The following is a 46,367-nucleotide window of genomic DNA, read 5'->3' on the forward strand; positions in this document are numbered from 1 at the left end:
GGTCCTGCAGGGCCAGCGAACCCGAATCCGGCCCGCGCCGCCGAAACTCGGCCCGCGGCCCCGAAGTCGGCCCGCAAACCTGAGCCCAGCCCGCCCCTGGCGCGGGGGTTACCGGCGCTCCGCGGGGCTCTATTGAGTACGCGGGTCCTGCAGGCCCAGCGAACCCGACCCCAGCCCCAGGTACCGAAGCTCGGCCCGCGCCCCCGAAGTCGACCCGCGAACCGGCCTGCTACAGCGACCCCGACGGCCGGCGCTCCGTGGTCCCGAGCACCCGGAGGACACGGGTACGCAGTCAATCCGGATCCCGCAGATCGGCACTGACGAAGCGGATCATCCGCCAACCCAGCTCCCGGATCCGGTCCTCGCGCGCCTTCTCCCGAGTCAGCACCGCGCCGGGGTCGCTGCCGTACTTCTGCCGACCGTCGTACTCTCCGACGACCCGATGCTCCTCCCACCCGAAGTCGGTCCGGGCCACGAACTCGCCGTTGACCTGCAGCGTCAGCTGGAGTCGCGGAATCGGGATTCCGGCCAGTTCGAAGGTGGCCCGACACCGGGATTCACCAGGCGACTCGGCCCGCGGATCGGCGAAGAGCACCGCCCGCCGAGCGGCCGGGTTGCCGTGGTGGCGCCGCTGCCGGAGCCGGCCCAGCAGGTCCGCCCGGACCGACTCGGCCGCGTCCGGGTCGCGCCGCAGCGCGGCATCGGTGACCGCCACCGCATCGGGGAACGGGAGGGTGCGGGCCAGGTCGAGCACGGTCCGGGAGAAGGAAGTGGCGGCAATCCCGGACAGGTCGACCACCTCGGTATCGGGCAGGTGGGCCTGCCGCAGCCGTCGGGTTCGGCTGCAGTATCCCTGGCCCGCTCCCGGGCGCAGCATCGCGAGCACGCCCAACTCCCGCGCGGGCACCGGAAGCCCGTGCAGAATCGCCGCCGTCTGGTGGCTGGCCACGGTACCCAGTGCCAGCGGAAGCGCGGAGTACAGCAGCAACCGGTGCAGGTGCTCGGCCTCGTCGGTCGGCCAGGCATCGAGGGGTTGGCCATCGCTGACCCGAGGACGGCGAAATCGGCCCCGGCGGAGCCGGACCAGGGAGCCGTCGGCACAGGCCCGGCGGATCATGTCGTGGGTGTACCCGCGGGTGCGCAGATTCTGGGTGGTGAAGATCTGTTGGTCCACGGCTCCAGCAGACCTCATCCGTACGCCGCGGCGCTGCCCTCGAACGGGGTTGTCCACAGGGCAATCCGACCAATTTCGCTGGCCGCCCACCTTCGCCGGCCGGGCCGGTGTGCGGGCCATCGGAGCGGTCCGCTGGCCTTGTTTCAGTACGCGGTCCCTGCAGCGCCAGCGATCACGAACCACGCCCGCGAAACCGAACCTCACCCCGCGGAACCGACCCTCGCCCCACGAAACCGACCCCCACGCCTCGCGAACCGCCCGACACCCCCGCCGGAACCGACCTACCGATCAGCTGCCGTGATGCAGCGCCGTCAACTCCGCGCGCGAGCGTACGCCCAGCCGGGCGTACACCCGGGTGAGGTGATACTGCACCGTCTTCACCGAGATGAACAGACTGGCCGCCACCTCACGGTTCGACATCCCCTGGACCACCAGCTCGACCACCGCCTGCTCCTGCGGGGTCAGTTCGGTCAGGGACTCCGAATCCCGGCTCCGGCTGCCCGCCTTGAGCTCCCGGTCACACTTGTCCACATACCCCTGCGCCCCCATCGCCAGGAACCCCCGCCGGGCATGCGACAACTCCGCCTCCGCCTCCCGGCGTTTGCCCGCCCGGCGCAGCGCCTGGCCGAAGGCGTACTGGATCCGGGCCCGGAGCAGGGACAGCGGCAGGTCCGAGATGACCGCCAGGGCCGACTCGAAGGATTCCCGCCCCCCGGCCACATCGCCCCGGCTGAACCGGATCCGCCCCCGCGCCGAAGCCATCCGGGCGATGCTCGAGCGATGCCCGCGCTCGGCCGCCAGGGCCTCGTGCGGCCGCAGAAATTCATCGGCCTGATCGGTCTGCCCGACCGCGATCAGCGCCACGGCGTACAGATCCTGCCAGGGCCAGAACCCCGGCTCGTCGATCCCGTGATACCGCTTCAGTTGCGCCAACGGCTCCATCGCCCGCAGCGCTCCGGCGTAGTCCCCCTGAGCGGTGAACACCTGGGCGCGCGCCATCGTCATCGCCACGTGCATCCCCTGGTAGTCCGTCCGCACCGAGGCCGCCCGCGCGGCATGCCGCTCGGCGGTCGGGATGTCCCCGCGCAGGGCGGCGATCTGCGCTCCGGCCCAGTGCACCAGGGGCAGCGCGACATTCTGTCCGGTTTCCTCCAGGATCGGCAGCGCCCGGTCCACCGCCGCCTGGGCCGCGCTCAGGTCACCCAGCGCGAGTCGGGCGTGGGCGAGCCAGCCGTAGGACCACAGCGACACGCGGGTCGAGCCCCGCCAGGCCGCGATCGGCGCGGACATGTCCAGTTCATGGGCGGCCAGGGCGACCCGGTCCAGGGCCAGATGCAGCCAGCCCTGCCCCATCATCGCGCGCTGGCCCTGCGCCCCACCCAGCGAGGACCGGGTGACCCGGCCGTACGCCGCCAGCGCCTCCTCGGTCCGCCCCTCCCCGCCCAGGCCCAGGCCCAACATGGTGTGCGCCTCCAGGCCCGACGGCACCGAGGGCAGGGCACCGTCGGCCAGTTCGATCGCCCGCCGGCCCCAGGTGATCAGTTCGGCACAGTTCCAGTCGACCAGGTTGTGCAGCGTGAGCCGGTGCGCGATCGCCGAACGGGCCGCGCGGTCCTCCTCGGGAGCCATTTCCCAGGCGCGCCGCAGCAGGACCCCGGCCTCGTCGCGGTGTCCCAGCAGAAGTTGCTGGTAGCCCAGCACCGCCTCCCGCATCGGTGAGGCGGGGGCCGGCTCCAGTTCGGGGGTCAGCGCCAGCACTTCGAACAGGTTGCCGTAGCTGACCTTGGCATCCAGACAGGACACCAGCCGCCGGGCGGCCTCCGCCTCGGTCACCGACATCCGCGAGGCGGCCAGCCACGCTTCGCCGGCCCGCTCCCACGCCCCCTCGCTGGCACATTTGGCGGCCCATTGGTCCATCGCCTCGGCCACCTCGGCGTCGGGACCCCCGATCGCCAGCGCCCGTTGCTGCAGCCGGGCCCCGGTGTCGGTGAGAATCTCGGCGGCCCGGGAGTGCAGTTCGCTCTGCCGGGCCACCCCCATCAGTTCGTACGCCGCGGCCCGGGCCAGTCGCGAGCTGAAGCCGAGCAGGCGGCGCAGCGCGGCCCGGCGTACCTGGAGCAGGCCGAGTGCCACGGCGCGATCGACCACCGGCAGCGGCTCCTCCAGCTCGGCCAGTTCGGCGACCTCTTCGACGCGGGACCAGCGGCCGATGGTCGCGCACGCGTCGACCAGTCGGCGCACCTGTTCATCGGCCTCGTCCAACAGGGTGCGCATCTGCTGCAGCGCACTGTCGGTGGGCGGCAGCGGGGCGTCCAGCGCCTGCCAGGTCTCGGGGTCGTGGGTGTTCAGCAGTTCCAGCAACTGCTCGGCCGAGCCGTCCACGTGCCGGGCCAACCGGCGGGCATTCGCTTCCGGGATGCTGATGCCGGCCGCGGCGGCGAGGGCCTGGACCCCGGCGGCATCCAGATGTTCGGGATAGGCGGGAGTCTTCGGTTCGACCACGGGTGCGGGGACCGGCACCGCTGCCTGGGCGTCCGCGACGTCGAGGGACTCGTCGTTGTCGTCGGGAGCGGCCACGGGGGCAGTGGCCGGGGCAACCGCGCCGGACAGGGGAAACACCTCGTCGCCCTCCCCTTCCCCCGACGCCGGGCGAGCCGGAACGGGGCGGACCATTCGGCCCGCCCCGTTCCTGGGATCAATCGGTTCAGCCAAGGTCTCCGCCGGCCACCGGGAGGGTCGTCCCGGTGATGTAGGAGGCCTCATCGGAGGCCAGGAAGCAGATCGCTGCCGCCTGTTCCTCCAGGGTGCCGTACCGCTTCAACAGCGAGGATTCGATGGTCTGATCCACCGTGACCTGGTGCCAGGCCTCCTGCTGCGGATTGGTCGGCTCCCCACCGCGCGGAACCCGCCGCGGCGGCGCCTCGGTCCCACCCGGAGCGGTGGCCACGACCCGGACACCGTGCTTGGCGGCCTCCCAGGCCAGCGACCTGGTCAGCGCCGCGACCCCGCCCTTGGCGGCCGCGTACGGCAGCCGGTTCAGGCCGGTGGTGGCGACCGAGCCGACGTTCACGATCGTGCCCTGCCCCGCGGCGTACATCTCCGGGAGGACCGCACGGCAGGAGTACAGCGTCGGGAACAGCGAGCGCCGGATCTCCTTCTCGATCTCGTCGGGGGCGTACTCCTCGAACGGCTTGCGCCAGATCGTGCCGCCGACCACATGGATCGCGATGTCGACCCGCCCGAAGCGCCGGATGCAGGCATCCACCGCCGCTTGCGCGCCTTCAAAGGTCTCCATATCGGCCAACTGGGACTGGGCGTGCGCCCCTTCCCGGTCCAGGCCCGCGGCCACGTTCTCGACCAGCTCGGAGCGGTCCACCAGCAGCAGTTCGCCACCCTCGGCATGGATCCGGCGGGCCACGGCCTCACCGATTCCCTGGGCGGCACCGGTGATCAGGACCGCCTTGCCGGTGAACCGGCCGGTGGTGCTGACCGTCCGGGCCTGCTGATCGGCCATCGCCCGCCGCATGGTCATCTGCGACCGCTCGGCGTGCGCGATGAACAACTGACGGGTCCGTTCCCGGTCGCCGGCCTCGATCGCGTTGACCATGTCGACGTGATCCTTGGCCACCAGCGGGTGACACCAGTGGGCGTTCTTGAGCGTCGACTCCATCTCACCCTTGACCCCCAGGCGGGTGTACGCCTGCCGCAGGTGATCGTTACCGGTCAGGGTGAACAGGTAGTCGTGGAAGGCCGCGTTGGTCTCGGTGTAGGCCATCGCGTCGACGAACTGATCTCCCTTGACGTAGGGCAACGTGGCCTCGGCCAGCATCCGGTAGCCCGCGACCTGCTGGGAGTTGATCCGTCCCATGACCAGTTCCAGGGCACCCAGTTCGAGGGCCCGGCGGGCCTCGAAGATGGCGTCGGACTTGGTCACCGGCGGATGCTCCTCGCCGATCTCGTAGCCGTCGGTGGTGAGGTCGGCCGCACCGGGCACGAAGTGCGCGGCGATTCCGGCCGGCTGGTCGCCCCCGACCGAGGTGATCTCGGCCGCGGGGAACATTTCCTCGCCCATGATGGTTCGCGAGCCCTGGACCGGAGCCACGTCGGCGTTCGGTGCCAGCGCGGTGGTTTCCCCGCTGAGCTGCGAGCCGTACATCTCCTGGCCCATCAGGTCGCGCATCCCGAAGCCGTCCGGGATACCGCCACCGCCGCTCGCCGGGGCCAGTTCGGCCTCGGGGAACATGCTCTGCCCCATCACGCCACGGGCCTCGGCACCGGCGTACTGGATCTCCCGGGTCGCGGGAACCCAGAGCGGCGCACCGACGGTCTGCTGGGCCTCCACCAGTTCGTCAGCGGTCGGCTCGGCGACCGCGGCCACCTTCGGCGCGGACGCGGAGGTGAACTTCTCGTAGTAGAAGCCGTTCGGCTCGACCCCGAGATCCTTCACGTGGGTACGCACCGCCTCGACCATCGGCGGCGGACCGCACAGGTAGATCGCCGCGTCACCGGAGTGCAGGTGCGTGTCGGAGATGATCGACATCACGAAGCCGACGTTCTTGGCCGTGGTGTTCGGATCGGTGACCACGTAGTCCCAGGTGAAGTTGGACAGCTTCGAGGTCAACCGCTCGAGTTCGTCGATCTCGACCACGTCGCCGTCGGTGTTCACGCCGTAGACCATGTGGACCGTACGCGGGGACCCGTGGGCCTCCATCGACCGGAGCATGGCCAGGATCGGCGCCAGGCCGGTGCCGCCGGCCACCATCAGCAGCGGGGTGTTCGTCTCGCGGAGGAAGAAGGAGCCGTGGGGACCGTTGAAGGTCACCTCGTCCCCCACCTTCGCGACCTTCGAGGCCCACTCCGAGCACAGACCGCCGGGGACGATCTTGATCAGGAACTCCAGCTCCTCCGAATCCGGTGCGCTGGAGAAGGAGTACGAGCGGGTCTCGTCGCTGCCGGGGATGGTGATGTTCACGTACTGCCCGGGCAGGTAGGCCAGCTTGTCCCGGTTCGGGATCTTCATCCGCAGCCGGGTCACCGTCGGCGAGAAGTGATGCACTTCGGTGAGGGTGCCGGTGAAGGTCGCCGACTGGGTCTTGGCAACCGCCGAGGTGCACGCGATCTGCAGCACCATGTCCGACTTGGGCCGGGCCTGGCACGCCAGGACATAGCCCTCCGCGGCCTCCTCCGCGCTGAGGGCATCCTCCACGTAGGAGCCCGGATCGAACTCACCGGACTCGCAGAACGCCTTGCAGGTGCCACAGGCACCGTCGTTGCAGTCCACCGGAATGTTGATCCGCTGCCGATACGCCGCGTCGGCGACGGTCTGGTCGTCGGCAACATTGATGAATCGGGTCACACCGTCCTCAAAAGACAGCGCTACCTTGTAGTCCGTCATTGGACCACCTTTCTGGGGTCACGCGCGATCAGATGTGGTAGATGTCCACGACGTGGTGGATGTAGTCGTTCTTCAGAGCGACGGTCTTGCGGCGGATCAGCGGGGACTCACCACCGAAGTCGATGGTGTAGAAGCTGGTGCCGTAGTACGGGTCCACCGTGTTGTAGCGGAAGTACATGGTGTGCCAGTTGAACCGGACGTCCACCAGGTTCCCGCGACGCTCGATCACCTCGACGTTGGTGATGTTGTGGCTGGTCCGCGGCTCCGGGATGGAGGTGGCGCTGGAGCGCTCGGTGCGGATCCGGAAGACGCGGTCGGACAGACCGCCCTTGTTCCCGTAGTACATCAGCGACATTTCCCGCTGCGGGTCCTGGGTCAGCTTGCCGTTGTCGTCCCAGGCCGGCATCCAGAAGACGACGTCGTCGGCGTAGCAGTCCAGCCAGGTCTCGAACTCACGGTCGTCGAGGTAGCGGGCCTCGCGGTAGAGGAACTGCTCGATGGTGGTCTGGTCGATCTGAACCTGGTTCTGCGACAGGGTCTCGGTCATGATGTGTGCTCCTTTGATTCCGTCGCGATTCAGCGGGTGCCGTTGGATCCGTGGGATCCGTTGTTCTCGTCAGCGGTGGCCTTGCGCATGACCTCGAGCCAGTAGCCGTGCTGGACCGGGTAGAGGCCCTCGTCCTCGTTCTTGACGCCGGAGGAGATGACGTGGTCCATGCCCAGGGACTTGGCGACCTCGTCGGGACCGTCGACCCAGTGCTTGGCGCCGCGGCTCATGTCGTTCCACGGAGCAGCGGTGGCCTGGAACGTGAACTGGCAGGAGCGGAACTCCTCCAGGTCGTCGGGGGTGGCCATGCCCGAGGCGTTGAAGAAGTCCTCGTACTGGCGGATCCGCTGGGCGCGGGCCTTGTCGCTCTCCCCCTTGGGTGCGATGCAGTAGATGGTCACCTCGGTCTTGTTCACCGCGAGCGGGCGGAAGTGCCGGATCTGGGTGGAGAACTGGTCCATCAGGTACACGTTGGGGTACAGGTTCAGGTTGCGCGAACCCTTGACCATGAAATCGCCCTTGGCCTCGCCGAACTCCTTCTTGAGCTCATCCAGCTTCTCGGCCAGCGGACGGGACTCCCAGTTGGCCGCCCAGGTCCACAGGCACAGATGTCCGTGCGGGAAGGACCAGGTGCCACCGCCGGACTTGCCCCACTTGCCGGCGTCGACGGTCTGGGTGGTGTTGGTGGACTCACCGCTGGAACGGCGCGAGGTGGTCGCGGCGTAGTTCCAGTGGGTGGCGGTCACGTGGTAGCCGTCGGCACCGTTCTCGGCCTGGACCTTCCAGTTGCCGTCGTAGGTGTAGGTCGAGGCGCCGCGCAGCACCTCCAGGCCCTCCGGCGACTGGTCGACCAGCATGTCGATCACCTTGGTGGCGTCACCCAGGTGCTCCTCCAGCGGGAGCACGTCGGCGTTGAGGCTGCCGAAGAGGAAGCCGCGGTAGGAGTCGAACTTGGCGATGTGGGTGAGGTCGTGCGACCCGTCGACGTTGAAGGTGTCCGGGTAGCCGGCGTCGTCGGGGTCCTTCACCTTGAGGAGCTTGCCGTCGTTGCGGAAGGTCCAGCCGTGGAACGGGCAGGTGATGGTGAGTCGGTTGTCGGTCTTCTTGCGGCACAGCATCGCGCCGCGGTGCGCACAGGCGTTGATCAGCGCGTTGAGCTTGCCGTCCTTGCCACGGGTGATGACGACCGGCTGCCGACCGATGTAGGTGGTGAAGTAGTCCCCCGGGTTGGGAACCTGCGACTCGTGGGCAAGGTACAGCCAGTTGCCCTCGAAGATGTGCTTCATCTCCAGTTCGAACAGTTCCTCATCGGTGAAGATGGACCGGTTGGCGCGGTAGATGCCTTTTTCCCGGTCGTCGATGATGGCGTTGTCGAGATCCAGATGAGTGGTCATGCGAACCCTTTCAGTGGCAACGATGGCACTGTGACCGCCAGACCGGCGGCCCCACTTGTTGGCCTTATTCTGCGCACGCTCCACAGCGGAATGCACCGGGGGATGCCCTAGCGGGCACCTAGGCTACCCTTGGATTACCTACAAGGGGCCCAGGAGGGGTATCAGACCCCGTACTAACCTTGCCGGGGATTTCAATGGCAGCGCGCGGCGCGTTAGAGTTCCTTCATGGCCGTGGATGAATATGATGCGTTGATCCTTGCCAGCACCCGTTCCTACGGGGTGCTCGGCCGGCCGAGTGCCCGGGCCTCCCGACTCGAAGCGGTGATCGAGGCCTGCAGCGGGGCCCGGCAGAGTGTGGTGGTGGCCAATCAGGGCAGTTCCGCCCGGCGTACGCGCGGACCGGTCATGGGCATCGCCGAGGGCGTGGAGACGCTGGGCCACTGTTCCCCCGCCGCGTGGCTGCTGGTCGTGACCAGCCAGTGCTCGGACGCCGCCGCCGGACTCGCCCGGGTGATCGCCACGTTGGCCGGCGTCGACGACAGCATCGACGGGGTCGTGGCGCTCAATGAGGCGGACAAGCCGCTCTACCTGGTGGCGGCCTATCGGCGCGAGGCCCTGGTGGCGGCGCTGCACCGGGAGATGGACACCAAGCATCCGCGCCTGGGCAGTCTGGTCGCCGACCTGCGCCTGGTCGAGGCCCCGTGCGCCGATCGCGCTCCGCTGACCGTGCCGACGGTCTCGCCCGCGCCCCCCGCCCAGCCGGTGGCGGCGCTCGGGGCGGCACTGGCCGCTCGCGCCTGATTCCCCGCGGGTCGCGCCGCACGCGCCCCGTTGCCGCCCGATCCGCCACCATCGGCTACCGAGGCCGCCCTCGGTGGTGAACCGCACCCGGGATCGACCCGGAAAACATTCGTGGCCGGGTCCCTGGTGGGGACCCGGCCACGAATCAGACGGTGTCAGCGGGGTGTGCCGACACCGAGCTTGATCACTTGACGCTGACCGACGCGCCGGCAGCCTCGAGCTTCTCCTTGGCGGCCTCGGCCTCTTCCTTCTTGACCTTCTCCAGGACGGCCTTGGGAGCGGACTCGACCAGCTCCTTGGCCTCCTTCAGACCCAGCGAGGTCAGGGCACGGACCTCCTTGATGACCTGGATCTTCTTGTCGCCGGCGCCCTCGAGGACGACGTCGAACTCGGTCTGCTCCTCAGCGGCCTCGGCGGCCTCGCCACCGGCGCCACCGGCGGCCGGGGCAGCGGCAACGGCGACCGGGGCGGCCGCGGTCACGTCGAAGGTCTCCTCGAACTTCTTCACGAAGTCGGAGAGCTCGATCAGGGTCATTTCCTTGAAGGCGTCAAGGAGCTCGTCGGTGCTGAGCTTCGCCATGATGGCGTCCTTTCGTTATCGGCACACGGTGCCGGGTTGGGCAGCGGATGCTGCGGTGGTGATGCGCAGCTCAGGCGTCGGCCTGAGCGGTTTCCTCCGCAGCGGGCGCTGCCTCGGTGTCTGCAACTTGCTTCTGGTCGGCGGCACCGGGGCCACCGATCTTCGAGGGATCCTCCTGAGCAGCGGTCTCGAGCGCACCGAAGGCGCGGGCGAGCTTGCTGGCCGGCGCGGCGAACGCGAACGCGGCCTTGCTCAGGTTTGCCTTCAGGGCACCGGCCATCTTGGCCAGCAGGACCTCACGGGACTCGAGGTCGGCCAGGGCCTTGACCTCGTCGGCGTCGAGGACCTTGCCCTCCATGACGCCGCCCTTGAGCACCAGAAGCGGGTGATTCTTGCTGAACGACTTCAGACCCTTCGCCACCGACGCGACATCGCCGGTGATGAATGCAACCGCGGTCGGGCCCGTCAGCTGGTCATCGAGTCCGTCGATGCCGGCTTCGCGCGCCGCGATCAGGGTCAGAGTGTTCTTGGTCACGGCGTACGTGGCGTCCGACCCGAGTTCGCGCCGCAGCGCCTTCAGGTCAGCCACGCTCAGCCCGCGATACTCGGTCAGCACAGCGGCCTGGGAGTTGGCGAAATGCTCCGTCAACTCCGCAACCGTGGCTGCCTTGTCCGGCCTGGCCATGGTTCTCCTTCCCACTTCACTTCGTGGTCGCCGGTTGACGACCCCACCGAAGGAACTGGGCGGTTCCGCAGGTGCCGGGGGAAACAAAAAAGCCCCGGCGCACAGGCGGCTCCGGGGCGCTCCCCGGGCAGGCTCGCGTACGAGCAAGCGGGGGCACTTCGTCACACCTGCGCGGGCATCCTGGAAGGAACTTCGGATCGGTTTCCCGACCAACCAGCGGTCTTCGGCTCCCGACACTCTACAACACCGCAACGCCCCACCCAAATCTGCGTGACCTGAGGTGCGACCTACGACCGTAGTCCGATGGTTCCCCAGACCCCGGTCGGAGTCCGGCCGCCGAAATCGGCGACCGCAGATCGATGCGCATCCGATTCGGTTCGCTCCGCGGCCACCCGACGTTCGCCCGGCCGTCGCCGAGAGTTCACAACTCACTCATAGGTTCGGCCCGGTCCGACCCGAACTTTACCTTTCGCGTACTAGGAGTCCACGTGCACGATCACGACGAGATGAGCAATCCGAGTTCCAATCCCCTCTTCGCCGACATTGTCGCCGCCCGCGCGACCCGTCGTGGCGTGCTGGCCGGCTCGCTGGGTGTGGCCGCGCTGAGCTTCGTTGCCGGCGCCGAGGCGTACGCCGCCCCGAAGAAGCCGAACCCCGGCGCGACCAAGACCGCCGATGATCTGATCACCTTCACCAACCTGGCCAAGGACAACGGCCCGCTGCCGAAGGTGGCCGCGGAGTACGAGTACCAGGTGCTGATCCCGTGGCGGGAGAAGCTGGACGGCTCCGGCACCTCCTTCGACTACAACGGCTTCACCGCCGCTCAGCAGGAGCAGGCGATCGGGATCGGCCACGACGGCATGTGGCTGTTCACCGAGGGCAACGACGCCGGCGTGCTGGTCGTCAACCACGAGTACGGCGAGAACGAGCACATCTACGGCGCCGCGCAGCCGGTCAGCCTGGAGCAGGTCCGGCTGAGCCAGGCCGCCCACGGTGTCGCCGTGGTGAAGATCGCCAAGCAGGGTGGCACCTGGAAGGTCCAGGCCGACCGGCGCAACCGGCGGATCACCGCCAACACCTCGGTGGAGTTCTCCGGCCCGGCCGCGAAGTCCGCCAAGCTGGTCACCAAGATCGGTGCGAACGATCCCAAGGGCACGCTGAACAACTGCGCCATGGGCCACACCCCGTGGGGCACCTACCTCACCTGCGAGGAGAACTTCCACAACTACGTGGGTGCCACCGGCGCCTGGACCCAGACCGCGGAGCACAAGCGCTACGGCATCAGCGCGGCCGGCGGCGGCTACGACTGGTTCAAGTTCGACGATCGCTTCGACATCGCGAAGAACCCGAACGAGGAGAACCGTTTCGGCTGGGTCGTCGAGATCGACCCGAACGATCCGAGCAAGAAGCCGGTCAAGCGCACCGCGCTGGGTCGCTTCAAGCACGAGGGCGCCTGCGTCACCGTCGGCCGGGGCCAGCGTGTGGTCGTCTACTCCGGCGATGACGAGCGCAACGAGTACATCTACAAGTTCGTCTCGGCCAAGAACTACAAGTCGATGCAGGCCCAGGGCCAGAGCCCGCTGGATGAGGGCGTGCTCTACGTGGCGGCGTTCAAGGCCGACGGCACCGGTGAGTGGCTCGAGCTCTCCCCGAAGAACCCGAAGCTGGCCGGGTGGACCCAGGAGGACATCCTGATCAACACCCGGATCGCCGCCGACCAGGCCGGCGCCACCATGATGGACCGGCCGGAGTGGATCACCGTCGGCCAGGGCGGAGAGATGTTCGCCACCCTGACCAACAACACCTCGCCCAAGGCGCAGGATCGCCCGGGCAACCCGTCCGGGAGCAACCCGAACGGTCACATCGTCAAGTGGCACGACGCCGACGACCACACCGGCACCACCTTCGAGTGGGACTTCTTCGCCATCGCCAACGATGTCAAGGATGAGGCCGGCCAGATGTTCGGCTCCCCCGACGGCATCTGGGCCGACGGCCAGGGCCGCGTCTTCGTCGAGACCGACGGCAGCCAGCCCGGTAAGAACAACGATCACCTCTTCGTGGCCCACCAGCACACCGGTGAGTTCCGTCGCCTGATGACCGGCGTACGCGGCGGCGAGGTCACCGGCATCACCGTCAGCGCCGATCAGCGCACCGGCTTCGCCAACATCCAGCACCCGGGCAACGGTGACCCCAAGGTCTCCAACTTCCCGCAGGTCAACCAGGACGGTGTCACGGTCCCCCGCGATGCCACGCTGGTGATCTTCCGCACCGATGGTGGCGTCTTCGGGTCCTGATCGAGGAGTACGCCCCGGCGTACCTGATGCACCGGTCGCCCCGCCGCACTCCGCGGCGGGGCGACTGCCGTTCCGGGCGTTCGTCCGAGGGAAGGTTCCGCCGGCCGCAGCGGTGACGCGGGGCCCCGGGCCCGGCAGGATTCCGGACGTAGCCCACGGACTGCCCACCCCCAGGAGTACGCCATGGCCCCCACGCTGCCCCAGCTCCCCCGCACCCAGAAGTCCCGGACCCGGCTGATCGCCCTGGTCGCCGCCGCCGTCATCTCGGTCGGCGGGTCGGCCGCCGTGGTCGGGATCACCACCGCCGACGCCGCCCCGGCCGGCTGTTCCACCGGCTGGTCCCGGACCGTCATCAAGCAGGGCAGCCGCGGCGATGTGGTGAAGTCCGCCCAGTGCCTGCTGAACCGGCACGGCGCGAACCTCGCCGTCGACGGCGTCTTCGGTCCCCGGACCGAGGCCGCGGTGATCGCCTTCCAGCAGGCCCGGCCGGGGCTGGCCGTGGACGGCGTGGTCGGCCAGTACACCTGGGCCGCGCTGAAGCAGTCCCCGTCGGGCTCGAGCACCCCGGCCCCGAAACCGCCGGCCGGTGAACAGGCCAAGCGCGACCAGATCCTCGCGTACGCCAGGTCCAAGATCGGCAGCCGCTACGTGTGGGGCGCCTCCGGGCCGAGCACCTTCGACTGCTCCGGGTTGGTCCAGGCCGCGTACAGGTCCGCCGGGATCAACCTGCAGCGCACCTCCGACCAGCAGGCCGCCGGTGGCAAGCGGATCAGCAAGTCGCAGGCCCGGCCGGGTGACCTGGTGTACTGGCCCGGTCATATTGCGATCTACGCCGGCAACGGCCAGATCATCGACGCCGGCAACTCCCGCACCGGGGTCAGCCAGCGGGCACCGTGGGGCTCCCCGACCTATTACGCCTACTTCTGAGCGCCCCTCCCCCGGACCGACCCGGGGCGGCTGCACTGGGCAGTCGCCCCGGGTGGGTGCTGTCCGGCGTACGGTGGTCGGGTATTCGGCAGAAGGGGCAGTCCATGATCGAGATCCTTACAGCGGCGCAACTCACCCGGGCCCGGCGTACCGGTGCGCTGGTCGGCAGTATCCTGCAGAACCTGCGGGACCGTACGCGGGTGGGCACGAACCTGCTGGAGATCGATGAGTGGACCCGCGAACTGATCGAGGATGCCGGCGCGGAGTCCTGTTACGTCGACTATGCCCCCTCCTTCGGGGACGGCCCGTTCGGGCACTACATCTGCACCTCGGTCAACGATGCGGTGCTGCACGGCATGCCGCGGGACTACGCCCTGGCCGACGGTGATCTGCTCAGCCTGGACTTCGCGATCAAGCTCGACGGCATTGCCTCGGACTCGGCGATCAGCTTCCTGGTGGGCGATTCCCGGCCCGAGGAGAGCGTCGCCCTGATCGATGCCACGCAGCGGGCCCTGACGGCCGGAATCGCTGCCGCCGGACCGGGCAAGAAGCTCGGGGACATCTCCCATGCGATCGGGACCGTGCTCGCCGGCGCCGGCTACCCGATCAACACCGACTTCGGTGGGCACGGCATCGGGTCGAGCATGCACCAGGATCCGCACGTGCCCAATACCGGGCGCGCCGGGCGGGGGTACAAGCTGCGCCCGGGCCTGCTGCTGGCCCTGGAGCCCTGGGTGATGGTCGATACCGCGCGGCTGGTCACCGATCCGACCGATGGGTGGACGCTGCGCAGCGCCACCGGTTGTCGTACCGCGCACAGTGAGCACACCGTGGCGATCACCGAGGGCGGGGTGGAGGTCCTCACGCTCCCCGCCTGATCCGGCGTACGCGGGGTCACCCAGCGTCACCGATGGCTATCGGGCTTCCCGGCGCACCGAAGTTGGGTTGCCCGGACTGAAGCTCGATGGCGGTGGCGCAGTTCGATCAGGACTGCGGGGTCAGCGACTGCGGTCCAACGCGTCGAGCACCCGGATCCGCAACGCCGCCAGGTCCTGCAGGTCGGTGTGGGTGAACCGGATGGTGTTCCAGCCGAGTTGGAAGATCCGGCCCTCCCGCGCCTTCTCCTGCCGGATGGCTCGGGCGGTGTCCCCACCGACCAGGGCGTCGTACTTGCCGATCCCGTCATACTCCCCGAGCAGCCGCTGCTCCGGCCAGGCGAAATCCGCCCGCCCGAGCAGTCGCCCGTCGGCGTACACCTCGTACTGCAACTGCGGAATCGGTACGCCGGCCAGCGCGAAGCTCGCGCGACAGCGTGACTCCCCCGGCGACTCGGCACGGAAATCGGCGAACACCAGGGCCCGACGGGCCAGCGCGTTCCCGCTCTGCCGATGGCGGAGCTGCTCCAGGAACCGCAGCCGGGCATCCTCGGCCGTCTCGGATCCCCGGCGCAGTGCGGCATCGGCCACCGCCACCGCGTCCGGGAAGGGGAGCGTACGCGCGAGGTCGGCGACGGTCCGGGCCAGGGTGGTGACCGGAATCCCCTGCACCGTGGTGACATCACTGGTGGGGAGCCGTGCCCGGCGAGTCCAACGGGTGTCGCGGCGGGTGCCGTGCCCGGACCCGCCGCGCAACGTGGTAATCCGCTGGAGTTCCTCGTGCGGGACCGGGAGCCCGTGCAGCACCCCGGCGCTGAGGTGGCTGGCCACGGTGCCCGCTGCCAGCGGGAGGGCCGCCGACAGCAACTGCAGATGGCGCCGTTCCGCCTCGCCCTCGGGCCAGGCTGCCGGGACCAGCCGATCGGTGGGAATCGCGGGACGGTAGCGACCGGGACGCAGCCGCACGAGTTCTCCGTGCGCGCAGGCCCGGCGGATCGACTGTTTGGTGTGGCCGCGCAGCGCAAGCTGCTCAGTACTCAGGATCTCGGAATGCACCTGCCCAAGTTCACCGGGCCGTGCCCACCGCCGAAAGAGCTGCAGCGCAACCTGTGGACAAGTTCGGAACCGTTTCTGCCAACCCCCATCGACCCAGCGGCGGCCGCGTCATCCAGCTTCAGCCACGTCATCCAGCTTCACTCGGGGCGACCGGACGTCTGTGCGCACAGAAGTTGCCTTGCCTGAACTGACGCTCGATGACCGTACGGCCGCTGGGCGAAGCACGCCCTGATTTCGGTGGGCCCGGTGTCCCTCAAAGGCAGGATGGCGCCCTCGCATCCGCAAATCTAATCTTGATATAAGCGATGTTCCGCCTGAACCCCACTGGCGACCAACCGAGATCGGCCCGAGGAGTTTGCTATGTCCCTGTTTGCGGTACGCCCAGCGCTGACCCACCCGCTGGCCCCACCGACCCCGTCCGGTACGCCGGCCACCGACCCGGCCGAGGAGCCCCGGCGATGACCACCGATGCAGAGTTCGGCCGACGCTTCGCCGTCGGCGCCGACTACGCCGTCCGGAACGGGTACGCCGGGGCCTTCCCCAACTTCCACCGGGTTCGCAAGTCGACCGGGATCTTCTACGGATACTTTCTGTTCCGGCCTGCCGTCATTCATTGGCGCGACGTCCCGGCCACCGAGTTCCCGCGGCACGACGCCCCGAGCCGGCTGTCCGGCGCCCACGACTATGCCCGTCGGCACGGCTACCAGCACGGCTTCCACACCTTCCACCATGCCGACTACGGCCAGGGAAAGGTGTTCGGCACCCATCTCGTCGTGCCGGGCACCTGCACTTTCCGGGACGTGCCCACCGCCGAACTCGGCTTCGGGAATACCAATCCGTCCGGCATCACCCGGGACCGCTGGTTCACCCACATCCACGACTACTCCACGCGCTCCGGGTTCGCCGCCGGAATGCCGAGCGGGCACTACGCCCGCAAGGGGGACACGTGGGTGATCGGCGTGTTCCTCTTCCCGCACGGGAAGCTGGAATGGCGGGACATCCGCGGCCACGATCTGGGCCTCGAGGACATCTATACCGGGCCCCCGCCCAAGGAGCCGTCGCGCGATCCGGTCCGCAAGCCGACGCGCCCGCCCAGACCGGAGCGCTGAACCGCCCCAAAGCGCCGGGCCCCGCTTCCGACTGTTCGGAAGCGGGGCCCGGCGTACGCGGAACGTGCGGCTCAGGCCTCGACGGACGCCTTCACCTGGGTGGGATCGGCCTGGACGCCGGGACCCATCGTGGAGGAGAAGGTGATCTTCTTGATGTAGCGGCCCTTCGAGCTGCTCGGCTTGAGTCGCAGCACCTCATCGAGGGCGGCGAAGTAGTTCTGCTCGAGCTGCTCGGCGGTGAAGGACGCCTTGCCGATCAGGAAGTGCAGGTTCGAGTGCCGGTCGACGCGGAACTCGATCTTGCCCCCCTTGATGTCGGAGACGGCCTTGGCCACATCGGGGGTCACGGTGCCGGTCTTGGGGTTCGGCATCAGGCCACGCGGGCCGAGGACGCGGCCCAGTCGGCCGACCTTGCCCATCATGTCCGGAGTCGCGACCACGGAGTCGAAGTCGAGGTAGCCGCCCTGCACCTTCTGGATCAGATCGTCGGACCCGACCTCGTCGGCGCCCGCATCCAGCGCCTCCTGAGCCTTCTCACCGGTGGCGAAAACAAGGACCCGGGCTGTCTTGCCGGTTCCGTTGGGAAGGTTCACGGTGCCGCGGACCATCTGATCGGCCTTGCGGGGATCCACGCCGAGTCGCATCACGACATCGACGGTCTCATCGAACTTCTTGGAGCTGGTCTCCTTGACCAGCTTGATCGCCTCTTCGGCGCGGTACTGCTTGTCTTCCGAGATCTTCTCGGCTGCGGCCTTGTAGGCCTTGCTGCGCTGCATGTCTGACTCCTCGGTCAGTGCGTGGTACGCCCCAGCGCGGGGCTCCCACAGGATGGATAGGGGTGGTTCAGCCGTCGACGGTGATGCCCATGGAGCGGGCGGTACCTTCGACGATCTTCATCGCGGCGTCGACGTCATTGGCGTTGAGGTCGGGCAGCTTGGTCTCGGCGATCTCCTTGACCTGATCCCGGGTGATCTTGCCGACCTTGGTCTTGTTCGGCGTACCGGAACCGGACTTCACGCCCGCGGCCTTCTTGATCAACTCAGCCGCCGGCGGCGTCTTGGTGATGAAGGAGAAGGTGCGGTCCTCGTAGATGGTGATCTCGACGGGGATGACGTTGCCACGCATGGCTTCGGTAGCAGCGTTGTACTGCTTGCAGAAGTCCATGATGTTGACGCCGTGCGGGCCGAGCGCGGTACCGACCGGCGGGGCCGGAGTGGCCTGGCCGGCCTGCAGCGCGACCTTGACCAGCGCTGCGACTTTCTTCTTGGGAGGCATGTTCGGGTCCTCTTGGTTGAGTGGGGATATTCGGATGTGGGCACGGCGAACCGTGCCGGTGCCGGGACTCCCCAGGGTCGTCCCGGCGTACGCCAGCAGGCTTCGCTCAGTCGATCCGCTGGATCTGGGAGAAGGTGAGATCCACCGGGGTTTCCCGGCCCAGGATCTCCACCAGTGCCTTGAGGCGCTGGCTGTTGGCGTTGATCTCGGTGATCGAGGCGTGTACCCCGGCGAACGGGCCATCGGTCACCATGACCGAATCGCCCACGCTGAAGTCCGCCACCTCGATCTTCTTGGGCCGCACCGACTTCTGCGCGTGCACCGCCTGCCGGGCAACCTCGGCCTGGACCGACGGCGCCAGCATCTGCTCGACCTCGCTGAGGCTCAGCGGGATCGGATCGTTGCCGTTACCGACGAAGCCGGTGACCGACTGGGTGTGGCGTACCGCGCTCCACGATTCGTCGGTGAGTTCCATGCAGACCAGCACGTAGCCCGGCAGCACCGACCGGGTGACGGTCTTCTTGTTGCCGTTGCGGATCTCGGTGACGTCCTCGGTCGGCACGCGGACATCGAAGATGTAGTCCTCCATGTTCAGCGACGCGGCCCGGGACTCGATGTTCTGCTTGACCCGCTTCTCCATGCCGGAGTAGGTGTGCACCACGTACCAGTCGCCGGGCTTGGCCCGCAGCTCGGCGCGCAGTTCCTCCATGGCGGCCTCGAGGGCCTCCTCGTCGGTGGTCGGCTCGGCGGACTCGGTGGTGCCGGCTGCGGTGTCCTCCTCGGCGTCGAAGTCCAGGCTGATCGACAGCTCTTCGGTGGGTTCGGTGCCGCTGAGGTCGAGTTCCTCATCGGCGGCAGACTCCGGCGCGGCGACCTGGTCGGTGGCCGCAAGGTCGATCCGGACGTCGCTGGCTGCCGGCGTCTCCTCGGTGGCATCGTCGTCGGCGAAGCTGATCTGCACGTCCTCGGCGGCGTCCTCGTCGTCCTCGTCATCGTCCCCGAGATTCAGGTCGAGTTCGGGGTCGTCGAAATCGAGGTCCAGGTCGAAGTCCTCGAGATTGTCGAGGTCCTCGGCGGTGGGCTCGGAGAAATTCTCCTCGTCCTCGGGGTTGCTCACTATGCCTCCAGTTCTTGCTTCGTACGCCGTGCTCGATCAGCCCAACAGCGCCAGGATCGCGGTGCCCAGACCGAGGTCGATCAGGCTGACGAAGGCGATGATGAACAGAACGAACACCAGCACCACGATGAAGTACTGCTGCACGGTCGATCCATTGGGCCACACCACTTTACGCAACTCGCCAATGGATTGCTTGACGAAGGTGATCGGCCCGACCGGGCGGTCCTTCTTCTCCTTGGTCGCGATCGCGCCCTCGTCGTCGGAGTCGGTGGTGGCCAACTCCTTCTTCTTCGGGCTGCTGCGCCGCTTGCGCGCGGGGCTGTCGTCCTCGTCCGCGTCGTCGGCCTCGGACTCCGCGGATTTCTCGGCCACGTCGGCCTCGGCGAGATCGGCCTCGGCCACCTCGGCCTTCTTGCGCGGGCGGGTGGCCCGGACGCGGCGCCGCGTGGGCTCCTCGGCCTCGGAACGCTCGTTGCCGGTGCCGTCGGTTCCGGTGTCTGGGGTCGACTCGTCCGATTCGTCGTGCGAATCGGTCGTCATGTCGTCAGCCACAGTCCGGTGTCCTTCGTTCGGCGCTTGGGTCAGTGTGATCGCCCCGCACGCCGCAACCAGAACCCTGGGAGCACGTTCGCGGGTGCGGGTCGAGGCACGGAAGTGCTTCGCACGGCAAGAGGGACTTGAACCCCCAACCTTCGGTTTTGGAGACCGATGCTCTGCCAGTTGAGCTATTGCCGTCCGGTGGGCTGCGTCGATTGCCTCGGTGCCCCCACCAAGACCAAGAGTTTACGCACTCAGTCGGCAGAATGTCGAACCGAGCCCGCGGCGGCCTGCCGGGCCTGCCCGGCGGCGAGCAGTACGCAGGTCGCCACGCCCTCCATCGCGGCCCGTACCTCCGCCACCGGCGGCAGGGTCGGCGCGAGCCGGATCACCGCGTCGTCGGGATCGTGCTTGAGCGGGTGCGAGGAACCCGCCGGGGTGAGCGCGATCCCGGCCTGCTTGGCCAGGGCCACCACGGCCGCGGCGGTCCCGTTCGGCACGGTGAGGGTGACGAAGTAGCCCCCCTCGGGCCGGGTCCAGGTCGCCACGGCGTACTCCCCGAGCCGCTGCTGCAGCACCTCGTCGACCACCGCGAACTTCGGCGCGATGATCTCGCGGTGCTTGCGCATCAGTTCCCGGACCCCGTCGGCACTGCCGAGGAACTCCGCATGGGCCTGCTGATTGACCTTGTTCGGGCCGATGGTGCGAAAACCGGTGTACTTCAGGTACCAGTCCAGGTTCGCGGCGCTGGCGGCCAGGAAGGACACCCCGGCGCCGGCGAAGGTGATCTTCGAGGTCGAGGCCACCTCCCAGATCCGGTTCGGGTTGCCGGCCTCGGTGGCCAGGCCGAGCACATCGATCGCCGGATACTCGTGGTCGGTGAGGTGGTGCACGGCGTACGCGTTGTCCCAGATGATCCGGAAGTCCGGCGCGGCGGGCATGCTGACCAGTTCGCGGGTGGTGGCCTCGTCGTAGACGATCCCGTTCGGGTTGGCGTAGGTCGGCACGACCCACATGCCCTTGACCGAGTCATCGGCGAGCAGCTCGCGGACCCGGGCCAGGTCGGGGCCGTGCTCGCCCAGCGGGACCGGGATCATCTCGATCCCGAGGGCCTCGCAGATCGCGAAGTGGCGATCGTAGCCGGGCACCGGGCACAGGATCTTGATCGTCGAGCGGTCCCACGGACGGTCGGAATCGGGGGTTCCGTGCAGTACGGCGAAGGTGATCAGGTCGTGCATGATCGACAGCGAGGCGTTGTCGGCGGCCAGGATGTTCTCCAGCGGCACCCCGAGCAGATCGGCGAAGATCTGCCGGATCGTGGTCAGCCCCTTCACCCCGCCGTAGTTGCGGATGTCGATGCCGTCGACGGTGGTCTCGTGGGCACCGCGGAGCAGATCATTGCTCAGATCGAGCTGCGCGGCCGACGGCTTGCCCCGGGTGATGTCCAGCTTGAGCCCCTGCCCCACCAGGGCGTCGTAGGCGGTCTGCTGCTGCTCCACGAAGGTGTCCAGCTCGGCGGGCGAGAGCTCGTTCAGTGTCATAGCGCGAGATTATCGCAGCGCGCCCAGCCTGCGAGCATCCCCGGGGCACTATGCGCAGGAGGCTGACGGGCACTATGCGCACGGGGCGGAACCCCGGGGCGACACCGCGCGATGGCCGGGGTACATCCGACGTCCGCTCAGCCCCGGACAGCGAAGGACCCCTCCCGGAAGCGAAGGTCCATGGCGAGCAGCGATGACTGCTGCCTACGCTGCCCGAGGTTTTTCCTCGCTCCCCGACCGGCCCTCGCACCCCGGCCGCCCCTCGCAACCCGACCGGCCCTCGCAGGCTGTGGCCTGCCGACTCGGGGACGCGGGTTGAGTTCGGCGGCGCGGGTCGAGTTCGGTTCCGCGGGCCCTGCAGGGGCCGCGCGCCGGATGCCGACCCGCCAGCCGCCAGGAGTACCCGCGGACCGCCACGGAACCCGCGAGCCGCGCCCCAACCGACTCGGGGACGCGGGTCGAGTTCGGCGGCGCGGGTCGAGTTCGGGTCTGCGGGCCCTGCAGGGGCCGCGCGCCGGATGCGGACCCGCCAGCCGCCAGGAGCACCCGCGGACCGTCAGGGAACCCGCGAGCCGCGCCCCAAGACACCACTCCCCTGACTTGACCGTTCGCGTATCGGCTGCACTGCACGCGGGTCGTCCTGACGCGTCGCTGATCGGTATTTCCCGACGCCGGAGTGGCTCCGGGGCATTACGCCGAAGTGGCTCTGGGGCATCACGCCGGACTGGCTCCGGGGCATTGTGCCGAAGTGGCTCCGGGGCATGGTGCTGTCGCGGGAAGCCCACTTGTGACCGTTGCTGTCGCTGAAGCTGCGCTGCCCACGGTGAGTCGCAGCAAACTCCCCGGCGCCGCTCGGACCCGACCCGGCCCGGGGCCTGGCGCTTGGTCGAGGTTTCCGGCGTGAGGCGGGGAGTCCGGGTTCCGGCGTGAGGCGGGGAGGCCGGGTCGCCGGCGTGAGGCGGGGAGTCGATCAGGACGAACCTGACAGGGAAGCGACATTCGTTCCGCAAAAACCCTCGAAATGGGGCAGATTTGCAAACTGGTGATGGCTCCCTGTCATCGGCGGCGGGTACCGGGTCGGGGCGCTCGTGGCGCCGGCGCTGCCGGCTCGACCCAAGGGGCATGTCCGATCGCGCGGGTCAAGTTCGGCGGCGCGGGTTGAGTTCGGGTCCGCGGGCCCTGCAGGGGCCGCGCGCCGGACGGGGCCCCGCGAGCAGCCAGGAGCGCCCGCCGACCCGCCAGAGAACCCGCGAGCCGCGCCCCAGGAACGCCCCCAGACACCACTCCCATAACCTGACCGTTCGCGCATCTGCTGAACCGCCCGCGGATCGACCGGAGGCGTCGCTGATCGGTATTTCCTGACGCGGGCCTGGCTCCGCATCGCCCCCAGTCAGCCCACGGCTGCGGCCGGGCTCCGGATTCTCAGGTTTCGTCAGGGGACTCTCAGATCGCTACGATATTTCTGGTCGGACGCCAGTGGGGCAAGGTGTCACCAATGATTCACCTTCGCGTGCTTGGCTGGACATCGAATGTCCGACGCAGGGGCTCGGATCCGGCCAGGCGAGGGGGGAATCTTTGACTACCGACGAGAGTCTGCCCGGATTCTCCCACTGGCAGGAGATCGGTCGCGGCGGCGACGCGACGGTCTACCGCGCGACCCAGGATGCATTGAATCGCGATGTCGCGATCAAGGTGCTGATGGTCGACGACGCCGAGTCGGTACGCCGCTTCACCCGCGAGGTCCAGCTGATGGTCTCGCTGGGTCGGCAACATCCCAACATCGCCAACGTGCTGCAGATCGGGACCTCCAGCCGGGGCCGCCCGTGCATCGTGATGGACTTCTACGAGCTCGGCTCACTGGATCGACAATTGTCCGCCACCGGTCCGTTGAGTGCCGAGGAAGTGACCGATGTCGGCGCGGTGATCGCCGACGCACTCGCGTTCGCGCACAGCAACGGCGTACTGCACCGCGATGTGAAGCCGCAGAACATCCTGCGCCTGCCCACCAGCTATGTGCTCTCCGATTTCGGGATCGCGCGGCTGATCGATTCGGGCCACACTTCCTCCTCGGACCGGTTCTCCTATCGCCATGCCTCCCCCCAGGTGCTGGACGGGCTGCCGCCCTCGGAGGCCGACGACATCTTCTCCCTCGGCGCCACCTTGTTCCACCTGCTCGACGGCAAGCCGCCGTTCACCACGACCGGCCCGGAGCGGGACAGTGCGCTGGCCTATATCGGCCGGGTCCGGTCCCAGCCGCCACGTCCGTTGACCCGCACCGACGTCCCCCGCAGCCTGGTCACGATCATCGATCGCGCCCTGGAGAAGGATCCGGCGCGCCGTTTCCCCACCGCCGCGGCGATGCGCGACGAGTTGCGCGCGGTCGCCCTGGAGGCCCGCCACTGGGGGCCCGGCGGGACCCAGAGCATGCCCGCGATGTACGCCGCTCCGGTCAATCCGCCCGCCCAACCACCGCAGGTGAGCCCGGCCGCACCGGTCCACCAGTTCTCCGCGGCACCGACTGCCGCGCAGCCCGCCCCGACCCCGCTCGGGTGGGGTCCCGGGCCGGGTGGGCCCGGACCGGGCGGACCCCTCGGGCCCGGCGTACCCGGCGGACCGGGCGGACCGGTTCCCGGGTCGGGTGCGCCGGGCCGTCCGCTCCCCGGACCCGGCGCCCAGGCCCCCGGGCCGGGCGGACCGGCGTACGGCCCACCGGCGTACCCGGCCCAGTCCTCACTGTCCCCGGCGCAGCCGGTTTCGGTGCCCTCGGCGGCCCAGGAACCGGCGCCGGCCGCCGAGCCGGAGCGCCCGAGCCGGATGCCGCTGCTGGCGATCGGCGGCACCGGGATCGTGCTCGGTGTGATCGTGGTGGTGATCATTGCGTTCCTGACCCGGCAGCCGCAGACCACCCGGACGCAACCGCCCCCGGTGACCCCCACCCCCGTCTCGACCCCGACCCCCCGACTGGATCAGTCGCTCAGTCCCAAGGGCGTCTCGCTCAGCTACGACAAGGGGTCGAAGAAGGTCACGGTGACCTGGACCGCGCCGGAGACCAAGCCGGATCAGTACTTCGTCCTCCTGCTGGTCAACGACGCCACCGAGGGGCAGCCGGAAGCCTCGCCGACCACGACCTTCTCCCGGACCCTCGATCCGGTGCCGACCAAGGTGTGCGCGGTGGTGATCGCCAGCGTCGGTTCCCGGATCGGGACCAGCGGTACGCCGACCGACAACTGCATCACGCCCTGACCGACCCCCGCCTTCCGGGTCGCCGGGTGCGCGCACCCCGGGGACGCAGCAGCGGCACAGGATTGATCGGCCACAGCAGGGTGCGCCACCAGGAGGCCTCCCGCCGCAACTGCCGGCGGGCGTGGCGAGCCTGGGTCCAGGCGTCGGGCTCCAGATATCCCGGTGGGGCGAAGGTCGCCGCCTCGGCGGCCCGGGCCACGGCCAACGCCGCCGGACCGACCTGCCGGGCCACCTCGGTGGCCGGCTCGGTCACCGGCGTGGGACGGCCGGCCAGCCGCATCCCGTCGACCACCTCCTGCCAGGCGCCGACGGCTCCCTGGCGCCGGTGCCGGCCGGTCCGCACGGCCCGGGCGATCAGCAGCAGGGCCAGCACCGCGAGCACCGCGCCGCCGATCCCGGCCGCGAGCAACCAGGGGTGCTTCACTTCGAGCGGGCGCGGCGGCACCGGTTGCTGGGAGGGCGCCGCACTGCCCTGCGGGGTCGGCCGGGCAGACGGCGTCGAGGCGCGTCCGGCCTGCCCGGAATTGTTCGAGGTGATCTGCTCGACGTCGGGGGTCGGGTTGAACGGCACCCAGCCGAACCCCTCGAAGTAGACCTCCGGCCAGGCCAGCGCATCCCGGCCGCGCACGATCCGGACATCGGGCTGGGCCGGGTCGGCGGTCCCGGGCCCGAACCCCACCACGACCCGGGTCGGCAGCCCGAGGGACCGGGCCAGCACGGCGTAGGCGGTGGCGAACTGTTCGGAACTGCCGACGCGGCCGCCCCGGGTGGGGTCGTCGAACAGGAAGTGCCGCAGCCGGGCGATCGAGGAGCCGCCCTGGGCGGTGGTGGTGTACGCCCGGTTCGACTTCAGCGCGGCCTCCAGCAGTTTCGCCGCGGCGTACGCGTCGTCGGCGCCGGCGGTGGCCTGCCGGGCGTACGCCACCATGTCGGCGGGCAGCTCGGGCCCCGCGGTGAACCGCTCGGAGACTCCGGCCGGCGCCCCGCGCAGCTCGTCGGAATGCGGAACGTCGACCCAGCCGCTGACGGTGTAGGAGACCACTCCGTTGGGGATCCGCTCGGTCAGCAGCGAACCGGTGTCGGGGTCGATCCGGGCATCGGGGATCGAGATCGTCTCCGGACGCCCCGGTGCCGGGAGCCAGCGCGAGGTGGTCTGCCAGGTGACCGAGGTGGTGAAGCGGGCCTGGAATCGCCCCGGCGGCAGTTCCGGCTCCCCGGCGGCACCGAGCGCGATGTAGTTACTGGTGGAACCGAACGAGACCCCGTCATAGTCGGGCAGCACGACCAGGTGCAGCGGGTAGGAGTCACCGGTGGTCCGCAGCAGTTCGACGTCCCCGAGCCGGCCCCACATGGCCAGCATCGGCAGCGGGTTCGGTTCGGTGACCGGCGCCGCGGGCGGGTCGACCAGCGTACGCACGTCGAACGGTTTTCCGAGCGGGACGAAGCCGAGGGCCAGGGTCAGCAGGCCGATCAGCAGGGCCGCGCCGACCGCGCGTACGCTCGCCCCGATCGACCGGGCCCGGCCGGTGCCGCCCCAGCCGGACCAGTGCAGGCCGAGCGCGCCGACCAGCAGCAGGCCGATCAGCCCGAACGGGTCCGAGCCGCCGACCACCAGGAGTTCGCCGCCGAGGAACAGCACCAGTCCGCCGACCAGCGGGGTCACCGCGTACGCCGGGGCGCGCAGCCGCCAGCCCAGACCGAAGCCGACCAGCCAGCCGAGGATCATCCCGGGAAGCACCAGCAGCGGGGTGACCGGGGCCGGCACCGGGGAGGTGAGCAGCCGCGGCACCGCATCGGTGACCGCCGCCAGCGGCCCGAGGTCGGCGCCGCGACCGGCGAGCACCAGCGCGCCGAGGGCGATCAGCACCGCGACCGCCCAGGCCAGGATCACCTGGGTGCCGAGGCGGCGCAGCGCTGCGGCGAAGCCGAGGGCGACCAGACCGGCGGCGGCGATCAGGACCAGCGCGGTCGACCCCGCCCAGGCCGCCGAGAGCGACCACGCGCCCAGCAGCAGCACCGCGACCGCGATCACGACGCGGCGCACCAGCCCGGCCCGGGTCAGCGCGGAACGATCCGACTCCGGCGCCACCGGTTCCGCGCGCCCGGGGACCGGAACCGGTCCGGTCCCGGCGGGTGCGGCGGCAGTCGGCAGGGTCGGCGCGGTCATCGGATCACCGAGTCCCACAGGGCGGCCAGATCGGTGGACCGGGGCCCGCGCAGGACCACCGCGCCGCCGCGGGCGCGGCCGATCGCACCGGCCGCGGGGGTGTCTACCAGCAGCACCACCGAGTTGATGCCGCGGTCGGCGATCAGGCTGAGCGAATCCAGGGGTGCTCGGGCGCCACTGATCACCGCCACCGAATCCAGCACCCGGCCCAACCGCATCCCGTCGGCGTGCTCGCCGGCCTGCACCTCGGCCAGGGCGGCGAAGAGGGCACCGGCGTCGGCGTCGTGGGCGCCGATCCGTTCGTTGACCTCGACGTCGATCACCCCGGAGACGGTGATCAGGTGCACCGGGCTGCCCTGTCGGACGGCTGCCGCGCACAGGGCGTTCGCGATTTCCACGGCCTCCTCGAAGTCGGCGTCGGTGGTGCCGTGGTCGCGATAGTGCTCGGCGCGGTCATCGAGCGCGACGGTGAGGTGCGGCTTGGCGGGGTCGGCGTCGTCGCGGATCATCAGGGTCCCGCTGCGGGCCGAGGTGCCCCAGTGGAGTCGGCGCAGGTCGTCGCCGGGGACGTACTCGTGCAGGCCGATCAGGTCGGTCCCGCCGCGCTCGACCGATTCGTCGGCACCCACCGCGGAACGGCGTCGGCCCCGGGGCACCCGGTGCACCGGGATGGTCCGCGGCAGCACCCGGACCTCGTCGATCCCGCCCCGGTCCCGCACATCGATCGCCAGACCGAACAGACCGGTGCGTTCGACCCGGACCGGCCCCAGGGTGACCACCCCGCGGCGCAGCGTCGGCACCCGGTAGGTGACCGCAGCCCCGTCCAGCGGGACCGCGATCCGACCGCGCCCGACCCGATCGTTGAGCACGGTGCGGGTGATCCGGGGAACGTCCCCGCTGACCCTCAGTTCCGCGATGCAGTCGGCCTGGCGGGGTACGACGCGCTCATCCACGCTCCGGGTCACCGCCAGCCGCAGCGGACGCAGGACCAGGCCCAGATCGAGGGCGACCGCCAGCAGCAGTCCGGCCCCGATGCCGAACAGCGAAGAATAGTGCAGCAACAGGGCGGCCAGCACGACGAGCCCGCCGATGACGGCGACGGCGATGCCGCGCCCGGTGAGTCGGGCGGCCGGGCTCACTGCTGTCCCGGTTGGGGCACCTCGACCGTGGCCAGGATGTCGGTGATGATCGAGGTGCCGGTCTCGCCGGCCATTTCCGCCTCGCGCTGGAGGATGATGCGGTGCGCCAGGACCGGGCCGGCCAGCACCTGCACATCACCGGGAACGACGAAGTTGCGACCCTGCGAGGCGGCGTACACCTGGGCGCAGCGGACCAGGGCGCGCAGCCCGCGGGTACTGGCCCCCAGCCGGAGTCGGGGATCGTTGCGGGACCGCTCCCCCAGCGCCCGGATGTAGCCCAGCAGCGGGTCGGCGATGTGCAGGTGGGTCAGGGCGCGGCTGATCGCGGCGACCTGCTCCGGTGAGGTGACCGGCTCGATCAGGTCGCTGCGCCCGGCCCGCGAGCCCGGACGCAGAATGTCGAGTTCGCGTTCGGCATCGGGGTAGCCGAGCGATACCCGGATCAGGAAGCGGTCCAACTGGGCCTCGGGCAGCCGGTAGGTGCCGTCGAGGTCGATCGGGTTCTGGGTCGCGATGACCAGGAAGGGGTCGGGCACGTAGTGTCCGACGCCGTCGACGGTGACGGTCCGTTCGGCCATGACCTCCAGCAGGGCGGACTGGGTCTTGGCGGCGGCCCGGTTGATCTCATCGGCCAGCAGGATGTTGCAGAACACCGGCCCCTCCCGGAAGCGGACCTGACCGTCGCCGGGATTGAACACGGTGGTGCCGGTGACATCGGCCGGCAGCAGATCGGGCGTGAACTGGATCCGGCTGAAGGCGCCGCCGAACCCCTGCCCGATCGCCCGGGCCAGCGTGGTCTTCCCGGTGCCCGGGACATCCTCCAGCAGCACGTGGCCCTGCGCGAACAGGGCCACCAGGACCAGGTCGATGACGTCCCGCTTGCCGTGGACCACGCCCTCCACCGCATCCCCGAGCCGGGAATGGACCGTGCGGAAATCGGTGATTGCCTGGGCCGGGGCAATTGTCGTCATCGGATGCCTCTCCTGGGTGCGACCTGTCGGGTGCGGCGGGTGTTCAGGGTCTTTCTACCGACCGCGCCGGGGCCGAACCAAACTCGCCTCACGCCTTGATGTAGTACTCCGTCGACAGCGCCGACTCCTGCGTGCCGATCACGGCGCGGACGGCCACGAACACCCCGCCCTTGACATCGCCACAGTTGATCTTGGTGCTGCGGGCGCTCCCGGATACCTGGATCGTGGTGGTGTTGTTGCAGTACACGATGAATTGGTCCGGGTTGGCCGAGCCGGGGTAGGACCAGGTCAGCTGGACCGAGGTCCCGCTGATCGCCTGTCCGCCGGTCACCGTGGGTGTCTGCGGCGTACGCGGGGCGGTGGTGGTCGGCTTGGCCGTGGTGGGCTTCGGCGTGGTCGGCTGGGCCGTTGTGGGCTTCGGCGTGGTCGGCTTGGCCGTGGTCGGGGTGGGCGTCGGAGCCTGCAGGGTGACGGTGGTGGACGCCGAGGCGCTCTGGGTTCCCTGCTTGGCGGTGACGGTGACGTCCTGGGTGCCGTACGCGACGTTGGTCAGGGTCGCCGCCCGGGTCGCCGCGGCGACACTCACCGACTTCCCGCCGACGCTGACCTGGTAGGAGTCGGCGCCGCCGTGCTGCCAGGTCACGGTGACGCTGGTGCCCCGGGCCGTGGCGGACACCCCGGTCGGCGCAGCCAGCTTCGGTGCCGCACTGGTGGTCGACGGCTTCGCCGTGGTCGGGGCCTGGGTGGTCGGGGCCGCGGTGGTCGGCGCCTTCGTGGTCGGGGCCGCGGTCGTCGGCGGCTTCGTCGTCGGAGCTGCGGTGCTCGGCGCCTGCGTCGTCGGGGCCGCGGTGCTCGGGGCCTGCGTCGTCGGGGCCGCGGTGCTCGGGGCCTGCGTGGTCGGGGGCGCGGTGGTGGGCGCCGGCCCGGTGGGGGCCGAGCCGCTCGGGGCACCGCCGTCGGTGGGTACGCCGCTGGGCGCCGGAACGCCGCTGGGCTGACCACCGGTCGGCCCCGGAACAGGGACGGAGGGAGCGGGCTGCGCGCCGGAGGGATCGGTTCCGGGGAGGGTCGGCTGCCCCTCGGCCGGCGGCCCGGGCTGCTCGGGGGCACCCGATCCGGCGGGCGGCTGGGGCCACTGCGACGGTGCCTGCTCGGTCGACGGGACCTCGGGCAGGGTCGGTTCGACCGGAGGCAGCGGCTGCTGCTGGCCGGCCTCGGGCTGGCCCTGCTGACCCCGGCCGTTGCCGTTGTTGCCGTTGCCGTTGTTCCCGCTGTTGCCATTGCCGTTATTGCCGTTGCCATTGCCGTTATTGCCGTTGCCGCCCTGCTCACCCTGACCGGGGTCGCTGGGCTGTTCGGTCGGCAGCACCTCGGGGAGCACCGGCCGATTGCGCTGGCGCTCCTCCCAGCTGCGCGGCTGCGGGGACTCCCAGGCCTGCCCGGCAGGCCGCTCGAGACTGGGGGCCGGCTGCGGGTTGACCTCACCGGAGGCGCGTCCCTGCTGGCCCTGGACCACTTCATTGCGCTGGTCGACCCGGTCGGGCTGCGGGATCGCATTTCCGGATCCGCTGCGTTCCCCGTTGTTCAGGGACTGGTTGTCGAGCAGATCGTTCTGGGCCTGCTCCTGCGCCCCGGGGACGTCGACCACGGGGGCGTCGGCGCCGCCCTGGCGCCCGGACGCGGCCCCGCTCGGGCGGCGGTCGAAGGTCTTCGAACGGCCGTCGCGGTCGATCTCGATGCCTTGCTCGGCGCCCGGCGTGTTCAGAATGAGTCGACCCTCGTCGACGATCGCTTCCGGCTTGGCGCCGTGCGGGGTGGCAATCTCCGGCCCCCCGGGGTTGCCGTCGGGATCGAGCCGGATCACCTTGTCCGAGCCCTCGCAGACCACGTACACGGTGCCGTTGAACGAGACCGGCTGGGTCGGGCGCGGGCAGCCGAGGGCGGTGGTGTTGACCTGCCGGACCTCGCCCTTGGTGACGATCACCACGGTGCCCCGGTCGGGCAGCGCCGCGGGAATCAGGTCCGGGGTCGCGATCTTGCCCGGATCCAGGCCGATCAACTGGTTGCTCTGCTGGTAGGTGTCCTGACCGGTACCCACGGTGGCGATCACGCCGGCCTTCGGCCCGAAGACGGTCACGCCCTTGTCGTGCGGGGTCAGCACGGCGTCCTCGGCGACCCCTTCCACGGTGTGCGAGGAGCGCTCGGCGAGCCGACCCGAGCCGGCGTCCTCCCATTCGATCGCCTTGACCCGGCCGTCCCCGAGGGCTGCCCAGACGGTGCCGGACTCGTCGGCGACGGCGTCGATCAGCGCGGCCCCGCCGGAGTTGCTCACCGTCCACGGGGTGCCGAGGTCGGTCGCGGTGACCGGATCGATCCGGGTGATGGTCCCGGCGGCGGCGTCGGCCACATACATCCGCCCCTTGCCCATCAGCACCTTGGCCTCGGCGCCGGTCCGCTGTCCGCCCACGGTCAGTGTGCGCAGGTCGAAGGTGGTGATTTCCCCGGTCTTCTTGTTCTTCAGCGCCAGCATGCCGTTGTGCTGGACCACGACCACATCGGCGCCCGGCTCGGCGACGCGTACGGACTGCTCCACGATGCCGGTGCTCGGGTTGTACTGGAGGATCTCCCCGGAGTTGCGATCACCCAGCCAGGTCACGCCGTCGGTGACCCCGATCGCGGTGCTGGCCACGCCCGAACCGACCATCACGCCGGTCAGGCCCAGGGCGATCGCCGACATTGCCGACGCGTTCGCCAGTGCCTTGCGTGGCCGCAGCCTCGGCTTCCGCTTTGCACTCGTCACCGCTGTCCCTCCTCGGACCTCACCTGGGCGTACGCGATCACGTCAGCAACCGATCGCAAATCAGTGTTTATCTTGTCTCATCCGGGCCGAGCGACCCAATCGGGGAATCCGGAAGCTTCCGCCGGCGCGGCGTCATTCACCGAACGTTCATCCGGGTGACGGTTTCCGGCCACCTCTACTGCTGGGTGCGGGCATTGGCGTACACCTGCGCCAGATCCTCCGCGGTCACCAGTCGCACCTCGGCCGCCCGTCGACCGATCGCGAAGCGGACGTTCTGGACCCGCCGGGATCCGGCACCGACGGCAAAGGGGTCTTCCCGCGGCCCGAAGGCGATCCCGGAGATGATCCGGATCGAGTCGTCGACCCGCTGCGGCCGATCCAGGTTCCAGGCGTACCCGTGCCAGCCGAGGACCCGTTCGTAGATCTCCCGGTTGGACGGGGGCCGGGGGTAGGAGTCGTCGCCGACCAGCCAGGGCTCGGCCAGGGCGAGCGCGACGAACCATTCCTTGGTGCCCCGGCCGAGGTTCGGCGCCGGCGCGGTGAGGTCCTCCGAGCCCTCCACCTGGGGGCTCTCGTGGGGCTGGGTCTCGGCCGCCTCGACATTGACCTCGATCAGCAGGTCGTCGTACTGGTCACCGACGCCCTGACGACCGCGCAACACCCCGACGGTGTTCTCCCCCTCATCCAGCAGGGCGGCCATCCCTTTGACCAGGGTGACCCGGCGGGCACCGCCCGGGGCCTCGAACAGGCTGGAGAGCTGGGCCTCGGTGGAACCGTGCCAGCGCAGCCGGACGATGTCCTCCCCGACGACCAGTTCCCCGAGAATCCGGGAGGTGTGCGGGGTCGACTGCGGCAGTGCCAGCGTGGTCACCTGCAGCGTCGAACTCGCCTCCTCCTCCGGCAGTGTGGCATGCGGGGCGCGCCCGAAGACCAGGGTCTCCTGGGACCCGAGGACGACAGTCGGCATGCCGGCGGTACGCAGTTCCACCCGAAGCACTGTTGCTCCTTCCCTAGCTGAGGCAGAGCTTAAAGGGCTGTGGGGTCGCCCGGGCAGCGGGTTGGGTGAACCGAAATTCACCTCGCTACCCTCTAGTAACTTGAGTGACTTTTTATTAGGCTGCCCGCATGACAAACATCGCCGTTTGGTTGGCCGAGCGCGCCACGAAGACCCCCGATCTGATCGCGATCAAGCAGGGCGAGGTAACCCTCACCTACGCCGTCCTCAATCAGGCCGCGGCCCGGTTCGCGACCCGCCTGACCGAACTCGGCGTCGGGGCCGGTGACCGGGTCTCGATCATCATGCCGAACGTGGCGTACTTCCCGATCGTGTACAACGCGATCGAGCGGCTGGGCGCGGTGGTGGTGCCGCTGAACCCGCTGCTGAAGGCCGGTGAGATCGAGTACGCCTGGCGCGACGCCGAGGTCAAGGTCGGCGTGGTGTTCGCCTCGTTCGCGGAGGAGGCGACCAAGGCCGGTGCGGCCACCGGGACCCAGGTCGTCCCGGTCGTGCCCGGGGAGTTCGATCAGTTGCTGATGGCCCTGGCGCCGACCCTGGACGTGGTGGACCGGGCCGGCTCCGACGAGTGCGTGATCTTCTACACCTCGGGGACGACCGGGCGACCCAAGGGCGCCGTGCTGACCCATGACAACATCCGGACCAATGTGACCACCACTCGGGAGACGCTGTTCTCCATCGAGGCCGGCGATGTGATCTTCGGCGGACTGCCGCTGTTCCACTGCTTCGGGCAGACCTGTGCGATGAATACCGCGATCTCCGGTGGGGCCACCCTGGACCTGCTGCCCCGTTTCGATCCGGTGGAAGCACTGCGGATGATCGCCGAGGACGGGATCACCATCTTCATGGGCGTACCGTCGATGTTCGTCGCCGTGCTGCAGGTACCTGAGCACGCGCAGACCGATGCCTCGAAGCTGCGCCTGGCCGTCTCGGGCGGCTCCTCGCTGCCGGTGGAGGTGCTGCACGGGTTCGAGCGGGATCTCGGCGTCACGGTGCTCGAGGGCTACGGGCTGTCGGAAACCTCCCCGGTCGCCTCGTTCAACCGCGCGGAGCAGGCGAAGCCAGGCTCGATCGGTACGCCGATCCGCGGTGTCGAGTTCTGCCTGCAGAACGCCGACGGCAACACCATCACCGACGTCGACACCATCGGGGAGATCTGCATCCGCGGCGAGAACGTGATGAAGGAGTACCTGAACAACCCCGACGCCACCGCCGAGGCGATGCGCGGCGGCTGGTTCCACACCGGCGACCTGGCCGTCGTCGACAGTGACGGCTTCTACTTCATCAAGGACCGCAAGAAGGACATGATCCTGCGCAACGGCTACAACGTGTACCCGCGCGAGGTCGAGGAGATCCTCTACACCCACCCGGCGGTCGCCGAGGCCGCGGTCGTGGCGGTCCCGAACGAGTCGGTCGGCGAGGAGGTCGGCGCCCTGGTCACCCTCCGGGAGGGGACCCAGGCCACCGAGCAGGAGATCATCGACTTCGTCAAGGAGCGGATCGCCAGCTACAAGTACCCACGCATCGTCCGGTTCGGGGCGTTGCCCAAGGGTCCGACCGGGAAGATTCTGAAGCGCTCGATCACGCTGTGACCGGTCGGCCGGGGCTCCCACAAAGGTGGCCCGGCCCAGCCTCGCCGACCCGGGCGCGCGGGGTCGGCGAGGTACGGCTCACCGGCGCAGGGCGTCCCCGAGCGCGGTGAGCCAGATGACCACGGCCCGGGCGCCGGGATCCTCGACGCCGACGGCCTGCTCGCCCAGGTAGCTGGCCCGACCGACCCGCGCGGCGGTGTCGGCGGTGCTGCGGGTGCCGGCCTCGGCGGCGGCGATCGCCGCGTCCAGCCGGGCCGCCGGGTCGCCTTCGGTGCGGGCGTACGCCTCGGCGGCCGGGATCAGCGCGTCGAGCATCGTGGAGTCGCCGAGCCGGGCCCCGCCGAGGTCACCGATGGCGGCCACCCCGGCCGGGAATGCCGCCGCCCAGTCGCCGCCCTCGCCCAGCACGGTTCCGGCCCGCAGCAGGCCCACGGCGTACAGCGGACCGGAGGTGCCACCGATCGCCCGCCGCACGATCCCCGAGATCCGTTGCAGCAGCCGGTCATCGGCGGCCGGGAGGGTGTCGATCTCGGCCAGGATCGCTCGGGCCCCGCGGGCCAGGCTGGTGCCCAGATCGCCGTCCCCGACCCGGGAATCCAGTTCGGTGAGGGCGGGTTCGGCGTCGATCAGGGCGGTGCAGACCGCGTCGAGTGCCCGGCGGGCGACGCTGTCGGTGCCCAGCGTCTCCCCCGACTCGCCCGGTTCGCGCGGCGCCGCGGGCACCAGGTCCACCGCGGTGATCACGCCGGATCCGGGCCACCCGGGCGCGGTGGTCGCCGCATCCAACCGGGCCAGCCGATCCGCATCGACCGGGAGCACCGACAACGAGACTCCCGCGGTATCCAGAGCGGTGAGCAGGGGCCCGACCCAGACCCGTTCGACGCTGTGCCCGCGCTGGGTCAGCCAGTCGACGGCGTCGTGGGCCACGATGTCGAGTTCCAGCGGCCCGGTGGCGCCGAGGCTGTTCACCAGCAGGGCGCAGCGTCGCGGCGCCGGATCGAAGTCGGCCAGGATCGTGCCGAGCAGCCGATCCACCACCCGGGCCGCCGGGACGATCTCGCCGCGTTCCACGCCTGCCTCACCGTGGATGCCCATCCCCCATTCGAGTTCGGTGTCCCCGAGCTCGCGGACCGGTGCCGTCGCGCCGGGCAGGGTGCAGGCGTGCAGCGCGACCCCCATGGTGCGGACGTCGGCGGCGGCCGCGCGGGCCGCCTCGGCCACCTCGGTCAGCGTTCCGCCCGCCTCGGCCACCGCCCCGGCGATCTTGTGCACGAACACGGTGCCGGCGATCCCACGCCGGCCGGGCCGGTCCCCGCCGGCGGCGATCGCGACGTCGTCGGCGACGGTGACCACCTCGACCGGGACTCCCTCGCTGCGCAGCAGCTCGGCCGCCATCCCGAAGTTCAGCCGGTCCCCGGTGTAGTTCTTCACGATCAGCAGGATCCCGGCCGGGCTCGCCACCGCCCGCAGCGCGGCCAGCACCGTGTCCACCGAAGGTGAGGTGAACACCGCTCCGGCGACGGCGGCGGTGAGCATTCCGGCACCGACATAGCCAGCATGGGCCGGTTCGTGGCCGGAGCCGCCCCCGGAGACCACCGCGACCTGTCCCGCGGGCCGATCGGTCCGGATCAGCACGTCCTCATCGGTCAGCAGCGCGACCCCGGGCCGGCGCGCCTGCGCCAGCAGGGCCTCCCGAACCACGGTTGCGCTGTCATTGATGAACTTCTTCATCGGTCCTCCCCCACTCCTCGGCATTCTCGCCCGTGTCGTTCAGGTCCACTCGGTGTCGATCAGGTCACTCGGGGTCGTTCAGATCACTCGGGGTCGTTCAGATCACTGGGGGTCAGTCCCGCGCCGACCCGTACGCCCGCACCCCGGCGAACTCGTCGTCAGAGCGCAGCACCGCGATCGCATACTCGGGCAGATGCACGAAGGTCCGCTCCACGGTCTCGCCCGGATGCTCCGGATGCGGCACCCGGCGGGTCTCCAGCGTCGCGTCCCGGCGCTGCAGCAGCAGTTGATAGGAGCCGTCGATCTCGAAGCCGGCGAAGGAGTTGCCGAAGTTGACCGCGAAGGCCATCCGTTCCCCGCGGAAGACACAGAACCAGTGGTCGTTCTCATCGAAGTCGACCGCGGTCCACTCGAACCGCGGATCGGTCAGGTCGGGATAGGTCCGCCGCAGCCCGATCAGTTCCCGGTACAGCGCGAGCAATTCGGCATGGTCCCCCTGCCCGACCTCCGACCAGTCCAGGAAGGACCCGGTGAAGGTGCTCAGGGCCTGCGGATCGGGCACCGCGGCGGGATCCCAGTCCATCTTGGGGAACTCGGCCAGGCGCCCCGCGGTGACCGACGCGCCCAGCTCCGGCTCGGGGTGCGAACTGAAGAACGCGAACGGGGTCGAGGCGCCCCATTCCTCGCCCTGGAAAATCATCGGGGTGCCCGGCCCGAGCAGGGTCAGCGTCGCGGCGATGCCCAGCCGGTCCACCGCGTACTGGGAGGACAACCGGGCCCCGTCGGCACGATTGCCGATCTGGTCGTGATTGTCCGAACAGACCACCAGCCGCCAGGTCGGGGTCCGGGAGGTGTCCATCCGGCGGCCGTGCCGCCGCCCCCGGAACGTGGACAGGGTGCCGTCGTGGAAGTAGCCGGTCTCGATCACCTTGGCCAGCGCTTCCAGTCCGCCGAAGTCGGCGTAGTACCCGGAGTCGATGCCGGTCAGGTTCGCCAGCAACGCATGGTGGAAGTCGTCGGACCACTGGGCGCTGAGCCCGTACCCGCCGGCCTCGCGGCTGGTGATCAGCCGTGGATCGTTCAGGTCCGACTCCGCGATCAGCGTCAGCGGCCGCCCGACGAACGCGCTGAGCACCTCGACCTCACCGGCCAGTTCCTCCAGGATGTGGATCGCGCGGGTGTCGCGCAGGGCATGCACCGCATCCAGCCGCAGCCCGTCGACGTGGAAGTCACGCAGCCAGCTCAGCGCATTGTCGATGATGTAGCGGCGTACTTCGTCGGACTCCTCCCCGTCCAGGTTGATCGAGGCGCCCCAGGCGTTGTCGGTGCCCTCCAGCAGATAGGGACCGTACTTGGGCAGGTAGTTCCCCGAGGGCCCGAGATGGTTGTAGACCACGTCCTGGATGACCCCCAGGCCCTTGCCGTGACAGGCGTCCACGAAGCGTTGGTACGCCGCGGGCCCGCCGTACTCGTGGTGCACCGCGAACCAGTCGACCCCGTCGTACCCCCAGCCGTGCGGCCCGTTGAACGCATTGACCGGCATCAGTTCGACGAAGTCGACCCCCAGCTCGACCAGGTGGTCCAACTTCTCGATCGCACTGTCCAGCGTGCCACCGGTCTCCCCGACGGGATTGAAGGTGCCCAGGTGCAGTTCGTAGATGGTGCCTCCGGCGAGCTGACGGCCGGTCCAGGCCCCGTCCTGCCACTGGTACTCGGCCCGATCGAAGGTGCGGGACAGCCCGTGGACGCCGTAGGGCTGCCAGCGGGTGCGCGGCCCCGGCGTCGGGGTGTCCTCGTCGTCGATCAGGAAGCCGTAGTCGACGCCGGTGCGGAACAGGTGCTCCGGCAGCGGCTCCGCGGGTCGCCACCAGCCGTACTCGACCCGTTCCATCGGATAGGTCTCCCCGTCGGCGAACAGCCGCAATCGGTGCGCCCGGGGCGCCCAGACGTCGAAGCTCATGCCCGGCGTACTCATCCCGCGGCCGCGGCCCAGCGCTCGCTGTTGGGTCACAGGGCGCACCCGACCAGGACCGGTTCGGGAACCAGGCGAACCCCGAACTTCTGCTCCACCCCGTCGCGGATCTCCCGGGCCAGGGCCAGCACATCCTCGGCCCGGGCATGCCCCCGGTTGGTCAGCGCCAGGGTGTGCTTGGTCGACAGCGTCGCCGGCCCCGAGCCGTACCCCTTGCCGAACCCGGCATGATCGATCAGCCAGGCGGCGCTGGACTTGACCCGCTCGCTCCCGTCCGGCCCGGTCGCCGGGAACCGCGGCGCCGCTTCGGGCAGCCGGGCGGCCTCCTCGGCGGTGAGCAGCGGATTGGTGAAGAACGAGCCCAACGACCAGGAGTCGTGGTCGATCGGATTGAGCACCATGCCCTTGCCGGCGCGCAGTTCCCAGACCGCCTCACGGACCGCGGTGGTGTCGGCCCGCTCTCCCACCTGGACGCCGAGGCGCCGGGCGAGTTCGGCGTACTTGATCGGGGCCGAGCGCGAGCCGCGCAGGAACTGGAAATGGACCTGGAGGACCAGGTAGCGGCCGGGATCGGCCTTGAATCGCGACCAGCGGTAGCCGAAGCCGCATTGGTCGGCGGTGAAGGTCCGGTACGCCCGGTCGACCCGATCCCAGGTGCGGACCCGGGTGATCGTCTCGGCGACCTCGGCCCCGTACGCACCGACGTTCTGAATGGGAGTGGCCCCGACCAGACCGGGGATCCCCGACAGCGCCTCGATCCCGATCCAGTCCCGGGCGATCGCGTACGCGACGAAGGCGTCCCACGGTTCGCCCGCCTCGACCTCGACCTCGGCGCCGGTGCAGCCGGATTCCACCGACCGGATGCCGCGGCCGGCGATCAGCACCACGGTGCCGGGGAAGCCCTTGTCCCCGGCGAGGGTGTTGGAGCCGCCACCGAGGACCAGGACCGGTTCGCCGGCCCGGTCGCAGGCGTCGACGATGGCGACCAGTTCCTCCGCACTGCCGGCGACCCGCAGTGTGCCGATCGGGCCGCCGACCCGCAGCGTGGTGTACGAGGCCAGTTCCGGTCCGCGCTCGCCGGGCAGATCACAGGTGGGATCGAAGTCGGTCATGCGCGCACCTCCGCCTTGCCGGAGCCGACCACGGTGCCGGCGACGCGGGCCTGCACGCTGATCGGGATGATCCCGTCGGCGGCATCCTCGGCGGTGGCGGTGAAGCTCACCAGCGTCCCGTCGGCGTCGTCGGGCACCGGAACGGGACGCCGGAACCGGAAGGAATAGGTCACCACCCGGGCCGGGTCACCGCACCAGTCGGTCACCACGCGCAGCCCCAGCCCCATCGTGAGCATGCCGTGCGCCACCACGCCGTCCAGCCCGAGTGCGGTGGCGAAGTGATCGGAGTAGTGGATCGGGTTGAAGTCGCCGGAGGCCCCGGCGTACCGGACCAGTTGCTCCCGGGTCACCCGGATCTCCAGTGGCGGCAACTGCTGACTCACTGCTGCTCCTCGTTGCTCGGCTGGGTGTGGTACAGGCTGCCGGTGGCCCGACAGATCTCCTCGCCGGCGGTGGTGGCGATGAGCACCTCGTTGGTGATCATGTCGACCCCGCTGCGGCTGCGGACCCCGGTCAGGGTGAGCGTCGCGGTGACCTCGTCACCGGCCCGCAGGGGCCGGGTGAAGGCGATCTGCTGCTCGGTGTGCATCACCCGGGGCAGGGCCAAGCCCAGTTCGGCATCGGTGAACATCGCGTCCCAGGCCGTGCTCGCCAGGACCGCGGCGAAGGTCGGCGGGGCGATCGCCTCCGTGCCGGCGTACGCCCGGTTGGCGTCCCCGAGCGCGGCGGCGAACTCGGCGATCTTGCCGCGAGTCACCTGATAGGGCTCGGTGGGTGGGTAACTGCGTCCGACGTGCTCCGGCGTGATGGGCATGGCCCCAACCTACCGGCGCCCACCGACAAGAAGTAGCGTCGCCCCATGGCGGAACTGCATCCCTCGACCCTGCGCGACCGACTGCGCGCGCTCCCTTCCTTCCCCGAGCCCCTCCCGGTGCTCGATCCCGAGGCGGTCCCCGAGGACCCCACGACGCTGTTCGCGACCTGGCTGGAGGAGGCGATCGCGACCGGGGAGCGGCAGGCGCACAGCTTCACCCTGACCACGATCGATGAGGCCGGGCTGCCCTCCAGCCGTACCCTGATCATCAAGGACATCGATGAGCGGGGGATCCAGTTCTCCTCCAATCAGGGGTCCCGCAAGGGGCAGCACCTGGGCCAACGTCCGGTCGCGACCATGCTGTTCTTCTGGCGGCCACTGGGCCGGCAGGTGGAGATCGTCGGTGAGGTGACCGATCTGGGCCCCGAGGCGGCGGCGCTGGACTGGAGCCAGCGCCCGTCCTACCGCGGGCAGGACAATCCGGACTGGCGGCTGTGGGCGCTGCTGCCGGCGGAGTGGACCTTCCTGCAGGCGACCCTGGACCGCAATCATGCCCGGGTGGAGTACCGGCGGCACGGGACCGGCTGGCAGCATCGCCGGCCCGTCACCCCGGCGGGGTGAGCCCGGCCCTCAGCGGACCAGGGCGATGATCAGCCCGTCCCAGCCCTTGCGGCCGACGGTCTGCAGCGCGGTCCCGTCCAGCCGCGGATCCCGGCTGACCGCCTCGATCACCGCGCGGCTGCCCCGGATCCGTTCGTCGTCCTGCGCGGTCGGGTCGATGATCCCGCCCCGGCGTACGACATTGTCGACCACGATCACCGCGCCCGGGCGGGTCAGCGCGACCGCGGCCTCGAGGTAGTGCACGTTGCTCGGCTTGTCCGCATCGATGAAGACGAAATCGAAGGGTTCGGTACGCCCGGCGACCAGATCCTTGGCGGACTCCACCGCGGGGCCGACCACGATCTCGACCCGATCGCCGAGCCCGGCCTCGGCGAGATTGCCGCGGGCCACCTCGGCGTGGCGGGCCTCCAGTTCCAGGCTGACCACCCGGCCGTTCTCCCCGACCGCGTCGGCCAGCCAGAGGGTGGAGTACCCGCCGAGGGTGCCGAACTCCAGGGCGCGGCGGGCCCCGATCATCCGACACAGCAGCGCCAGCAGTTTGCCCTGCGCCGGGGAGACCTCGATCGGCGGCAGACCGGCGGCGGCCGACGTCTCGCGGGCCCGACCGAACCGGTCGTCCTCGGGAACCAGTTGGGCGATCAGGTAGTCGTCGACGTCCTGCCACGGATTCGGGTCGGTCATGCTGCACCCTAACCCGACGCCGCGGCCCCCGACACCGAGGGTGCCGGGGGCCGCGCCGCTTCGGTGGGTCACCGGTGCAGGGTGCCCGCCAGCATCTTCTGCTTGAAGTCCGGATTGGCCTGCAACCACTCCGCCACCGCGGCGTCGTGGTTCTCACCCTTGTACTTGTTCATCATCAGGTCCTCCAGACCCGACAACTGGTCATCGGTGAGCGCCATGTTCTTGACGATCTGGGCCAGCTTGGGGTTGTCGGTGTCCAGCCCCGGACGCCCGGCGGAGTAGATGGTCTCCGCCCCGCCCATGGCCCCCTTCGGGTCCTCCAGGTCGCGCATCGGGAACGCGCTGTACGCCCAGTGCGGACGCCACAGGGTGACCGCGACGTTCTGCCCGGCCTGGGTCGCCCGGCTCACCTCCGCCAGCATGGCCGGGGTCGAGGAGACCCGGAACTCCATCTTGATCCCGTACTCGGGGATGGCCTTCTGCTGAGTCTGTTTGGTCAGCCCGGCCCCCGGCTCGATGCCGTACAGGACGTTGTTGTACTGATCGCCCATGGTGGCCAGGTCCGCGATGGACTTCGCCGGGGAGGAGTCATTCACCGCGATGGTCAGCTTGGCGTTGTCGTACCAGCAGCCGAGCGGAACCAACTGGTTGCCGTACTGCTGGATGTAGCTGGCGTGGGTGGTGGGCAGCCAGACGTCGGTGACCAGGTCGATGTCCCCGCCGGCGGTACCGGCGAAGGCGGGGGCGGCCTCGAACGACTGGACGCTGACCTGGTAGCCCTGCTCGGTCAGGATGGCCTTGAGCAGGTGCGCGGTGGCGAAGGATTCGTCCCAGCCGTTGAACGCGCCGATCTTGATCTCTTTCTTCTTGTCCTGCCCGGTGCCCTGGGTGTCGGTGACGCTCTTGGCCTGGCCGCCGACCTGGCAGGACTGCCAGGCGGCCGGGATCGCGGCCTCGGAGCCGGAGCCGGAGCCGGTGGGCTGGCCGGAGCCGCTCCCGGAGTTCGAGGCACCACAGGCGGCCAGGGTCAGGGACAGTGCCGCCACCATCGCCGGTAGCGCGAAGCGCGTGCGGTTGGTTCTGCGCTGAGTCTTCACTTCTGGTTCTCCTTCGTTGGGTCCGCGATGGAAGTCGGGGCGGTCGGCACCGGGGCCATGGGCGCCCCGGTGGCGGGAGCGGCGGCGCCGACCGGCAACGCCGGCGGGATTCCGGGTCGGCTCGGGGCACCGCTGTCCTCGGATTCGTTGGCTGCTTCGGCGGGAGCGGCCGGGATGCGCTTGCGGCGGCGGGTGCCGGCACCGGAGCTCACCCGGTCCAGGTAGATCGCGATGATCACCACCGCCAGGCCGGCCTCGATCCCCAGGGGCACGTTCAGCGAGCTCAGCGAGGCGACCACGTCGCCGCCCAGACCGCCGGCGCCGGCCATTCCGGCCAGCACGACCATGGACAGGGCCAGCATGATGACCTGGTTGACTCCGGCCATGATCGTGGGCATGGCAACCGGGATCTGGATCTGGCGCAGGATCCGCCAGCCCGATGCCCCGAACGAGGCCCCGGCCTCGACCAGTTCCCGGTCGACCTGGCGAATGGCGAGTTCGGTCAGGCGTACGCCCGGCGGCATCGCGAAGACCACCGTGGCCAGCGCGCCGGGGGTCTGGCCGATCCCGAAGATCGTGATCGCCGGGATCAGGTAGACCATCGCGGGCATGGTCTGCATCAGGTCGAGGATCGGTTTGACGATCCGGGAGACCCAGTCCACCTTGGCGGCCAGGATGCCCAGCGGGATGGACAGCGCCAGCGCGATCAGCACCGCCATGGTCACCAGCGACAACGAACTCATCGCGTTGTTCCACTGGTCGAAGGAGCGGATCAGGTAGAAGCCGATCACGGTGAACAGCGCCAACCGCCATGAACTCGCCCACCACGCGATCGCGGCGAAGACCAGGATCATCACCCAGTACGGCGGCGAGCTGAGCACCAGGTCCAGCGCGTTGTAGAAGCCCTGCAGGATCAACTTGATCACGTCGAACAGGCCGGCCCAGTTGACCTGCATCCAGCGGATCACCTCGGCGACCCACTCCCCGACCGGGATCGAGGGATTCAGGAAGTCGAAGCTCATGCCGGCACCTCCGTGCGGTGCGCACCGGCCCCGGGGCGGTCGACCCCGGCCATCGCCGCCATCAGCACATCGGCATCGATGACCCCGAGGAAGTTCTGTTGGCGATCCACGACCCCCAGCGGCTGCGGACTGGCCAGCACCCGGCCGAACAGGTCCCCGATCGGCGTACTGCGCGGCACCGGGTCTCCGGTGGGCCGGGTCGCGGTCGGGCGGGCCACCATGCCGGCAGTGAGCACCCGGGAGCGGTCGATATCGTGGGTGAACCGGGCCACGTAGCTGTTGGCGGGCTGGGTCAGGATCTGCGTCGCGGTCCCGATCTGATCGATCCGGCCCTGGCGCATGATCGCGATCCGATCACCCAGCTTCATCGCCTCGGACAGGTCGTGGGTGATGAACACGATGGTCTTGCCCAACTCGGCCTGCAGTTCCAGCAACATCTCCTGCAGGTCGCCACGAATGATCGGGTCGAGCGCGGAGAAGGCCTCGTCCATCAGCAGGATCGGCGTCTGCGCGGTGAGCGCGCGGGCCAGGCCGACGCGCTGCTGCTGACCGCCGGACAACATGTGGGGGTACTTGGTGCCGTGGCCGGACAGCCCCACCCGCTCCAGCCAGTACGCCGCCTGCTCGGTGCGCTCGGCCCGGGGCACATTGCGTACCTCCAGGCCGTAGGCGATGTTGTCCAGGACCGTGCGGTGCGGCAGCAGGCCGAAGTGCTGGAAGACCATCGAGATCTCATCGCGGCGGATCGCCCGGACCGTTTCGGCGGGGGCGCCGGTGAGCCGGCGGCCGTTGATCTCCACCGTGCCCCCGGTCGGCTCGTTGAGGCCGTTGAGCATCCGGATCAGGGTCGACTTGCCCGAACCGGACAGGCCCATCACCACGAAGGTCTCCCCGTGGGCGATCTCGAAGTTTGCATCAATAACCGCAGCGGTGCCGGGCAGGGTCTCCGCATCGATCACCGGCGTCTCGGCGAACCTGGTTCGTAACGCCCGCTCGTTTCGGGTGAAGACCTTGTAAAGATGCTCGGCCCGGACTGCGCTCGTCTCGGGCATCGAGGCATCGCCGTCTCCCTGCTGCATACTCCTCATTCCTGCCCCGGGGCGGGCGTCGGAATCGCACATCGACGCCGCAACGCTGCCCGAGGCTCGCTGATCGGTCAGGAAACCTACCGAGCCACTATTACACGGGCTTTGGGTGAAATGAAGGAGGGAACGTTTCTGACTGCGAATATTCGAGGTTTTCGATAGCGTGTGACCCAGGCCACAGGGCGCGCCGGAACCGGTGGCCTGACTAGGCGTTACACGGTCTGTACGAAAGCTTCCCCGGCGACCGGGAAATGACGTTCCAGTGAACGGAACGAAATCAAAAAGTGACCTGGCGACACGCCTGAGGTGTCAGTGATCAGCCGTGTCAGGAGCGTCCGGAACGGGCACAGTGCCGAATAGGGAACGGGCACAGCGCCGTATAGAAAGACGAAGGGAGGCACCTGCCGGGGCAGGTGCCTCCCTTCGGAAGCCGTCGCGATCCGCTGGGGTCAGCGGGTCTCGCGGTGCGCGGTGTGCGAGTGGCACTTGGGGCAGAACTTCTTCAGCTCCAGACGATCCGGGTCGTTACGCCGGTTCTTCTTGGTGATGTAGTTGCGCTCCTTGCACTCGGTGCACGCAAGGGTGATCTTGGGACGTACGTCCGAGCTCTTGGCCATGTCATTACCTCGTCGATGTTGATGCTGATCGGGCTCCAGGACTCGGCAGATTCCGAATCCTTGGCGCCTTCGGGACGGGTCCCGTACCCGCCTTCGCTGCCTTGGTAGCGAGGGCGGGATTCGAACCCGCGACCTCACGATTATGAGTCGTGCGCTCTCACCAACTGAGCTACCCCGCCAAGTATTCCCGCGAGCACAGGAATACAGAGCCCCCAAGCAGAATCGAACTGCTGACCTTCTCCTTACCATGGAGACGCTCTGCCGACTGAGCTATAGGGGCCAGCCACGCGAGAGGAGACTCTACCGTGTCGCAGCCCGGACCGCAAAATCCGTACTGCCGGTAGATCCGCCCCACAACGGGACCGGTTCGACCGGTCCGGATCGGGGAAATCCCCGACCGAACCGCTCCGGCGTGGCAGGTGTTGGATTCGAACCAACGTAGGCGTAAGCCGACGGTTTTACAGACCGCTCCCATTGGCCACTCGGGCAACCTGCCGTGCGTTTTCCCGAGGGACCCTCGCGATCACGCGAGGAGAAACGTTACCAGAACGATCGGGGGTGGGGAAATCGGCGCCGTCGCCCGGTTCGGGGGCGGTTGGCGAGGGCGGTTGGGGGCGGGCCGCGTGGTCGGGATCGACGGGCCGGGTGCCCGCGGGGGCGGGCGTACCGGCAGAATGAGGCGGAGCGGCCGGACCCGGTCGCGGCGCGATCCAGGAGGTAACCGTGGCTTCGGAGAGTTCGTTCGACGTGGTGAGCAAGGTGGAGCGGCAGGAGGTCGACAACGCCCTCGGTCAGGCCGCCCGCGAGATCGCCCAGCGCTTCGACTTCAAGGGCACCGACTCCTCGATCGGTTGGGCCGGCGAGGAGCACATCGACATGGAGTCCGAGAGCGAGGAGAAGGTCAAGGCGATCTGGGACGTCTTCCAGTCCAAACTGGTCAAGCGGGGGGTGTCCCTCAAGGCGGTCAAGGCCGATGATCCGCGGATCTCCGGGAAGCGGTGGAAGATGTCGGCGTCCACCTCGGAAGGCATCTCCCAGGAGAACGCCAAGAAGATCTCCAAGCTGGTGCGCGACGAGGGGCCCAAGGGCGTCAAGGTGCAGATCCAGGGTGACGAACTGCGGGTGTCGTCGAAGAAGCGGGACGACCTGCAGGAAGTGCAGCGGATGATCAAGGACGCCGACTACGACTTCGCGGTGCAGTTCACCAACTATCGCTGATCGGCCGGGGTTCGCGGCCCGGGCGGGGCGCGGTTCCTGCTGCGGGTACGCGGGCCCTGGTGCCGGTACGCGAGTCCTGGTGCCGGCCCGCGAGTCCTGGTGCCGGCCCGCGAGTCCTGGTGCCGGCCCGCGAGTCCTGGTGCCGGCCCGCGAGTCCTGGTGC

At 69.5% G+C, this 46,367-nt stretch carries 36 protein-coding genes, 4 tRNA genes and 1 pseudogene; 9 read left to right on the forward strand and 32 right to left on the reverse strand.

The window, feature by feature from the left end; translation table 11 throughout:
- Positions 1-292: 292 nt before the first annotated feature.
- From G531_RS24735 to benA, 5 genes are all read right to left on the reverse strand, one after another.
- The gene (locus G531_RS24735; protein ID WP_051215481.1) at positions 293-1,174 is read right to left on the reverse strand and encodes a hypothetical protein; all 882 of its coding nucleotides are present in this window, start codon (positions 1,172-1,174) and stop codon (positions 293-295) included.
- Positions 1,175-1,462: 288 nt separating this feature from the next.
- Positions 1,463-3,847: a LuxR family transcriptional regulator gene (locus G531_RS22545; RefSeq protein WP_051215482.1), complete on the reverse strand. Its 2,385-nt coding sequence runs from the start codon at positions 3,845-3,847 to the stop codon at positions 1,463-1,465.
- Positions 3,848-3,878: 31 nt separating this feature from the next.
- Positions 3,879-6,569, reverse strand: a complete 2,691-nt coding sequence (gene benC / locus G531_RS0113450) for a benzoate 1,2-dioxygenase electron transfer component BenC (RefSeq protein ID WP_026927659.1) — start codon at positions 6,567-6,569, stop codon at positions 3,879-3,881.
- A gap of 28 nt (positions 6,570-6,597) precedes the next feature.
- On the reverse strand, positions 6,598-7,116 hold the full coding sequence (benB, locus tag G531_RS0113455) for a benzoate 1,2-dioxygenase small subunit (protein ID WP_026927660.1): 519 nt from the start codon (positions 7,114-7,116) through the stop codon (positions 6,598-6,600).
- Positions 7,117-7,145: 29 nt separating this feature from the next.
- Complete coding sequence (gene benA, locus G531_RS22550) at positions 7,146-8,510, reverse strand: benzoate 1,2-dioxygenase large subunit (protein WP_035758940.1); 1,365 nt, start codon at positions 8,508-8,510, stop codon at positions 7,146-7,148.
- Between the two features lie 225 nt (positions 8,511-8,735).
- Here benA and G531_RS25765 point away from each other — a divergent pair, with 225 nt between their 5' ends.
- Entirely contained in the window at positions 8,736-9,311 is a 576-nt protein-coding gene (locus tag G531_RS25765; protein ID WP_026927661.1) for a hypothetical protein, read from the forward strand.
- Between the two features lie 184 nt (positions 9,312-9,495).
- Here G531_RS25765 and rplL read toward each other — a convergent pair whose 3' ends face one another.
- Complete coding sequence (gene rplL / locus G531_RS0113470; RefSeq protein WP_026927662.1) at positions 9,496-9,891, reverse strand: 50S ribosomal protein L7/L12; 396 nt, start codon at positions 9,889-9,891, stop codon at positions 9,496-9,498.
- A 70-nt stretch (positions 9,892-9,961) separates the two neighbouring features.
- Entirely contained in the window at positions 9,962-10,576 is a 615-nt protein-coding gene (gene rplJ, locus G531_RS0113475; protein ID WP_026927663.1) for a 50S ribosomal protein L10, read from the reverse strand.
- 488 nt (positions 10,577-11,064) lie between these two features.
- Here rplJ and G531_RS0113480 point away from each other — a divergent pair, with 488 nt between their 5' ends.
- From G531_RS0113480 to map, 3 genes are all read left to right on the forward strand, one after another.
- Complete coding sequence (locus tag G531_RS0113480) at positions 11,065-12,870, forward strand: PhoX family protein (protein WP_211221855.1); 1,806 nt, start codon at positions 11,065-11,067, stop codon at positions 12,868-12,870.
- Between the two features lie 183 nt (positions 12,871-13,053).
- Complete coding sequence (locus G531_RS22555) at positions 13,054-13,797, forward strand: NlpC/P60 family protein (RefSeq protein WP_026927665.1); 744 nt, start codon at positions 13,054-13,056, stop codon at positions 13,795-13,797.
- A gap of 104 nt (positions 13,798-13,901) precedes the next feature.
- Positions 13,902-14,675, forward strand: a complete 774-nt coding sequence (gene map / locus G531_RS0113490) for a type I methionyl aminopeptidase (protein ID WP_026927666.1) — start codon at positions 13,902-13,904, stop codon at positions 14,673-14,675.
- A 120-nt stretch (positions 14,676-14,795) separates the two neighbouring features.
- On the opposite strand, the gene G531_RS22560 is transcribed toward map, so the two are convergent.
- Positions 14,796-15,728 (reverse strand): type IV toxin-antitoxin system AbiEi family antitoxin domain-containing protein, encoded by a 933-nt coding sequence (locus G531_RS22560; RefSeq protein WP_051215483.1) that lies wholly within the window; start codon positions 15,726-15,728, stop codon positions 14,796-14,798.
- A 458-nt stretch (positions 15,729-16,186) separates the two neighbouring features.
- On the opposite strand from G531_RS22560, the gene G531_RS0113500 reads away from it, so the two are divergent.
- Complete coding sequence (locus G531_RS0113500; RefSeq protein ID WP_026927667.1) at positions 16,187-16,837, forward strand: hypothetical protein; 651 nt, start codon at positions 16,187-16,189, stop codon at positions 16,835-16,837.
- A gap of 71 nt (positions 16,838-16,908) precedes the next feature.
- Here the strand turns inward: G531_RS0113500 and rplA are convergent, their stop codons facing one another.
- The 6 genes from rplA to G531_RS0113530 form a co-directional block, all read right to left on the reverse strand.
- The gene (rplA, locus tag G531_RS0113505; protein ID WP_026927668.1) at positions 16,909-17,613 is read right to left on the reverse strand and encodes a 50S ribosomal protein L1; all 705 of its coding nucleotides are present in this window, start codon (positions 17,611-17,613) and stop codon (positions 16,909-16,911) included.
- 67 nt (positions 17,614-17,680) lie between these two features.
- Positions 17,681-18,112 (reverse strand): 50S ribosomal protein L11, encoded by a 432-nt coding sequence (gene rplK / locus G531_RS0113510; RefSeq protein WP_026927669.1) that lies wholly within the window; start codon positions 18,110-18,112, stop codon positions 17,681-17,683.
- A 106-nt stretch (positions 18,113-18,218) separates the two neighbouring features.
- On the reverse strand, positions 18,219-19,229 hold the full coding sequence (nusG, locus tag G531_RS22565) for a transcription termination/antitermination protein NusG (RefSeq protein WP_035758943.1): 1,011 nt from the start codon (positions 19,227-19,229) through the stop codon (positions 18,219-18,221).
- 36 nt (positions 19,230-19,265) lie between these two features.
- Positions 19,266-19,781 (reverse strand): preprotein translocase subunit SecE, encoded by a 516-nt coding sequence (gene secE, locus G531_RS24740; RefSeq protein WP_145978751.1) that lies wholly within the window; start codon positions 19,779-19,781, stop codon positions 19,266-19,268.
- Between the two features lie 110 nt (positions 19,782-19,891).
- Positions 19,892-19,964, reverse strand: a tRNA-Trp gene (locus G531_RS0113525).
- Positions 19,965-20,020: 56 nt separating this feature from the next.
- Positions 20,021-21,307, reverse strand: a complete 1,287-nt coding sequence (locus G531_RS0113530) for an aspartate aminotransferase type Ic (protein ID WP_026927671.1) — start codon at positions 21,305-21,307, stop codon at positions 20,021-20,023.
- Positions 21,308-22,882: 1,575 nt separating this feature from the next.
- On the opposite strand from G531_RS0113530, the gene G531_RS26930 reads away from it, so the two are divergent.
- Entirely contained in the window at positions 22,883-24,550 is a 1,668-nt protein-coding gene (locus tag G531_RS26930; RefSeq protein WP_051215484.1) for a serine/threonine-protein kinase, read from the forward strand.
- Here the strand turns inward: G531_RS26930 and G531_RS0113540 are convergent.
- From G531_RS0113540 to G531_RS22590, 5 genes are all read right to left on the reverse strand, one after another.
- Positions 24,540-26,717 carry a transglutaminase TgpA family protein gene (locus G531_RS0113540; protein ID WP_145978752.1) on the reverse strand — a complete coding sequence of 726 codons (2,178 nt, stop codon included), beginning with the start codon at positions 26,715-26,717 and terminating at the stop codon, positions 24,540-24,542. The genes G531_RS26930 and G531_RS0113540 overlap by 11 nt on opposite strands.
- Positions 26,714-27,856, reverse strand: coding sequence for a DUF58 domain-containing protein (locus tag G531_RS24745; protein WP_051215485.1), 1,143 nt, complete (start codon positions 27,854-27,856; stop codon positions 26,714-26,716). The genes G531_RS0113540 and G531_RS24745 overlap by 4 nt, the downstream gene beginning before the upstream one ends.
- Positions 27,853-28,827 (reverse strand): AAA family ATPase, encoded by a 975-nt coding sequence (locus G531_RS0113550; RefSeq protein WP_026927673.1) that lies wholly within the window; start codon positions 28,825-28,827, stop codon positions 27,853-27,855. Before G531_RS0113550 ends, G531_RS24745 begins: the two co-directional genes overlap by 4 nt.
- A gap of 88 nt (positions 28,828-28,915) precedes the next feature.
- Positions 28,916-31,627 (reverse strand): hypothetical protein, encoded by a 2,712-nt coding sequence (locus G531_RS24750; RefSeq protein WP_155827970.1) that lies wholly within the window; start codon positions 31,625-31,627, stop codon positions 28,916-28,918.
- Between the two features lie 175 nt (positions 31,628-31,802).
- A complete protein-coding gene (locus G531_RS22590; protein WP_211221856.1) occupies positions 31,803-32,624 on the reverse strand; it encodes a hypothetical protein in 822 nt (273 codons plus the stop codon).
- Positions 32,625-32,752: 128 nt separating this feature from the next.
- Here G531_RS22590 and G531_RS0113565 point away from each other — a divergent pair, with 128 nt between their 5' ends.
- Positions 32,753-34,234 carry an AMP-binding protein gene (locus tag G531_RS0113565; RefSeq protein ID WP_026927675.1) on the forward strand — a complete coding sequence of 494 codons (1,482 nt, stop codon included), beginning with the start codon at positions 32,753-32,755 and terminating at the stop codon, positions 34,232-34,234.
- A 78-nt stretch (positions 34,235-34,312) separates the two neighbouring features.
- Here G531_RS0113565 and G531_RS0113570 read toward each other — a convergent pair whose 3' ends face one another.
- The 5 genes from G531_RS0113570 to G531_RS0113590 all read right to left on the reverse strand — a co-directional run bounded on the left by G531_RS0113570 (position 34,313) and on the right by G531_RS0113590 (position 39,863).
- The gene (locus tag G531_RS0113570) at positions 34,313-35,965 is read right to left on the reverse strand and encodes a dihydroxyacetone kinase family protein (RefSeq protein WP_026927676.1); all 1,653 of its coding nucleotides are present in this window, start codon (positions 35,963-35,965) and stop codon (positions 34,313-34,315) included.
- A 112-nt stretch (positions 35,966-36,077) separates the two neighbouring features.
- Positions 36,078-37,976, reverse strand: a complete 1,899-nt coding sequence (gene treZ, locus G531_RS22595; protein ID WP_245630523.1) for a malto-oligosyltrehalose trehalohydrolase — start codon at positions 37,974-37,976, stop codon at positions 36,078-36,080.
- Entirely contained in the window at positions 37,973-39,049 is a 1,077-nt protein-coding gene (locus tag G531_RS0113580; RefSeq protein ID WP_051215487.1) for a UDP-N-acetylmuramate dehydrogenase, read from the reverse strand. The genes treZ and G531_RS0113580 overlap by 4 nt, the downstream gene beginning before the upstream one ends.
- Positions 39,046-39,432 carry a MaoC/PaaZ C-terminal domain-containing protein gene (locus G531_RS0113585; RefSeq protein WP_026927678.1) on the reverse strand — a complete coding sequence of 129 codons (387 nt, stop codon included), beginning with the start codon at positions 39,430-39,432 and terminating at the stop codon, positions 39,046-39,048. Before G531_RS0113585 ends, G531_RS0113580 begins: the two co-directional genes overlap by 4 nt.
- Entirely contained in the window at positions 39,429-39,863 is a 435-nt protein-coding gene (locus G531_RS0113590) for an FAS1-like dehydratase domain-containing protein (protein ID WP_026927679.1), read from the reverse strand. The genes G531_RS0113585 and G531_RS0113590 overlap by 4 nt, the downstream gene beginning before the upstream one ends.
- 45 nt (positions 39,864-39,908) lie before the next feature.
- Between G531_RS0113590 and G531_RS0113595 the strand changes: the two genes are divergently transcribed.
- On the forward strand, positions 39,909-40,484 hold the full coding sequence (locus tag G531_RS0113595; protein WP_035758945.1) for a pyridoxine/pyridoxamine 5'-phosphate oxidase: 576 nt from the start codon (positions 39,909-39,911) through the stop codon (positions 40,482-40,484).
- A gap of 9 nt (positions 40,485-40,493) precedes the next feature.
- Here G531_RS0113595 and G531_RS0113600 read toward each other — a convergent pair whose 3' ends face one another.
- From G531_RS0113600 to G531_RS0113635, 8 genes and pseudogenes are all read right to left on the reverse strand, one after another.
- Positions 40,494-41,165, reverse strand: a complete 672-nt coding sequence (locus G531_RS0113600; RefSeq protein WP_026927681.1) for an O-methyltransferase — start codon at positions 41,163-41,165, stop codon at positions 40,494-40,496.
- A gap of 68 nt (positions 41,166-41,233) precedes the next feature.
- Positions 41,234-42,214 (reverse strand): glycine betaine ABC transporter substrate-binding protein, encoded by a 981-nt coding sequence (locus G531_RS0113605; protein ID WP_026927682.1) that lies wholly within the window; start codon positions 42,212-42,214, stop codon positions 41,234-41,236.
- Positions 42,215-42,408: 194 nt separating this feature from the next.
- Positions 42,409-43,284 (reverse strand): annotated as a pseudogene (locus G531_RS22600) (ABC transporter permease); the annotation flags it as partial.
- Positions 43,281-44,363 (reverse strand): quaternary amine ABC transporter ATP-binding protein, encoded by a 1,083-nt coding sequence (locus G531_RS22605; protein WP_245630524.1) that lies wholly within the window; start codon positions 44,361-44,363, stop codon positions 43,281-43,283. The gene G531_RS22605 and the pseudogene G531_RS22600, both read right to left, overlap by 4 nt.
- A gap of 455 nt (positions 44,364-44,818) precedes the next feature.
- Positions 44,819-44,986 (reverse strand): 50S ribosomal protein L33, encoded by a 168-nt coding sequence (gene rpmG, locus G531_RS0113620; protein WP_026927683.1) that lies wholly within the window; start codon positions 44,984-44,986, stop codon positions 44,819-44,821.
- A 102-nt stretch (positions 44,987-45,088) separates the two neighbouring features.
- A tRNA-Met gene (locus G531_RS0113625) sits at positions 45,089-45,165 on the reverse strand.
- A gap of 28 nt (positions 45,166-45,193) precedes the next feature.
- Positions 45,194-45,266, reverse strand: a tRNA-Thr gene (locus tag G531_RS0113630).
- A 133-nt stretch (positions 45,267-45,399) separates the two neighbouring features.
- Positions 45,400-45,482: transfer RNA gene (locus G531_RS0113635), tRNA-Tyr, on the reverse strand.
- Between the two features lie 227 nt (positions 45,483-45,709).
- Between G531_RS0113635 and G531_RS0113640 the strand changes: the two genes are divergently transcribed.
- Positions 45,710-46,204 (forward strand): YajQ family cyclic di-GMP-binding protein, encoded by a 495-nt coding sequence (locus tag G531_RS0113640; protein ID WP_026927684.1) that lies wholly within the window; start codon positions 45,710-45,712, stop codon positions 46,202-46,204.
- Positions 46,205-46,367: the final 163 nt, after the last annotated feature.

The organism is Granulicoccus phenolivorans DSM 17626 = NBRC 107789 = JCM 15570, assembly GCF_000423085.1.
Classification (GTDB): domain Bacteria; phylum Actinomycetota; class Actinomycetes; order Propionibacteriales; family Propionibacteriaceae; genus Granulicoccus; species Granulicoccus phenolivorans.

Excerpts from the sequence above, each read along its gene's own strand:
- G531_RS22545 (WP_051215482.1), bottom strand. The coding sequence starts at position 3,847 with ATGGTCCGCCCCGTTCCGGCTCGCCCGGCGTCGGGGGAAGGGGAGGGC.
- benC (WP_026927659.1), bottom strand. The coding sequence starts at position 6,569 with ATGACGGACTACAAGGTAGCGCTGTCTTTTGAGGACGGTGTGACCCGA.
- benB (WP_026927660.1), bottom strand. The coding sequence starts at position 7,116 with ATGACCGAGACCCTGTCGCAGAACCAGGTTCAGATCGACCAGACCACC.
- benA (WP_035758940.1), bottom strand. The coding sequence starts at position 8,510 with ATGACCACTCATCTGGATCTCGACAACGCCATCATCGACGACCGGGAA.
- G531_RS25765 (WP_026927661.1), top strand. The coding sequence starts at position 8,736 with ATGGCCGTGGATGAATATGATGCGTTGATCCTTGCCAGCACCCGTTCC.
- rplL (WP_026927662.1), bottom strand. The coding sequence starts at position 9,891 with ATGGCGAAGCTCAGCACCGACGAGCTCCTTGACGCCTTCAAGGAAATG.
- rplJ (WP_026927663.1), bottom strand. The coding sequence starts at position 10,576 with ATGGCCAGGCCGGACAAGGCAGCCACGGTTGCGGAGTTGACGGAGCAT.
- G531_RS22555 (WP_026927665.1), top strand. The coding sequence starts at position 13,054 with ATGGCCCCCACGCTGCCCCAGCTCCCCCGCACCCAGAAGTCCCGGACC.
- map (WP_026927666.1), top strand. The coding sequence starts at position 13,902 with ATGATCGAGATCCTTACAGCGGCGCAACTCACCCGGGCCCGGCGTACC.
- G531_RS0113500 (WP_026927667.1), top strand. The coding sequence starts at position 16,187 with ATGACCACCGATGCAGAGTTCGGCCGACGCTTCGCCGTCGGCGCCGAC.
- rplA (WP_026927668.1), bottom strand. The coding sequence starts at position 17,613 with ATGCAGCGCAGCAAGGCCTACAAGGCCGCAGCCGAGAAGATCTCGGAA.
- rplK (WP_026927669.1), bottom strand. The coding sequence starts at position 18,112 with ATGCCTCCCAAGAAGAAAGTCGCAGCGCTGGTCAAGGTCGCGCTGCAG.
- G531_RS0113530 (WP_026927671.1), bottom strand. The coding sequence starts at position 21,307 with ATGACACTGAACGAGCTCTCGCCCGCCGAGCTGGACACCTTCGTGGAG.
- G531_RS0113540 (WP_145978752.1), bottom strand. The coding sequence starts at position 26,717 with ATGACCGCGCCGACCCTGCCGACTGCCGCCGCACCCGCCGGGACCGGA.
- G531_RS0113550 (WP_026927673.1), bottom strand. The coding sequence starts at position 28,827 with ATGACGACAATTGCCCCGGCCCAGGCAATCACCGATTTCCGCACGGTC.
- G531_RS0113565 (WP_026927675.1), top strand. The coding sequence starts at position 32,753 with ATGACAAACATCGCCGTTTGGTTGGCCGAGCGCGCCACGAAGACCCCC.
- G531_RS0113570 (WP_026927676.1), bottom strand. The coding sequence starts at position 35,965 with ATGAAGAAGTTCATCAATGACAGCGCAACCGTGGTTCGGGAGGCCCTG.
- G531_RS0113580 (WP_051215487.1), bottom strand. The coding sequence starts at position 39,049 with ATGACCGACTTCGATCCCACCTGTGATCTGCCCGGCGAGCGCGGACCG.
- G531_RS0113590 (WP_026927679.1), bottom strand. The coding sequence starts at position 39,863 with ATGCCCATCACGCCGGAGCACGTCGGACGCAGTTACCCACCCACCGAG.
- G531_RS0113595 (WP_035758945.1), top strand. The coding sequence starts at position 39,909 with ATGGCGGAACTGCATCCCTCGACCCTGCGCGACCGACTGCGCGCGCTC.
- G531_RS0113600 (WP_026927681.1), bottom strand. The coding sequence starts at position 41,165 with ATGACCGACCCGAATCCGTGGCAGGACGTCGACGACTACCTGATCGCC.
- G531_RS0113605 (WP_026927682.1), bottom strand. The coding sequence starts at position 42,214 with ATGGTGGCGGCACTGTCCCTGACCCTGGCCGCCTGTGGTGCCTCGAAC.
- G531_RS22605 (WP_245630524.1), bottom strand. The coding sequence starts at position 44,363 with ATGCAGCAGGGAGACGGCGATGCCTCGATGCCCGAGACGAGCGCAGTC.
- rpmG (WP_026927683.1), bottom strand. The coding sequence starts at position 44,986 with ATGGCCAAGAGCTCGGACGTACGTCCCAAGATCACCCTTGCGTGCACC.